The organism is Stenotrophomonas sp. GD03654 (assembly GCF_029845105.1).
In the GTDB taxonomy this organism is placed as follows: Bacteria; Pseudomonadota; Gammaproteobacteria; order Xanthomonadales; family Xanthomonadaceae; genus Stenotrophomonas; species Stenotrophomonas africana.
The window spans coordinates 112,795-161,354 of record NZ_JAOCLC010000002.1 but is presented as its reverse complement, the minus strand read 5'-3'; the positions used below and the strand labels follow the sequence as shown (position 1 = coordinate 161,354).

The 48,560-nt window shown below is 66.1% G+C and carries 46 protein-coding genes and 2 pseudogenes (1 of these 48 running past the window's edge); 23 read left to right on the top strand and 25 right to left on the bottom strand.

The annotated features are described in order from the left end of the window. Positions 1–234, bottom strand: a pseudogene (locus N5J73_RS01865) (hypothetical protein); the annotation flags it as partial. Between the two features lie 125 nt (positions 235–359). Between N5J73_RS01865 and N5J73_RS01860 the strand changes: the two are divergent. Beyond that, positions 360–905, top strand: a complete 546-nt coding sequence (locus N5J73_RS01860; RefSeq protein ID WP_049448450.1) for a hypothetical protein — start codon at positions 360–362, stop codon at positions 903–905. An 85-nt stretch (positions 906–990) separates the two neighbouring features. Here N5J73_RS01860 and hmgA read toward each other — a convergent pair whose 3' ends face one another. Continuing rightward, a complete protein-coding gene (hmgA, locus tag N5J73_RS01855) occupies positions 991–2,289 on the bottom strand; it encodes a homogentisate 1,2-dioxygenase (RefSeq protein WP_049448452.1) in 1,299 nt (432 codons plus the stop codon). Between the two features lie 102 nt (positions 2,290–2,391). Then, positions 2,392–3,504 (bottom strand): 4-hydroxyphenylpyruvate dioxygenase, encoded by a 1,113-nt coding sequence (hppD, locus tag N5J73_RS01850; protein ID WP_176433087.1) that lies wholly within the window; start codon positions 3,502–3,504, stop codon positions 2,392–2,394. Positions 3,505–3,633: 129 nt separating this feature from the next. Here hppD and N5J73_RS01845 point away from each other — a divergent pair, with 129 nt between their 5' ends. Then, positions 3,634–4,128, top strand: coding sequence for a MarR family winged helix-turn-helix transcriptional regulator (locus N5J73_RS01845; protein ID WP_014648685.1), 495 nt, complete (start codon positions 3,634–3,636; stop codon positions 4,126–4,128). Between the two features lie 79 nt (positions 4,129–4,207). Here the strand turns inward: N5J73_RS01845 and N5J73_RS01840 are convergent, their stop codons facing one another. The 4 genes from N5J73_RS01840 to N5J73_RS01825 all read right to left on the bottom strand — a co-directional run bounded on the left by N5J73_RS01840 (position 4,208) and on the right by N5J73_RS01825 (position 8,851). Beyond that, positions 4,208–5,347, bottom strand: coding sequence for a hypothetical protein (locus N5J73_RS01840; protein ID WP_049448454.1), 1,140 nt, complete (start codon positions 5,345–5,347; stop codon positions 4,208–4,210). A 320-nt stretch (positions 5,348–5,667) separates the two neighbouring features. Then, positions 5,668–6,273, bottom strand: a complete 606-nt coding sequence (locus N5J73_RS01835; RefSeq protein WP_049448456.1) for a thioredoxin family protein — start codon at positions 6,271–6,273, stop codon at positions 5,668–5,670. A gap of 19 nt (positions 6,274–6,292) precedes the next feature. Further along, entirely contained in the window at positions 6,293–7,792 is a 1,500-nt protein-coding gene (locus tag N5J73_RS01830; RefSeq protein WP_049448458.1) for an oligopeptide:H+ symporter, read from the bottom strand. A gap of 183 nt (positions 7,793–7,975) precedes the next feature. Then, positions 7,976–8,851, bottom strand: a complete 876-nt coding sequence (locus N5J73_RS01825) for a tryptophan 2,3-dioxygenase family protein (protein WP_049448460.1) — start codon at positions 8,849–8,851, stop codon at positions 7,976–7,978. Positions 8,852–9,186: 335 nt separating this feature from the next. On the opposite strand from N5J73_RS01825, the gene pdhA reads away from it, so the two are divergent. Genes pdhA through N5J73_RS01805 form a run of 4 tightly spaced genes read left to right on the top strand, consistent with a single transcriptional unit; the run spans position 9,187 to position 13,072 of the window. Continuing rightward, positions 9,187–10,269, top strand: a complete 1,083-nt coding sequence (gene pdhA, locus N5J73_RS01820; RefSeq protein WP_049448461.1) for a pyruvate dehydrogenase (acetyl-transferring) E1 component subunit alpha — start codon at positions 9,187–9,189, stop codon at positions 10,267–10,269. Next, a complete protein-coding gene (locus N5J73_RS01815) occupies positions 10,262–11,329 on the top strand; it encodes an alpha-ketoacid dehydrogenase subunit beta (protein ID WP_019338598.1) in 1,068 nt (355 codons plus the stop codon). The genes pdhA and N5J73_RS01815 overlap by 8 nt, the downstream gene beginning before the upstream one ends. A gap of 1 nt (position 11,330) precedes the next feature. Continuing rightward, positions 11,331–11,684 (top strand): SH3 domain-containing protein, encoded by a 354-nt coding sequence (locus N5J73_RS01810; protein ID WP_005411349.1) that lies wholly within the window; start codon positions 11,331–11,333, stop codon positions 11,682–11,684. Next, on the top strand, positions 11,681–13,072 hold the full coding sequence (locus N5J73_RS01805; protein ID WP_049451583.1) for a dihydrolipoamide acetyltransferase family protein: 1,392 nt from the start codon (positions 11,681–11,683) through the stop codon (positions 13,070–13,072). The genes N5J73_RS01810 and N5J73_RS01805 overlap by 4 nt, the downstream gene beginning before the upstream one ends. A 123-nt stretch (positions 13,073–13,195) precedes the next feature. Here the strand turns inward: N5J73_RS01805 and N5J73_RS01800 are convergent, their stop codons facing one another. From N5J73_RS01800 to N5J73_RS01790, 3 genes are all read right to left on the bottom strand, one after another. Continuing rightward, positions 13,196–13,582, bottom strand: coding sequence for a VOC family protein (locus tag N5J73_RS01800; protein ID WP_049445452.1), 387 nt, complete (start codon positions 13,580–13,582; stop codon positions 13,196–13,198). 249 nt (positions 13,583–13,831) lie between these two features. After that, positions 13,832–14,539, bottom strand: coding sequence for a YafY family protein (locus tag N5J73_RS01795; RefSeq protein WP_049445454.1), 708 nt, complete (start codon positions 14,537–14,539; stop codon positions 13,832–13,834). Further along, positions 14,539–15,174, bottom strand: a complete 636-nt coding sequence (locus N5J73_RS01790) for an NAD-dependent dehydratase (RefSeq protein ID WP_192840561.1) — start codon at positions 15,172–15,174, stop codon at positions 14,539–14,541. The genes N5J73_RS01795 and N5J73_RS01790 overlap by 1 nt, the downstream gene beginning before the upstream one ends. Positions 15,175–15,280: 106 nt before the next feature. On the opposite strand from N5J73_RS01790, the gene N5J73_RS01785 reads away from it, so the two are divergent. Next, positions 15,281–16,819, top strand: coding sequence for a GGDEF domain-containing protein (locus N5J73_RS01785; protein ID WP_049445459.1), 1,539 nt, complete (start codon positions 15,281–15,283; stop codon positions 16,817–16,819). A 107-nt stretch (positions 16,820–16,926) separates the two neighbouring features. Here N5J73_RS01785 and N5J73_RS01780 read toward each other — a convergent pair whose 3' ends face one another. Then, complete coding sequence (locus tag N5J73_RS01780) at positions 16,927–17,853, bottom strand: DUF808 domain-containing protein (protein ID WP_049445460.1); 927 nt, start codon at positions 17,851–17,853, stop codon at positions 16,927–16,929. Positions 17,854–18,050: 197 nt separating this feature from the next. On the opposite strand from N5J73_RS01780, the pseudogene N5J73_RS01775 reads away from it, so the two are divergent. Both N5J73_RS01775 and N5J73_RS01770 read left to right on the top strand, forming a co-directional pair. Next, positions 18,051–19,706 (top strand): annotated as a pseudogene (locus N5J73_RS01775) (AarF/UbiB family protein); the annotation flags it as partial. A 244-nt stretch (positions 19,707–19,950) separates the two neighbouring features. Continuing rightward, positions 19,951–22,056 carry a phosphoglycerol transferase I gene (locus tag N5J73_RS01770; protein ID WP_049445464.1) on the top strand — a complete coding sequence of 702 codons (2,106 nt, stop codon included), beginning with the start codon at positions 19,951–19,953 and terminating at the stop codon, positions 22,054–22,056. 390 nt (positions 22,057–22,446) lie between these two features. Here the strand turns inward: N5J73_RS01770 and N5J73_RS01765 are convergent, their stop codons facing one another. Further along, on the bottom strand, positions 22,447–24,876 hold the full coding sequence (locus tag N5J73_RS01765) for a DUF3772 domain-containing protein (protein WP_049397258.1): 2,430 nt from the start codon (positions 24,874–24,876) through the stop codon (positions 22,447–22,449). Between the two features lie 373 nt (positions 24,877–25,249). Next, positions 25,250–25,498 (bottom strand): hypothetical protein, encoded by a 249-nt coding sequence (locus N5J73_RS01760; protein ID WP_049422925.1) that lies wholly within the window; start codon positions 25,496–25,498, stop codon positions 25,250–25,252. 182 nt (positions 25,499–25,680) lie between these two features. On the opposite strand from N5J73_RS01760, the gene N5J73_RS01755 reads away from it, so the two are divergent. The 3 genes from N5J73_RS01755 to N5J73_RS01745 all read left to right on the top strand — a co-directional run bounded on the left by N5J73_RS01755 (position 25,681) and on the right by N5J73_RS01745 (position 28,006). Next, on the top strand, positions 25,681–26,175 hold the full coding sequence (locus N5J73_RS01755) for a lipocalin family protein (protein WP_049445466.1): 495 nt from the start codon (positions 25,681–25,683) through the stop codon (positions 26,173–26,175). A 13-nt stretch (positions 26,176–26,188) separates the two neighbouring features. Then, on the top strand, positions 26,189–27,397 hold the full coding sequence (locus N5J73_RS01750) for an FAD-dependent oxidoreductase (protein WP_049445468.1): 1,209 nt from the start codon (positions 26,189–26,191) through the stop codon (positions 27,395–27,397). 126 nt (positions 27,398–27,523) lie between these two features. Next, positions 27,524–28,006 carry a hypothetical protein gene (locus tag N5J73_RS01745; RefSeq protein WP_049445470.1) on the top strand — a complete coding sequence of 161 codons (483 nt, stop codon included), beginning with the start codon at positions 27,524–27,526 and terminating at the stop codon, positions 28,004–28,006. An 83-nt stretch (positions 28,007–28,089) separates the two neighbouring features. On the opposite strand, the gene N5J73_RS01740 is transcribed toward N5J73_RS01745, so the two are convergent. Then, the gene (locus N5J73_RS01740; RefSeq protein WP_049445472.1) at positions 28,090–28,524 is read right to left on the bottom strand and encodes a PepSY domain-containing protein; all 435 of its coding nucleotides are present in this window, start codon (positions 28,522–28,524) and stop codon (positions 28,090–28,092) included. Between the two features lie 151 nt (positions 28,525–28,675). Between N5J73_RS01740 and N5J73_RS01735 the strand changes: the two genes are divergently transcribed. From N5J73_RS01735 to N5J73_RS01725, 3 genes are read left to right on the top strand one after another with little or no spacing between them, the layout of a single operon-like run. After that, a complete protein-coding gene (locus N5J73_RS01735; protein ID WP_049445473.1) occupies positions 28,676–28,966 on the top strand; it encodes a PepSY domain-containing protein in 291 nt (96 codons plus the stop codon). Further along, on the top strand, positions 28,966–29,625 hold the full coding sequence (locus N5J73_RS01730; RefSeq protein ID WP_049445475.1) for a response regulator transcription factor: 660 nt from the start codon (positions 28,966–28,968) through the stop codon (positions 29,623–29,625). Before N5J73_RS01735 ends, N5J73_RS01730 begins: the two co-directional genes overlap by 1 nt. Next, on the top strand, positions 29,622–30,935 hold the full coding sequence (locus tag N5J73_RS01725) for a HAMP domain-containing sensor histidine kinase (RefSeq protein ID WP_164078556.1): 1,314 nt from the start codon (positions 29,622–29,624) through the stop codon (positions 30,933–30,935). The genes N5J73_RS01730 and N5J73_RS01725 overlap by 4 nt, the downstream gene beginning before the upstream one ends. 355 nt (positions 30,936–31,290) lie before the next feature. Here N5J73_RS01725 and N5J73_RS01720 read toward each other — a convergent pair whose 3' ends face one another. Beyond that, the gene (locus tag N5J73_RS01720) at positions 31,291–31,611 is read right to left on the bottom strand and encodes a DUF6122 family protein (RefSeq protein ID WP_049445479.1); all 321 of its coding nucleotides are present in this window, start codon (positions 31,609–31,611) and stop codon (positions 31,291–31,293) included. 37 nt (positions 31,612–31,648) lie between these two features. Further along, positions 31,649–33,538, bottom strand: coding sequence for an arginine decarboxylase (gene speA, locus N5J73_RS01715; protein ID WP_012512349.1), 1,890 nt, complete (start codon positions 33,536–33,538; stop codon positions 31,649–31,651). 191 nt (positions 33,539–33,729) lie between these two features. Here speA and speE point away from each other — a divergent pair, with 191 nt between their 5' ends. Then, on the top strand, positions 33,730–34,581 hold the full coding sequence (speE, locus tag N5J73_RS01710; RefSeq protein ID WP_049403786.1) for a polyamine aminopropyltransferase: 852 nt from the start codon (positions 33,730–33,732) through the stop codon (positions 34,579–34,581). A 156-nt stretch (positions 34,582–34,737) separates the two neighbouring features. Here speE and N5J73_RS01705 read toward each other — a convergent pair whose 3' ends face one another. Beyond that, positions 34,738–35,643: an aspartyl/asparaginyl beta-hydroxylase domain-containing protein gene (locus N5J73_RS01705; protein ID WP_024957655.1), complete on the bottom strand. Its 906-nt coding sequence runs from the start codon at positions 35,641–35,643 to the stop codon at positions 34,738–34,740. A 435-nt stretch (positions 35,644–36,078) separates the two neighbouring features. Between N5J73_RS01705 and N5J73_RS01700 the strand changes: the two genes are divergently transcribed. Continuing rightward, the gene (locus N5J73_RS01700; RefSeq protein WP_049444684.1) at positions 36,079–36,738 is read left to right on the top strand and encodes an RIO1 family regulatory kinase/ATPase; all 660 of its coding nucleotides are present in this window, start codon (positions 36,079–36,081) and stop codon (positions 36,736–36,738) included. Positions 36,739–36,880: 142 nt separating this feature from the next. Here the strand turns inward: N5J73_RS01700 and N5J73_RS01695 are convergent, their stop codons facing one another. After that, the gene (locus N5J73_RS01695) at positions 36,881–37,219 is read right to left on the bottom strand and encodes a P-II family nitrogen regulator (protein WP_005411374.1); all 339 of its coding nucleotides are present in this window, start codon (positions 37,217–37,219) and stop codon (positions 36,881–36,883) included. A gap of 155 nt (positions 37,220–37,374) precedes the next feature. Here N5J73_RS01695 and N5J73_RS01690 point away from each other — a divergent pair, with 155 nt between their 5' ends. Continuing rightward, positions 37,375–37,626: an accessory factor UbiK family protein gene (locus N5J73_RS01690; protein ID WP_005411375.1), complete on the top strand. Its 252-nt coding sequence runs from the start codon at positions 37,375–37,377 to the stop codon at positions 37,624–37,626. A 127-nt stretch (positions 37,627–37,753) separates the two neighbouring features. Continuing rightward, positions 37,754–38,188 (top strand): NAD(+)--rifampin ADP-ribosyltransferase, encoded by a 435-nt coding sequence (gene arr, locus N5J73_RS01685; RefSeq protein WP_049444682.1) that lies wholly within the window; start codon positions 37,754–37,756, stop codon positions 38,186–38,188. A 151-nt stretch (positions 38,189–38,339) separates the two neighbouring features. On the opposite strand, the gene N5J73_RS01680 is transcribed toward arr, so the two are convergent. Both N5J73_RS01680 and N5J73_RS01675 read right to left on the bottom strand, forming a co-directional pair. Continuing rightward, a complete protein-coding gene (locus N5J73_RS01680) occupies positions 38,340–38,705 on the bottom strand; it encodes a hypothetical protein (protein WP_049444680.1) in 366 nt (121 codons plus the stop codon). A gap of 55 nt (positions 38,706–38,760) precedes the next feature. Continuing rightward, entirely contained in the window at positions 38,761–39,363 is a 603-nt protein-coding gene (locus N5J73_RS01675; RefSeq protein WP_049444678.1) for a DUF998 domain-containing protein, read from the bottom strand. A 643-nt stretch (positions 39,364–40,006) separates the two neighbouring features. On the opposite strand from N5J73_RS01675, the gene N5J73_RS01670 reads away from it, so the two are divergent. After that, positions 40,007–40,363: a hypothetical protein gene (locus N5J73_RS01670; protein WP_021201939.1), complete on the top strand. Its 357-nt coding sequence runs from the start codon at positions 40,007–40,009 to the stop codon at positions 40,361–40,363. A 45-nt stretch (positions 40,364–40,408) separates the two neighbouring features. Further along, the gene (locus N5J73_RS01665) at positions 40,409–40,897 is read left to right on the top strand and encodes a cold-shock protein (protein ID WP_049444369.1); all 489 of its coding nucleotides are present in this window, start codon (positions 40,409–40,411) and stop codon (positions 40,895–40,897) included. A gap of 213 nt (positions 40,898–41,110) precedes the next feature. Here N5J73_RS01665 and N5J73_RS01660 read toward each other — a convergent pair whose 3' ends face one another. Continuing rightward, entirely contained in the window at positions 41,111–41,740 is a 630-nt protein-coding gene (locus N5J73_RS01660; RefSeq protein WP_143568484.1) for a hypothetical protein, read from the bottom strand. Between the two features lie 375 nt (positions 41,741–42,115). Here N5J73_RS01660 and N5J73_RS01655 point away from each other — a divergent pair, with 375 nt between their 5' ends. After that, the gene (locus N5J73_RS01655; protein ID WP_164078555.1) at positions 42,116–43,621 is read left to right on the top strand and encodes a YifB family Mg chelatase-like AAA ATPase; all 1,506 of its coding nucleotides are present in this window, start codon (positions 42,116–42,118) and stop codon (positions 43,619–43,621) included. 7 nt (positions 43,622–43,628) lie between these two features. Here N5J73_RS01655 and N5J73_RS01650 read toward each other — a convergent pair whose 3' ends face one another. The 4 genes from N5J73_RS01650 to yidA all read right to left on the bottom strand — a co-directional run bounded on the left by N5J73_RS01650 (position 43,629) and on the right by yidA (position 47,975). After that, on the bottom strand, positions 43,629–43,925 hold the full coding sequence (locus N5J73_RS01650) for a hypothetical protein (protein WP_049444356.1): 297 nt from the start codon (positions 43,923–43,925) through the stop codon (positions 43,629–43,631). A 24-nt stretch (positions 43,926–43,949) separates the two neighbouring features. Continuing rightward, a complete protein-coding gene (locus N5J73_RS01645) occupies positions 43,950–44,339 on the bottom strand; it encodes a hypothetical protein (RefSeq protein WP_049444354.1) in 390 nt (129 codons plus the stop codon). Positions 44,340–44,446: 107 nt separating this feature from the next. Further along, positions 44,447–46,765 (bottom strand): TonB-dependent receptor, encoded by a 2,319-nt coding sequence (locus tag N5J73_RS01640; protein WP_049444352.1) that lies wholly within the window; start codon positions 46,763–46,765, stop codon positions 44,447–44,449. Between the two features lie 376 nt (positions 46,766–47,141). Next, complete coding sequence (gene yidA, locus N5J73_RS01635; protein ID WP_049444349.1) at positions 47,142–47,975, bottom strand: sugar-phosphatase; 834 nt, start codon at positions 47,973–47,975, stop codon at positions 47,142–47,144. A 149-nt stretch (positions 47,976–48,124) separates the two neighbouring features. Between yidA and N5J73_RS01630 the strand changes: the two genes are divergently transcribed. Then, positions 48,125–48,560 carry the 5' portion of an exopolysaccharide biosynthesis protein gene (locus tag N5J73_RS01630; protein WP_049444347.1) on the top strand. It continues 227 nt past the right edge of the window, so 436 of the gene's 663 nt are visible here — the first part of the coding sequence; the start codon lies at positions 48,125–48,127; its stop codon lies off the right edge, out of view.

Below are 48,560 nucleotides of genomic sequence, written 5' to 3'. Positions count from 1 at the left end.
GCCAGCGCCCAGCTTCGCGCCGGCGAAGCCGTCCAGCCGCGCAGGGCTGTCCTTGCGGAGGTCGTTCGCTGGGCGGGCTGCCAGATCAGGATCCGTCGACTGGGCTGGCCCGGTCGCCGAGGCGGTTTCTGCCGGGGTATCGCTACCGCTGCCGGCCGCCCCCTGCTTGTCGGGGCCGGCACTGCAGGCGGTGAGCGAAAGGAGCAACAGACCAGCAATCGGGAGGTGCTTCATCGGTGCGGTTCCCTGGCGCGAAGATGGCTGCACGCTAGCGCAGCGCACGTGCAGATGCTGCATTGTCATCGCGGTTTCATCGCCTTCGTTCAGGCTCGGCGTGCACCGACTTGGCTGTCCCTTCCATGCAACCGCGCAAGACCGACCTCGCCCGAACCGCGCTGCAGGCCCACCGCGCGCCGCTGGACATGCGCCAGCGCCGGCTGCTGATCCTGTGCGACGGCCAGCGCAGCATCGCCGAACTGACCGGCCTGCTCGGCCCGGAGGCGCCGGCGATGGTCATCCAGCTGGTGCAGGCCGGCTACCTGAGCACCGGCCCGGCAGCGGCGGCCCCCTCCCCTCCAGCCGTTGCCGGGCCAGCCGGGGCCGCATTGGCGCAGGCGCAGGCGCCGGCAGCGCCTGCCGCCACGCCGGTCGAACGCCGCCGCTCGCTGGTGGCCGCGCGAATCTACATGCTGGGGATCCTGGAGATGCAACGTCACCCGCAGGCGGCGGCATTGTTCCGCGACCTGCAGCAGGCACGCGCCGAGGAAGACGTGCTGCAGCGGCTGCAATCGGCGATGCAGATGCTGCCCGGGCTGACCTCGGAGGGCTATTGCCAGCGCGTGCGGCAACGCCTGCTGGAGGCGCTGCCGCTGGAGCATTGCGACGCGTTCGTTGAGGTCGCTTGAAGAAAAAAGGGGACGGAGGGGATTAAGCCGCAATCAGCACACGTGTGCCTGAAACGACTTAATCCCCTCCGTCCCCTTTTTCGGGTCAACGGAAATTGTTGCGCAGGCCGTTCCAGCACTGCTGGTAATCGCCTTGGCGATGGCCCGCTGCCAGCGCCTGTGCGGTCGGGCGGATCACCGCGCGGGTCTCGAACATGAAGGCCATCGTGTCCTTGATCACATCGGCCTTGGACAGATCGGCACTTGAGGCCTTGTCGAAGGTGGGCGCGTCCGGGCCGTGACCGCTCATGCAGTTGTGCAGCGACGCGCCACCCGGCACGAAGCCTTCGGCCTTTGCGTCGTAGGCGCCATGCACCAGGCCCATGAACTCGCTGGCGATGTTGCGGTGGAACCACGGCGGGCGGAACGTGTTCTGCGCCACCAGCCAGCGCGGCGGGAAGATCGCGAAGTCCATGTTGCTGGTCCCCGGCGTGTCGCTGGGCGAATGCAGCACCAGGAAGATCGACGGATCCGGGTGGTCGTAGCTGATCGAACCGATGGTGTTGAAGCGACGCAGATCGTAGCGGTACGGCGCGTAATTGCCGTGCCAGGCCACCACGTCCAGCGGCGAATGGTCGATCGGTGCACGCCACAGTCGGCCTTCGAACTTGGCGATCAGCTCAAAGTCGCCATCGACATCCTCGAACGCCGCGTGCGGGGTTTCGAAGTCGCGCGGATTGGCCAGGCCGTTGGAACCGATCGGGCCGAGGTCGGGCAGCTTCAGCAGCGCGCCGTAGTTCTCGCAGATGTAGCCGCGGCTCGGGCCATCGGGAAGTTCGACACGGAACCGCACGCCGCGCGGGATCACCGCGATCTGCTGCGGCTCGATCTCAATCACGCCCAGTTCGGTCAGCAGGCGCAGCGCGCCCAGCTGCGGCACGATCAGCAGCTCGCCATCGGCGTTGTAGAAGTAGCGGCCGACCATGTCGCGGTTGGCGGCATAGAGGTGGATGCCCACGCCGGCATGCGCGTCGGGCGAGCCGTTTCCGCCCATCGTGTACAGGCCTTCGACAAAGTCGGTCGGCAGCTCCGGTAGCGGCAGCGGGCTCCAGCGCAGCTGGTTCGGTGACGCCGGCTGCGCACCGAAATCACACTGCAGCTGCGACTGCGCGAACGGGGTGAACTCGCCATGGGTCACCGCCGGGCGGATCCGGTACAGCCAGCTGCGGCGATTGCTGCCACGCGGCGCGGTGAAGGCGGTGCCGGTCAACTGTTCGGCGTACAGGCCGTGGGCCACCTTCTGCGGTGAGTTCTGCCCGACCGGCAGCGCGCCGGCGACGGCCTCGGTGGCGAACTCGTTGCCGAAGCCGGACTGATAGCCGCGGGCGGTGATGGCGGGGGACATGGGGGCTCCTGGGTACGGCGAGACCGGAACGGAAAGCAACCGAGCATGGCTCGGCTCTACAGATGGGCAGGCGCCGGGACTGGCCCGGCGCTACCGATGACCTTACAGCACGCCGCGGCGGATCTGGTCGCGCTCGATGCTCTCGAACAGCGCGGTGAAGTTGCCTTCGCCGAAGCCTTCGTTGCCCTTGCGCTGGATGATCTCGAAGAAGATCGGGCCAATGCAGTTCTGGGTGAAGATCTGCAGCAGCTTGCGCTGGTGGGTTTCCGGATCGGCGTCGATCAGGATCTTGTTCTTGGCCAGGCGCGCCACGTCTTCACCGTGGTTCGGCACGCGCTGGTCGATCACGTCGAAGTAGGTCTCCGGCGTGTCGAGGAAGTCCACGCCCTGCGCACGCATGGCTTCAACGGTCTCGTAGATGTTCTCGGTAAAGCACGCGATGTGCTGGATGCCCTCGCCCTTGTACGCGTCCAGGTACTCGTTGATCTGGCTCTTCGGGTCGGACGACTCGTTCAGCGGGATGCGCACGATGCCGTCCGGCGCGGTCATCGCCTTGGACACCAGGCCGGTCTTCAGGCCCTTGATGTCGAAGTAGCGGATCTCGCGGAAGTTGAACAGGCGCTCGTAGTAATCCGACCACTGCTGCATGTTGCCGAAGTACAGGTTGTGGGTCAGGTGGTCGATGAAGGTCAGGCCGAAGCCCACCGGGTGCAGGTCGGCGCCGGCGATCGGTTCGTAGTCGCCGTCGAAGATGCTGCCCGCGCTGCCGTAACGATCGACCAGGTACAGCATGCAGTCGCCGATGCCCTTGATGACCGGCGCGCTGACGGCCTTGCTGTCCGGCTTGAAGGCGATGGCTTCGGCGCCGTTGCCCAGCGCGGTCTGGTAGACCTCCTGGCCCGGCTTCTTGAAGCGGATGGCGAAGCCGCAGGCGCACGGGCCATGCTTTTCGGCGAAGTCCGAAGCGAAGGAATCGGGGTCTTCATTGACCAGGAAGTTGACGTCGCCCTGGCGATAGACGGTAATCGGACGCTGCTTGTGCTTGAGCACCGCGCTGAAGCCCATCTTCCGGAAGTACTCGTGCAGCTCCTGGCCACGGCCGGCCGGGGCGGCGAATTCGACGAACTCGAAGCCGTCGATGCCCATCGGGTTCTCGAAGGTGGTGACCTGCATGCCGGGGTTGGGATGCGAGGCGGTCGGGACTGCGGTATTCATGGCGTGGCTCCGAATCGGTACCGCATCGGTACAAACCAGGTGCGGGCAGGTAGGGACCCGGCGAGAATGCAGGGTCTGGACCCACCCCTTATAGTTACACTTGAAACCACCAGCAAGGTGCACCGCAACATGAGCCCCGCCGATCCCGTTTCGACCCGCCTGCGTGCCTCGCACGTCCTGCTCGACCTGGAACAGTTCCTGCCTTACCGGCTGAGCGTGCTGTCCAACCGGGTCAGCGGCAACATCGCCAAGCTATACGGTGATCGTTACGGTCTGGCGATCCCCGAGTGGCGGGTGATCACCATCCTGGCGCTGTACCCGGGCTCCTCGGCCAGCGAGGTCTCCGACCGCACGGCGATGGACAAGGTAGCGGTCAGCCGCGCCGTGGCCCGCCTGCTGGAGCGCGGCTTCATCAAGCGCGAGACCCACGGCGACGACCGCCGCCGTTCGGTGCTGGCGCTGTCGGCAGCCGGCTTCGAGGTGTACGAAACCATCGCCCCGATGGTGATCGAAATCACCCGCAAGCTGATGTCGGTGCTGAGCGAAGAGGAAGAGCAGGTGCTGGAAAAGCTGATCCTGCGCCTGGCCGGCGAAGGCCTGGAGCGGATGGGCGAAGGCGTCTGAAAGAAAAAGGGGACGGAGGGGATTAAGTCGTTTTGAGCACACCCGTGCTGATTGCGGCTTAATCCCCTCCGTCCCTTTTTCAGCTCAGATGCTTGCGCCGCGCATGGATCCACGGCACCGCCAGTGCGGCAATGGCACCGCCGGCGAAGCCGAGCGAGGCGGCAACCGTGGCCGCTTCGACCGCCCCCGGCAACGCAAGCGCGGCAGCTACGAGCAGCAGCGACGGCAGGCCGACGAAGGTGCCCAGGAAGAAGTGCCAACGCGGCGACCAGGTGTTGAGCTGCAGCAGGCTCACCGGCTGCCAGGCGTCGGATGCGGCCTCTTCGGCGATCTTCGCCACCGCCTTGGCCAGGTCCACTTCCGGCAGCGCGCGCCCCTGGCGTGCGGTCGCCAGCAGCTCGGCCACGGCCTCCACCGGCGGGAAACTGGACGGCCACGCAACCGGCGCCGGCACGCCGTAGGCGGTCAGCAGCGGCACACTCAGCCACGGCGCCACCAGCGGGCGCATGCGGCGGCGACCATGCACGCACCAGATCTGCGGCTGGCCGTGCGCGGTGACGCTGTACAGCGCCAGTTCGTTGGCCGGCGGATAGCCGAGCATGGTCACCCGCGCCGCCAGGCTGTCCTGGCCCATCGCACGCAGGAAGCCAGGGCGGCTGCGCCCTTCCTGCATCCACGCCAGGCCAAGTGCACCCACCAGATAGGCCTCGGCGACGTCCTTGCTGCCGGCGGTGGCGCGTTCGTCACTGGCCAGATACCACGCCAGTGATTTCGGTTCGGCCACGTCGTCCAGGCCCCAGCGGCTGTCGTCACCGAGCACGTGGCGCACTGGCAACCGCGCCGGCGCGGTCTCGCCACGCTCGCTTGGCTGCAGGAACGGCAGCACGCCCTGGATGAAGGTGGACAGTTCGATCGCACGCACGCCATGGCCCTGCCATTCCGGCGGCAGAAGCCCGGCCAGCTGGCCGTCGGCGGCCAGTGCATCGAGCCGCGATTTCTGCTCGACCAGTTTCTGCACCGCACCCTTCAGCACCACGTTGTCGGGCAGCGCGATCTGCGGCAGGCGGTGGCGCGGCGGCGCCAGTTCAACAGCGTCCTCGCCGGTGCCCGCGTCGTCCAGCAGGGCCTCCTGCGGTGGCAGGGTCACGCCCTCGCCTGCCCCAGCCTCGGCCAGGTCGCTGGCAGGTTCGGGCAGTCGTTCGGCGTGGTCGCTGTGCATGGGCGTTCCGGTAGGTTGCGTCGACGGGGCGTCGACTGAGGTCCTTGCCGGTAACGGCGTGCTCACGGTGAAGTTGAGACGCCGATTCAGAGAGTGTGACGGTGCGCGCAGTAGATCCGCGCCAGGCGTGGATGCACCACAGTGCCGACCAACGGTCGGCACCCACCGGAGTTGGCGGCCAGCGGTCGGCACCTGCCCGAGCATGCCGACCAACGGTCGGCACCCACCCGAGCATGCTGACCAACGGTCGGCACCCACCCGAGCATGCTGACCAGCGGTCGGCACCCACCCGAGCATGCCGGCCAGCGGCCGGCACTACCCTATTCCGGTTTGTCAGGTGCCCACTGCTTCAGGAATGCGGTCACGCGCGCGGGTTGGAAGGCTTCGCCCTTGCGCAGCTCTCCGGTGGCCTGCGATACCAGCAGTCCGCCGTCGGCATCGAGCACCAGCAGGTACGGGTAGTCGCGCTCCATCATCGGGAACTGGGCGAAGAAGGCGGTGTTGGGTTGTTCGTCGCTGGCGTTGATCTTCACCCACACGTAGTGGGCGTCGCGGAAGCGGCGCAGGTCGCCGTTGCCTTCCACCACCTCGTCCAGCGCCCGGCAGCGATCGCAGGCAGCGTTGCCGACCTCGAGCAGGATGCGCTTCTTGCCGCGCTGGGCTTCCACCTTGGCGGTGGCCAGATCGTCGGCGGGGTCGCGGGCCGGGTCGAACTGCGCGCCGAGCCCGGCGATGGCGGCGATATCCGCCGCCACCGGGGTGTTGCCCGAGGCCACCGGTTCGCTGGGGTCAGCGACCGGTGGCTCGGTGGGTCGGGTATCCAGGGGCTGCGTAGGCTCGGCGGCGGCAGGCGGTTGCGGTTGGGAACAGGCGCCGATCAGCGCCGCACAGACCACCACTACCGCAGTACCGAGCTTGCTACGCATGCCTTCTACCCTCTCATCATTACTTGACGCCGTGCATCAGCTTGTTGATCAGCGGGGCAACCAGGAACAGCACCACGCCGGAGCCGATCAGGGCCCAGAACCCGAAGGTATACCCCTTCAGGGCCGACTCGACCGTCATGCCACCTTCACCACTGACCACGCCAGCGAAGATGCCCGACAGGTTGTTGCCGATGCCGGTGGACAGGAACCAGCCACCCATGCCGAAGCCGACCAGACGCACCGGGGCCAGCTTGGTGACCATCGACAGGCCGATCGGCGACAGGCACAGCTCACCCACCGACTGGATGACGTAGACCATGAACAGGGTCCAGAACGGGATCTTGCCGTCCACGACCATCTGCGACAGGGCGAACATCAGCAGGGCGAAGGCGGCGCCGTTGAACAGCAGGCCCAGGCCGAACTTGCGCGGAATGGACGGATTGGCGCGGCCCAGGGCCACCCAGATCCAGGCGATGACCGGGGCCAGGGTGATGATCGCCACCGAGTTGACCGACTGGAACCACGCGGTCGGGAACGTCCAGTCACCCATCTGACGGTTGACGATGTTCTCGGCCAGGAAGGTGAACGAGCTGCCGGCCTGTTCGAAGAACATCCAGAACATCACGTTGAAGGCGAAGATGATCAGCATCGCGATCACGCGGTCGCGCTGCACCTTGCCCTCGCGGATGCCCTCGACCAGCAGCAGGATGGCCAGCGCGGTGAACATCGCGCCCAGGATCCAGGCCAGCGCGGTGGCGCCGGTGGCCAGCAGGAAGTACGCAACCGGGATGGCGACCACGGCACCGACCAGCACCATGATGATGCGGCCGAAACCTTCAGCACCGGCCGGCGGTGCACCGATGCCCTTCAGGCCGGCGCGACCGATGTAGAACCACACCAGCGAGATCAGCATGCCCACGCCGGAGGCGATGAACACGACCTTGTAGGACGGCATTGCATCGGTACCGAAGACCTTGCGGGCCAGGTACTCGGTCAGCACCGGGGCGATCATCGCGCCGATGTTGATGCCCATGTAGAAGATGGTGAAGCCCGAGTCGCGGCGCTCGTCCTTCAGGCCGTACAGCTTGCCGACCATGGTCGAGATGTTCGGCTTGAACAGGCCGTTGCCGACGATGATCGTGGCCAGGCCGAGCTTGAAGATGTGCTCCTGCGGCAGCGAGATCATGAACAGGCCAGCGGCCATGATGATCGCGCCGGTCAGGATCGAGCGCTGGTAGCCCAGTACCCGGTCGGCCACGTAGCCGCCGAAGATCGCTGCGGCATACACCAGGGCCAGGTAGGCGCCGTAGATGCGGCTGGCGTCGCCTTCACCGGCAGCGCTGCCGTTGTAGAACTGGGCAACGATGTACAGCACCAAGGCCCAGCGGATGCCATAGAACGCAAAGCGCTCCCAGAACTCGGTCATGAACAGCATCCACAACGGACGCGGATGGCCCATCGTGGTCTTGAAGTCCGGCAGCGCCGGCTCTGGGGTGTTCGCAGTGGCGTTTAGGCTCATGCGGATTTCCTGGTTCGGTGGATGACGAGCACGTCCGGTGTGCAGTTGGAGCAACGCGCGAGGATCACCGACTTCTGGCGTTCACGTCAAATACACGCCGTTTGAGGCAGGTGGCAGCCTGCTCCCTGAACTTGCATCTGAAACGATCCAGCCGCCGGCAGGGATCCAAGCTGAATGGGGGGGTCAGCCCAGCCCTGCCGGCGGCGCGGCCTGCAGGCTGGTGCGCACCTGGAACAGTTCGGGGAAGAAAGTCAGCTCCAATGCCTTGGCCAGGAAGCCCACGCCGGACGAGCCACCGGTGCCGCGCTTGAAGCCGATCACCCGCATCACCGTGCGCATGTGTCGGAATCGCCATAGCTGGAAGGCGGTCTCCAGGTCCACCAGGTCCTCGCACAGCGCGTATTCGCGCCAGTAGCGGTCGGTGTCCTGGTAGATGCGCTCGAAGACTGGCTGCAGTGCGTCGTCGGCCACGTGCGGCTGGGTCCAGTCATGGGCCTCGTAGACCGCCGGCACGGCATGGCCGAAGCGGGCCAGGTACTTCAGGAATTCCTCGTACAGGCTGGGCGCCTCCAGCACAGTGCGCAGCTGCGCCTGCCCGGCCGCATCGTGCTCGAACACCTGCAGCATCTGCGCGTTCTTGTTGCCCAGCAGGAACTCGATGTAGCGGTACTGCAGCGACTGGAAGCCCGACGACGGGCCCAGCACGTCGCGGAAGCCCATGTACTCGGACGGCGTCAGCGTTTCCAGCACCGACCACTGCTCGGTCAGCTGGCGCAGCACCTGCTTGCTGCGCGCCAGCACCTTGCGGCACTGCCAGACTTCATCGCGCTGCAGGAAGCCGATTGCGGCACGCAGCTCATGGCCCAGCAGCTTCAGCCACAGCTCCGAGGTCTGGTGCTGGATGATGAAGAGCATCTCGTCATGGTGCGGCGGGTTGGACAGCGGCTGCTGCGCGCTGAGCAGCTGGTCCAGCCGCAGGTAGCCGCCGTAGGTCAGGCGTCCCTGCAGGTCGGTGTGGATGCCGGCTTCGAGATCGCGTTGGTTGTTGTCGACGGACATGGGCGGGACCAGATCGGGGGCGGCAAGGGTAGCGCGTTGCCGCCGCGCTGGCAGCCGCCGGGTCCATACCCGGGCGTGCGGTTGGCCGTGGAGCATCGGCCGATCCCGGGCCTGCGCGTGGAACCGTCCAGGCCGTTGTACTGGCGGTCAGCCAGAGGCGTATTCTGATGCTTTGCAGCAACGACTGAATACGTTGTTGTTATTGGCCCCCCACCCGCCGGCAGGGGTAAAACGGGGAATCGCCGTGTTGCGGCGCAGGAAGGCTATTCCGTACGCGTTCCTTAACATGGCGATTCATATCATTTGTAACTTCTCTGTCGAAGGTGCAGTACGCAATGACGGTTGCCGCTGAATTCAAGATCGAATACCTGCAGTACCTGGATACGGACGGCACGCTCGTCCGCGATGACCTGCCCGCGTCGCTGCGCGACCCCAAGGTCCTGGTACCGCTGTTCAAGCAGATGCTGTTCGTACGTACGTTCGACAGCAAATCCATCGCCCTGCAGCGCACCGGCAAGCTCGGCACCTATGCCGCCTGCCTGGGCCATGAAGCCGCGCACGTGGGTATCGGCGCTGCGATGCAGAAGGACGACGTGTTCGCACCTTCGTACCGCGAGTATGGCGCGATGTTCATGCGTGGCGTGCGCCCGCACGACGTGCTGATGTACTGGGGCGGCGACGAACGCGGCAATGATTACGGCGGCAACGCGGCCAAGGATTTCCCGTTCTGCGTGCCGATCTCCACCCAGTGCCTGCATGCCGCAGGCGCGGCGCTGAAGTTCAAGCTCAACAAGGAAGCGCAGATCGCGGTGGCCGTGTGCGGCGACGGCGGCAGCTCCAAGACCGACTTCTACGCGGCACTGAATTCGGCCGGCGCCTACAAGCTCCCGCTGATCCTGTGCATCGTCAACAACGGCTGGGCCATCTCGGTTCCGCGTTCGGCCCAGACCGGTGCCGAAACGCTGGCGCAGAAGGGCCTGGCCGGCGGCCTGCACTGCCTGCAGGTGGACGGCAACGACCTGATCGCGGTGCTGGCGGCAATGGAGCAGGCGCGCGAACGTGCGCTGGCCGGCGACGGTGGCACCGTGCTGGAACTGATGACCTACCGCCTGTCCGACCACACCACCGCCGATGACGCGCGCCGCTACCGCGACGACGCTGAAGTGAAGGACGCGTGGCAGCGCGAGCCGATGCTGCGCCTGCGCAAGTACCTGATCAACGCCGGTGTGTGGAGCGAAGACGAGGAAGCCGCCTGGGTCGCCGAGTGCGGCACGCGCGTGGACGAGGAAGTGAACCTGTACCTCAACACGCCGGTGCAGCCGGTCGAGGCGATGTTCGACTTCCTGTATGCCGATCCGCCGCCGGACCTGCTGGCCCAGCGTGCCCAGGCGATCGCCCTGGAGAAGCGCCATGGATGAGATCAAGAACGGCGCGCCCGGCGCGCACACCAACGCCGCCGACAGCGCTGCGGTCGCGCGCGGAGAAGAGAGCATGACCACCACCCCGATCACCCTCATCGAAGCCATCACCCAGGCGTTGGCCTGGGAGCTGGAACACGACCCGTCGGTGCTGGTGCTGGGCGAAGACGTGGGCGTCAACGGCGGCGTGTTCCGCGCCACCGCCGGCCTGCAGCAGCGCTTCGGCTCCGAGCGCATCCTCGACACCCCGCTGGACGAAACCACCATCGCCGGCCTGACGATTGGTCTTGCCGCGCAGGGCATGAAGCCGGTGGCCGAAGCCCAGTTCGATGGCTTCATGTACCCGATGGTCGACCATATCGTCTGCCACGCCGCCCGGCTGCGTTACCGCACCCGTGGCCGTCTGCACTGCCCGATGGTGCTGCGCGTGCCGTGGGGCGGCGGCATCCGCGCGCCGGAACACCACAGCGAAGCCAACGAGGCGATCTTCACCAACGTGCCGGGCCTGCGCGTGGTGCTGCCGTCGTCGCCGCAGCGTGCCTACGGCCTGCTGCTGGCCGCGATCCGCGAGCCGGATCCGGTGATCTACATGGAGCCCAAGCGCATCTACCGCCAGTACAAGGAAGTGGTCGTCAACGACGGCGAAGCCTTGCCGCTGGACGTCTGCTTCGTGCTGCGCGACGGCACCGACGTGACCCTGGTGACCTGGGGCGCGCAGGTGAAGGAAGCGCTGGAAGCGGCCGACAAGCTGGCCGGCGAAGGCATCAGTGCCGAAGTCATCGACGTGGCCACGCTGCGTCCGCTGGACTTCGCCACCATCGCCGAGTCGGTGGCCAAGACCGGTCGCTGCGTGATCGTGCAGGAGGCCCCGAAGACCGCGGGCTTCGGCGCCGAGATCGCCGCGCGCCTGGCCGAGGAATCGATCTACGACCTGCTGGCTCCGGTCGAGCGCGTCACTGGCTACGACACCCACATTCCGCTGTTCCGCCTGGAAATGAAGTACCTGCCGAGCGTTGAGCGGATCGTGGCTGCGGCCAAGCGCGCGGTGGCGGCCGGCTGACATGCGGGCCCGCCTTCTGGGGGCTTACCGCAGCCAGTATCCCAACCCGCTCCGGTTCCACACCGGCCAGATCGTCGAAGTAGGTGTCCGTGACGAGGAATGGCCGGCGTTTGCCTGGGTACGCACCAACGATGGGCGCGCTGGATGGGCGCCCATCGCCTGGCTGCAGCTGCTGGACGAGGGTCGCGCCGAAGCCCTGTGCGACTACGACGCCCGCGAGCTGGATGTGGAAAGTGGCGAGATGGTGAAGCTTCATCACGAACACGGTGGGTGGTGGTGGTCCGAGCGCGCCAATGGCGCGACGGGCTGGCTGCCGGCCCGCGAACTGGAACTGCTGGAAGAGAACTGCAAATGAGCCAGACCAAGAACTTCAACCTGCCCGACCTGGGCGAAGGCCTGCCGGACGCGACCATCGTCGAGTGGTTCGTCAAGGAAGGCGATGTGATCAAGCTGGACGAGCCGCTGGTCTCGATGGAGACCGCCAAGGCCGTCGTCGAAGTGCCCTCGCCGTTCTCCGGCAAGGTGCTGAAGCTGTCCGGCGGCGCCGGCGACATCATCCCGACCGGCTCGGTGCTGGCCAGCTTCGAACTGGACCCGAACCTGCCGCAGCGCGCCGATGGCCAGGACACCGGCCACAGCCACGGTCACGCCGCACCGGCGGCGCCGGCTGCCGCACCGACCCCGCCGCCGCTGCCGGCTGCGCCGGTCGCTGCGGAGGAAGCCAAGCCGGCCGCCGCCGAGCGTGACGACGCCGGTACCGTGGTCGGCGCCATGCAGAGCTCCAACGCCGTGCACGCCGAACAGGCGCTGGCCGTCGGTGGCGTCAAGGCCGTCCCGGCCGTGCGTGCGATGGCGCGCAAGCTGGGCGTGGACCTGAGCCGCGTGCCGGCCACCGGCGCCGATGGCGCCGTGACCATGGCCGACGTCAAGCAGGCCGCCGCCAACGGCAGCGCCAAGCTCGGCGCTGCTCCGGCGCCGGTCGCTGCCGCCGCGTATGCCGCGCCGGCCCCGGCGCAGGTGTCTGCCCCGGTGCAGAGCGAAGCCCGCACCCCGCTGTCCGCCACTGGCAAGCCGATGCGCACCCAGCCGCCGGGCGTGGTCGCCAAGGGCCAGCCGGAACCGCTGAAGGGTGTGCGCCGCAACATGGCCCGCGTGATGGCCGACGCGCACAGCAAGGTGGTGCCGACCACGCTGAACGACGACGCCGACATCCACGCCTGGCTGCCGGGCAACGACGTCACCGCGCGCCTGGTGCGTTCGATCGTGGTCGCCGCTCAGAAGGTGCCGGCGATGAACGCCTGGTTCGACGGTGAAGCGCTGACCCGCACCCTGCACGCCCAGGTGGACATCGGCATCGCCGTGGACACCGACGACGGCCTGTTCGTGCCGGCCCTGCGCAATGCCGACATGCTGGATGCACGCGGCATCCGCGAAGGCGTCAACCGTCTGCGCGAGCAGGTGGAATCGCGTTCGATCGCCGCCTCGGAACTGAGCGGCTACACCATCTCGCTGTCCAACTTCGGCATGTTCGCCGGCCGCTACGCGACCCCGGTCGTGGTGCCGCCGTGCGTGGCTATCGTCGGTGCCGGCCGTGCCCGCCACCAGATGACCCCGGTGATGGGCGGCGTGGAAGCGCACAAGGTGATCCCGCTGTCGGTCACCTTCGACCACCGCGCGGCGACCGGTGGCGAAGCCGCCCGCTTCCTGCGCGCGATGATGGACGACCTGGCACTGGCCAGCTGATCGGCCACCTGACCGGTGGGTGCCAACCGTTGGTTGGCACCTGACGTGGAAAGAACGCCGGGCATTGCCCGGCGTTTTTTTGCCCGCATCCACGCATGGCGTGGATCTACACAATGCGGGCGATCAATCGCGCGCGACCAAGCCCTCGGCGCGGCTATACACACGCAGGCGGTGGCCATCAGGATCTGCCCCGACAAAGGTATGGCCGAATTCCAGTGTCACTGGCGCCTGCAGGATCTCCACACCAAGAGCGCGCCACGCATCGTGCATCTGCTGCACAGCCTCCGGGTTGGCCACCACCATCGCCAGTTCGGCGGCGCCGGCCTGCGCGGACACCGGCGGCTGCACGCCGTCGCGCTGCCACAGGCCCAGTGCGGCGCCATCGCCGAGCAGGAACAGGGCAAAGCCGGACGACTGCTCAACCGGCGGCTTGCCGAGGATGCCGCTGTAGAAGGTGGCGCTGGTGGCGACGTCGCGCACGTACTGCAGCAGGGTGCTGGGCGTGAACATGGGGAAGCTCCGTTGTTGGGAGCGATCATGGTGGTATGGGCCTGCTGACAGATTCTGTCAGTAGCATCGAGCGCACCCGACTGCTGTTGCCCCTGCCCTGGTAGAGGTCGAGCTTGCTCGACTGCTGTTCGCGAAGATCAAAGGCAGTCGAGCAAGCTCGACATCTACCAGGAGCAAACAGCAAAGGCCGCCAACCCATCGCGCCAGCAGCAGGAAGCAAAGCGCAAGGACAGTCGAGCAAGCCCGACGCTACGAACGGTCCAACCAGTCCGGCGCGATGCCCTGCGCCTTCTGCCAGCGCCGCAGCAGCGTGGCGCGCGGCACGAGGTAGCGATCCTCCAGCACGCGCACCTGGCGGATGCGGTCCAGCCGGAAATGACGGAAATCCTCGCGGCGCTCACACCACGCCGCCAGCATCGGCACCTCATCGAAGTAGCCCAGTGCGAACGGCCAGACGATGCGCTCGCTGCGCTGGCCGTGCGCATCCTCGTAGCCGAACTTCAGGCGCTGCTGTGAACCCACTGCTTCGCGCACGGCCTGCAGGCGTGCAGGCGGCACCTTGGCCGCAGCGCGCGAAGGGCCAACGCGCAAGCCGCTGTCACGTAAGGCTTCCCGGCGCGCGGCTGGCAGCACATGCGCGATACGCGCCAGGGCATCACGCGCGGCCTCGGCCAGCGCCGGCTCGGTGCGCGCGGCAACCCAGCGCAGGCCCAGCACCAGCGCGTCAATTTCGGCCGGGGGCAGCGTCATGGGTGGCAGGGTATCGCTCGGCGCCAGCTGGTAGCCGACGCCAGCCTCGCCGCGCAGGTCAGCGCCCTGCTCGCGCAGCGTCTCGATATCGCGGTACAGCGTGCGCAGGCTGATGCCCAGCGCGTCGGCCAGCACCTGCCCGGCCACCGGCCGTCGGTGGCGGCGCAGCAGCTGTTGAAGCTGCGTCAGGCGCAGCGCACGCGACATCAGCCGACCAGTGCGCCCGATGCCAGCACGTGCTCACCCGGTTGCGGGGCCAGCGCGGCCTCGACCAGTGCCTTGGCGATCTCGCTGGCCGGGTTGATCCGCCACGCCCGTGGCAGCACCGGCCCCAACGCACCCAACACCGTCAGCGCCAGGCGCTCGCCACGACGCACCTCGTTGCGCTCGCCCCCGATCAGCCCTGGGCGAACCAGGGTCAACGAGTGGAAGCCCAGCGCGCGCAGATCGCGCTCCAGCTCACCCTTCACCCGGCTGTAGAAGATCGACGACTGCGGGTTGGCGCCGGCTGCGGAATTCAGCACATAAGTCTGTGCACCCTGCGCCTGTGCCAGCCGGGCGAACGCCAGCGGGTAATCATGGTCGATGCGATGGAAAGCCTCGCGGCTGCCAGCCTGGGCAATGGTGCTGCCGAGCGCACAGATGACCGCGTCCACGCGCGCCCACCCAGCTACGGCGGGCAGCGTATCGAAGGCCAGCACCGGGTTCTCCAGCTTCCCGTCGGTCACGCCCAACGGGCGGCGCGTGGGCGCCACCACGGCGCTGCAGCGCGGGTCGTCCAGCAGCCTGGGCAGGGTCAGCCCGCCGACCAGGCCGGTCGCCCCCAGCAACATCACGCGCATCACCACCTCCACTGCGGCATTCTGTCGCCCATCCTAGCCGTTCAAGCCGTCGGCGGCCGCGCCGATATGCTGGAACCAGTCCCTGCCAGCCCCCAGGATTCGCTCCATGACGGACCAGCCCGACCACCGCTCTGCCCCCGGTACCGCCCTTGGGCCGCCGGCACGCGTGCGCGCGGTGGTGGACGATGGGCTGGGCGACCGCGTGGTATTGCAGGGCGGCGGTGGCGTGGCCCTGCAGCAGCTGTTCGCCGGCGCCGACGCGCCCGAGCCGCTGCTGGCGGCGTTCGCCAACGGCATGGCCACCCTGCCCGGCGAACTGGGCGACATGGGCGACCGCCTGCAGTCGGCGCAGGCCAGCGCCGATTGGCCGCGCTACGGGCGCGCCATGCGGCAGTTGATCGACAAGTACATCCGCACCATCGAACAGCATTCGCCAGATGGGCAGCCGGAAAGCCTGCGCCTGTCCGAGCAGCTGCGGCTGCTGCTGGGTGGCGCCGTGGTGGCCCTGCTGCAGCACGACCCGGATCTACGCGAACAGGCGCAGGCCCTGGCCACGCGCCTGCGCCAGTGGCAGCCGGGTACCGCACTGGAACCGATCGAACAGGGCGTGCGCGAACTCGGCCACCAGGTCGGCGTGCGCGCCGAGAGCTGGCAGGAGCAGCAGGCACTGCTGCTGGAGCTGTTCGCGCTGCTGTTGGAAAACGTGAGTGAGTTGCTGGACGACCGCAGCTGGCTGCAGGGCCAGATCGCCGCAGTTCGCCAGCTGCTGGACGGGCCGCTGGAAGCTGAAGCGGTCGAGCGTACCCGCGCTGAACTGCGCGAAGTGATCTACAAGCAGGGCTTGCTGCGCCAGGGCATCGACGATTCGAAGGCGGCGATGCGCGGGTTGATGGGCGAGTTCATCGAGCGCATGGATGGCATGGCCACCAGCACCGGTGAGTACCACGACCGCATCGGCAGCTACGCACTGCAGCTGCGCGAAGCGCGCAGCATCGCCGATCTCAACCAGCTGCTGCAGGACGTGATGCGCGACACCGGCAAGGTACAGCAGCAGGCCGCGCAGGCACGCGATCATCTGGCCAGCGCGCGGCAGGAAGTGGAGCGCGCTGAACAGCGCATCGCCGAGCTGGAACAGGAGCTGCGTGCCGCCGGTGACCTGGCGCGCGTCGATCCGCTGACCCAGGCACTGAACCGTCGCGGCCTGGACGAACTGCTGCAGCGTGAACTGGCGCGTGCCGCACGCAACAACTCACCGCTGGGCGTGGCGGTGATCGACCTGGATGATTTCCACCAGACCAACAATACGTATGGCCACGCTGGCGGTGATGCGCTGCTGCAACATCTGGTGGCCGTGTGCAAGCTGCTGCTGCGCGCCACCGACGGCATCGCACGGCTGGGTGGCGACGAGTTCGTGCTGGTGCTGCCGGAAACCCAGGGCGCCGACAGCATGGCCACCGTACAGCGCCTGCAGCGCTCGCTGGCGCACCGCGTGCTGACCGTGCAGGACCAGCGCGTGCCGGTGCACTTCAGCGCCGGGCTGGCGCAATGGCAGCCCGGCGACGATACCGAGACCCTGCTGCGCCGCGCCGATGACGCGCTGTATGCAGCCAAGCGGCAGGGCAAGAACCGGGTGCAGGCGGGGTAGTTCTTCGGTACACCGGAAACCGCTTTGGTAGGTGCCAACCTTGGTTGGCACGCGTGGGAAACAAAGCGCCGACCAAGGTCGGCCTCTACCGGGGAACCTGCCGCTGACTACTTGCCGCGCAGCTTCTGGAACCCGGTCACCGCCGCCAGCACGATGGCGCCGGCGATGATGCCGACCACCATGTTGGCCGCAGCACTGATCAACCAGCCCCACTGCCCTTCGCCGCCCAGCGCCTGCACCGCGTGGTGCAGCGCCGGCACGTTGTGCACCAGGATGCCGCCGCCGACCAGGAACATGGCGATGGTGCCGGCCACCGACAGGAACTTCATCAGCCACGGCGCCGAAGCCACCAGGCCACGACCGAAGGCGGCGATGGCACCGCCCTTGCGCGACAGGTACAGGCCGACGTCATCCAGCTTCACGATGCCCGCCACCAGCCCATAGACGAAGATCGTCATCGCCAGTGCCACCACGGCCAGCGTGACCACCTGGTTGGTGAACGACGCGGTGGCGACCACGCCCAGGGTCAGCACGATGATCTCGGCCGAGAGGATGAAGTCGGTGCGGATCGCGCCTTTTACCTTGTCCTTCTCCCACGCCACCATGTCCACCTGGGTATCGGCCAGCGCCTTGCGCCGCTCGGCCTGGCGCTCGGCATCGTCGTCGGACGAATGCAGGAAGCGATGTGCCAGTTTCTCAACGCCCTCAAAGCACAGGAACGCGCCGCCGATCATCATCAGTGGCACGATCAGCGGTACGTTCCAGCCGCGGCTGTGCAGCCACGCTTCCAGCGCGCTGATCGCCAGGGCCGCCGGTACCAGGATCACCTTGTTCACCAGCGAGCCCTTGGCCACCGCCCACACCACCGGCAGTTCACGGTTGGCGTTGACCCCGGTGACCTGCTGCGCGTTCAGCGCCAGGTCGTCGCCCAGCACGCCGGCGGTTTTCTTCGCCGCGACCTTGGTCAGGACCGAGACATCGTCGAGGAGGGTGGCGATATCGTCGAGCAGGGCGAACAGGCTGGCACCGGCCATGGGAAGTCCAGAGAGGGAATGAGCGGATTCTGACCGATCCGGTGTGGACTGCGGAAGACGTCGGATTCACCGCGTGCCCACCGCCCCCCGGCGACACTGCGGAATCCGGGCATTGCCGGCCAGCGGCCGGCGCTACCTGTCTTCGCCGCATGGAGTTCCGCTTGAGCAATCCGCCCACCGCCAATGGCAATCCCCCGCTGGTCAAAGGCATGAACCGGCGCAGCCAGATCCTGCGCCTGCTGATGCGCTACCGCCATTCGGGCGTGTTCTCGGGCATGAACCTGGACGCCGCCAGCAACCAGGCCGACGTGCCCGCCGACGGCAATCCGGAGCAGTTCGTCAGCGACCTGGAGGCCCTGGGGCCCACCTTCGTCAAACTGGGCCAGATGCTGTCCACCCGCCCGGACATGGTACCGGTGGAGTTCGCCACCGCCCTGGAGCGCATGCAGGAAAAGGTGGCGCCGATCCCGGTCGAGCGCATCCATGCCATCGTCGAACAGGAGCTGGGTGCGCCGGTGAACAAACTGTTCGCCGCATTCGATCCCGAGCCGCTGGGCTGTGCCTCGATCGCGCAGGTGCATCGGGCGGTGCTGCACGATGGCCGCCAGGTGGCGGTGAAGGTGCAGAAGCCCGAAGTGGCGGCACAACTGCGCTCGGACCTGGAGGCGCTGCGCAGCTTCGCGCTGGCGGCCGATCACCTGACCCAGGTCGGTCGCCGCGTGCGCCTGCGCGACTGGCTCAACGAGTTCGCCAAGACCCTGATGCAGGAGCTGGACTACCACGCCGAGGCGGAGAATCTGGCGCGTTTCGGTCGGCATCTGAAGCCCTTCCGCCGCCTGTGGATTCCGCAGCCGCTGTGGGATTACAGCAGCCAACGCGTATTGACCATGGAACTGGCCACCGGCGTGCGCGTGGATGCGATTCCCGATGTGCGCCGCACCGAACAATCGATGGACCCATTGGCAGCGGCATTGATCCGCGGCTACCTGGACCAGATCTTCGTGCATGGCGAGATCCACGCCGACCCGCATCCGGGCAACCTGCGGGTGATGCCCGATGGACGGCTGGCGATCTTCGACCTGGGCATGGTCGCGCACATGCCGCCGCGCCTGCGCGAGCGCCTGCTGAAGATCCTGTTCGCCGCGGTCGATGGCCGTGGCGAGGAAGTAGCCGATGACCTGATCAGCATCAGCACTCGGCTGGAGGCGTTCGACGAAGAGCGCTACCTGCGCGAGACCGGCCAGCTGATCGCACGCTATGCGGCCAGTGGCAGTTTCTCCGAAGGCCGCGTGGTACTGGACATGGTGCGCATCGCCACCGCCTGTGGGCTGCGCACCCCGCCGGAGCTGAGCCTGCTCGGCAAGGCGCTGCTCAACCTGGAAACCGTATGCCGCTTGCTGGCACCGGACCTGGATACCCGCCGCATCGTCGAGCGCCAGCTGCAGCACGTGATGCGCGCACGCCTGAAGAAATCGCTGTCTGCCGCCAACCTCGCCAGCGAGGCGATGGAGTTGCAGCAGCTGCTGCGCGATGGGCCGCGCAAGCTGTCGGACATCATGGCGCTGCTGGCCGAGAACCGCCTGCAGATGAAGGTGACCGGCCTGGAAGAATCACGGTTGATGGAGAACCTGCAGAAGATCGCCAACCGCGTGGCAGCCGGCATCATCAGCGCGGCATTGATCATGGCCGCGGCAATGATGATGAAGATCGACACCGGCTGGCACCTGTTCGGTTACCCGCTCATCGCCCTGATTCTGTTGTTCATCGGCGTGGTGCTCGGCCTTGGCATCGTGACCAGTGCATTGCTGTTCGACCGTCGTGCGCGGGCACGCGAAGAGCGTGGGCATCGCTAGCGAATCTACGAAAACACTCGTATTCATGCGGTTTTTAATGCAATCCAACGGCACCTTTCACGCTCGTTTTACCTTCTGAGCGCGATTTCGCGCGCGTTATTTCAACAAACATTTCAGTCAGGTTCGTGCATGCACTATCGGGTCATCAGCCTGTCATGTGCATGTGTTTGTGGCAGCGCCGGTCGGATGGACACGCGTCGGTACGACGTCCATCACCACCACCCCGTCACTGCCGAAGCTGCCTATGCTCTGGATACTGCTGCTGTCGTTGTTGCTGCTGTGCTGGTTGTTCCTCGCGTCCGACAAATGGGTGTGGTGGAAGGCCGGTGCGTTCTCGCTGCTGCTGCTGATGCTCAGCGCGTGGTGGCTGATCGACAAGCTGTCCGGTGATGGGCTCAACGCTGCCACCCTGTACCACCTCGGCGCCGACATGGAAGGCGCCGGTATCTCCGACTTCAAGGGCTATATCGCCGGCTTCATCGTGCTGGCGCTGGTCTCGCTGCTGCCACTGTTCGCCACGCGGGTGAAGCGCTGGCGGCGACCCGGCCGCGGTGGCGCATTGTTTGCTGGTTTCGCGGCCGTGTGGGTGGCCACGATCTTGATCAGCCCGCTGGCCCGCGACGGCCAACGCCTCTACCAGCAGCTGCGCCCGGTCGACTTCGCTCGCATCGCCCCCGAATACCAGGTGCCGACGCAGCCGCTGCAGCGCCCGCGCAACATCGTCTGGATCTATGGCGAAAGCCTGGAGCGCACCTACCTGGACGAGAACGTGTTCCCGGGCCTGATGCCCAACCTCAACCGCCTGGCCACGAAGTCGCTGGACGTGCGCGGGCTGGCCTCGGCCGAAGGCAGCGGCTGGACCATCGCCGGCCTGGTGTCGTCGATGTGCGGCGTACCGCTGACCACTTCGCAGGGCGATGAGAACAGCATGGACCGCATGGGCAGCTTCCTGCCCAAGGCGGTATGCCTGGGCGACTACCTGAAGCAGCAGGGCTACACCAACCACTATCTGGGTGGTGCCAACGGCCAGTTCGCCGGCAAGGGCCAGTTCCTGGCCAGCCACGGCTTCGATGAAGTGCATGACCTCGCCTGGTTCAAGCAGCAGAAGAAGATCGGACGCATCCACTACTCCGCCTGGGGCGTGCACGACGATGTGCTGCTGGATACCGCCTACCAGCGCTTCGAGCAGCTTTCGCGCGCCGGCTCGCCGTTCATGCTCACCACGCTCACCATGGACACCCACCATCCGGCGGGACACCTGCCCGTGTCGTGCAAGGGCGAGCGCTACCAAAGCCAGTACGGCAACATCAACATGCTCAACGCGCTCAAGTGCAGCGACCGGCTGATCTCGCAGCTGGTGCAGCGCATCCAGGCCAGCCCGTACGGCAAGGACACGCTGATCGTGATCGCCTCCGATCACCTGGCAATGCCCAACGATCTGACCCACATCCTGACCCGGCAGAAGCGCGAGAACCTGCTGCTGTTCCTGGGCGACGGCATCGCCCCGCAGCAGCTCAACGCCGACGCCGGCACCACCCTGGATTCGGGTGCGACCCTGCTCAGCCTGCTGGACCCGAACCTGAAGACGATGGGCTTTGGCCGTTCGCTGATCGATAGCCAGCGCGCGCCCAGCGCCAGCGTGGCCACCCAGCGCGATGGCGGCCGCGATTACCCGCAGTACCTGGCCTTCGCGCGTTCGCTGTGGCTGGGTGAACCGACCCGCGAGCTGAAGATCGATGGCGATGACCAGGTGGTGGTCGGTCTGCAGCACGTGCAGCCACCGGTGCTGCTGGAGTACGACAAGGACTGGGGCCTGAAGTCCGTGTATCTGGAAAACACCTCGCGCCAGTTCGATGATGCCAACCCGGACAACACCCTGGCCTACGTCGACCGTTGCACCGCGTTCGAGGACGGCTCGGCCGACGGTGACTGGTGCGCCCTGCTGGTCAACCGCGACAACGGCATCAAGCTGTACCGCGATAACGACCTGCGTGGCGGCATTGCCGTCGATGCACCGCTGGACGCATTCCAGGGCCCGCGCCCGAGCGTGCGTCAGGCACACATGATCACCCAGAAGGGTCGCCGTACCCGCGCTGGCCAGTACATGCTGCAGCTGGTGGCGAGTACGCGCCCGGATCGTGGTTTCTGGATCGAGGCAGTTTCCTCGCAGCGCAAGGTGGTGCTGGCCCAGCAGTGGGTGCAGCCCGATGCCAACGGCAAGATCAACGTGTCGTTCGGGCTGGATCACGAAGTGGATGATCTGGAGATCCGCGCGTGGTTGAACCATGCCGAGAAGCTGGCGGTGGATACGTTCGCACTGGTGCCCTCACGCAGTCGACCACGGGGGTAGGGTTCTTTGCAGGGCTGCGCCCTGCACCCGCTACGAGCCGGAGCAACGGCAACAGCAACAGCGTGCATTCCGTGGATTGGCGGGGCGGTGTCGACCTTGGTCGACACAATCTGTCAGATATCGAAAATCAAGATGGGGTCAGATCCGTTTTCCTCCGGAAAACGGATCTGACCCCAAAAGCAATTCCAACAGATCGCGGAAATCTGTCGAAGGCGGGGCGGTGCCGGAGTGTGGGGTGTCAGCCGCATGGATGTGGCTGCCAAGCCTACAGGGACGTACTTGCGGCGTCCCCGCACTCCGGCACCGCCCCGTCCAACCACGGAATGCACGCTGTTGCTCTTGCGGTTGACGTTGCTTCGGCGGGTGCAGGGCGCAGCCCTGCAAAAACCCCTACTCCTGCGGATCGCGGGTGATGTGGATATCGGTCGGGGTCGACAGCGGAATGTTCCGCTCCGCCAGTATCTGCAGCAGGCTGAAGTACAGATCGCTGCGGGTGGCGTAGACCTGCCGCGGGCTGGCCACGTACGCGAAGCTGTTGATGGTGATCTGGCCACCGGCAATGCTGTCGATGTAGACCGTCGGTGCCGGCTGCTTCAGCACGTTGGTATGCGCGGTGTACGCATCCAGCAACGCCTGCCGCAGGTTGCCGACATCGGTGCTGGGCGGCACCGCGAACTGGATCTGGATGCGGCCCTGGTTGTTGCCCATCGTCATGTTGCGCACGGTCTTGGTGACCAGCTCGGAGTTGGGCACGATCAGCGTCGACTTGTCGCCCACCTGGATCTCGGTCGAACGCAGGCTGATGCGGCGGATGTCGCCCTCCTGGTCACCCAGTTTCACCCAGTCGCCGATCTTCACCGGGCGCTCGGCCAGCAGGATCAGGCCGGAGACGAAGTTCTGGGTGATCACCTGCAGGCCGAAACCGATACCCACTGACAGCGCACTGACCAGCAACGCCAGCTTGCTCAGCTGCAGGCCCATCGCGCTCAGCGCCCAGATCACCGCGATGATGATGCCCACGTAACGGGCAACCGTACTGACCGAATTGCGTGCGCCCAGATCCAGTTCGGTCTTGGGCAGGTAGGTGTCGGTCAGCCAGCGCTGCACCAGCTGGGTGATCGCCAGGCCGGCCAGCAGCGCCAGTACCGCCAACACGATCCCCGCCGGTGCCAGCTTGGTGCCACCGATATCGAATCCGGTCGTGAACAGTGAAGTGAAGCGCTCCACCACCGCGCCGATGTTGCCGAACGGTGCCACCAGGGCCAGCAGCGCGATCAGTACGACGATGGTACGCAACGCCGCCGACAGCAGCACGCCGGCCTGCTCCAGCCGCGATACGCTCAGGCCGGTGCTGAGCAGGATGGTCTGGCCAACCTTGCTGTCGGCGTTGAGCATCCAGGTGCTCAGGTCATCGACGAACTTGAACAGCAGGGTCGCGGCCAGCACTACGATGCTGCCGCCGATCAGCTGCTGGTTCACGAACTTGGCGAAGTTCAGGTAGCCCAGCAATGTGGCGATGATGGCCGCCACCACCGCGATGTTGCCCGCTACCCGGGCCAGTACCAGCCAGCTGCTGCGACGCACCGGCGTGGCCGCGCCCACGCCATCGGCCTGTGCCTCCAGCTTGGCCTCGGCCTCGGCGGTCTGCCGGCGATGCAGGCGTGCCAGGGTCACCAGCATGGCCATGATCAGGCCGAGATAGGTCAGCGCAATCAGGCCGTCCAGCGCCACCGTGGTGACGTCGCTGGTACGCGTGGCCTGATCGAGGGCGACCAGCACCGTGCTCAGCCAGGCCAGCGCCGCCGCGCCCCACGCGTACTTGCGCAGCTTGAGTGCGGCGGTGTCATCCAGATTCAGCAACCGCCACGACGGACGCTTGGGTACCAGCATGCACGCGCTGAGCGCGGCAATGAAGGCGGCGCGGAAGGTGGCCGTCTCCAGGCCGTCGGCCACCACCTGCAGGCGCGGCGCGATCGCATCGATCGCATCGAGCGCTGCCATCAGCACCACCACGGCATAGCCGGGCAGCAGCGTACCGACCAGCAACAACCACATGGCCAGGCCGGAGCGGCGCAGGCGACCATCCGGCGCACGCTCGGACGCCGCAAAGCGCCGCCCCAGCCTGCGCAGCCACAGCCGCAGCGGGAACATCATCACCAGCGCGGCCAGCAGGCCCAGCAACGGCGTGCCCCAGCCATTGGCCCGGACACCAGCAACAAACGTATCGCGCCCCTGCTCGGCCAACGGCGCAACGCGTGCGATATCGATCGGCAGGCGCTCGGCCACCTTGCTCCACAGCGCCGGAGACAACGGCGAGGCGACCTTCTTCCCCATGTCTTCGGCGCGTTGCGCAGTGCGCTGCTGGTCGATGTCGGCTGCCAGCTGCTGGGCACGCACGGCACTGGCCTTGGCCTGCGCTACCGACGCGGCCAGGCCGTCGCGCTGTTTGGTGATGGTGCGTCGTTGCGCGGCCAGTTCCGGCGGTTCGGTGGTGCCTTCCGCAGGCGTGCCCAGCTGCGCCAGCTGTTCGCTGATCCGATCCAGCTGCGGCTGCAACGCCTTCTCCAGCGCTTCGGCATCGCGCCGGGCCTGCGAGGCATTCTCGGATAGCATCGCCAGTGTCTCGATGGCCTCTGCATCGCCCCGCTTGCGCTCGACCTCCTTCAGCCTGGAATCGATGTCCGCCAGTTGCTGCTTCGGCGTGGGGTCCTCATCCTGGGCCAGCACCGGTGCGGACAGCAGGAAGGCAGTGCACAGCAGCAGGGCCAGCCAAGGCCCCCGTGCACGGATCGATCGCAGGAAAGAAGACACGCCAGCCACACCGTTTCGCGCGGACCACCGCGCCTGCGCGCGACTATACGGCACAGGCGGTAAAGGCTGGATGGTGGCTCAGAGGACCACACCCACCGCGATGGGAGCTTCGACGGGGTAATGGCGGCGGGGTGATGCCGCTGGGTGGTCACGACTCGGCGATGACGGCCTGGCGATTGCGGCGGGGTGATCGTTGCCGGGCGAATCGACGGGGTAGAGTCGACTGTTAGTCGACTATCGCGCGCAGCGCGGGCTTTGCACGGCGTCCAGCGAAGAGCAGTCGACCAACAGTCGACTCTACCCCGTCGGTTTGCTCCGTCGATTCGCCCGGTCAATTCACCCAGCCCGCGTTTACGCGCGCCCGCACGCCACGCCGGCGAAATCAGTACTTCAGGCGCAGCTCTTCCACGGCCGGCTGCTGCAGCGCGTACCAGTCCTGGAACTCTTCCTCGGTGATCTCATCGGGCGCGTACACCGCCACCGGGTGCCAGTCGTGGTCGGTCGGCAACGGCTGGCGCGGGCCGGCACGCAGGCTGTAGGCCACGCCTTCATAGTCGACCAGGTCATCGACCTGCGGCCACTGTTCGCGTGCGAACGCGGATTCACTCTTCAACAGGATCACCTGGTACATCGGCACCTCCACCTCGGTTGGATCAGGAAAACACGGCGCTGGCTGCAGGATACCGCCACGCCGGTGACAACGGGCGCTCCGCCGGGGCGACGGAACGTTCTGGACACGGCCATCGCCCCGGCTTCACCCGCCCATGGCAAGGCCATCGGCATCGTGGAGGCCCACCCCTGCCACGATCACCGATGACCGACCATCCGCCGCTGAAAACCGTCGCTGACCTCAAGCTGCCCCGCTACCTGGGCACCTGGTACGAGATCGCACGCCTGCCGATGCGCCATGAACCGGAAGGCTGCACCGACGTGTCAGCGCACTACAGCCTGCTCGACAACGGCAACGTCGGCGTCACCAACCGCTGCCGTATGGGCGGCGAGGTCGAGGAAGCCACCGGCGAGGCCTGCGCCGTCGACAACGACAGCGCGCGCCTGGAGGTGAGTTTCCTGCCCAAGGGCCTGCGCTGGTTGCCGTTCGCCAAGGGCGACTATTGGGTGATCCAGGTCGCGCCGGACTACAGCGTGTCGCTGGTCGGCAGCCCGGACCGCAAGTACCTGTGGCTGCTGGCCCGCGAACCGCAGCTGGACGCCACCGTGCAGGACCATTATCTGGCCACCGCCCGCCTGCAGGGCTTCGATCTGTCCGAACTGATCCAGACCCCGCACACCGGCCGCCCCACCGCCTGAGCAACGCACGACCATGGACCTGAAGAGTGGCTACCCGTGGTGGGCGGTACGCAATGGATTGATCCACGCCTTCCCACCGTTGGAAAAGGACCTGCGCTGCGACGTGCTGGTGGTCGGCGGCGGCATCACCGGTGCGCTGATCGCCGACGAACTGTCCCACCATGGCCACGACGTCGCCCTGATCGAGCAACGCGACATCGGCTGGGGCAGCACGGCTGCCAGCACGGCGCTGCTGCAGTACGAAATCGATACCCATCTGCTGGAACTGGCCCAGCGCTACGGCCAGGACGCCGCCGCGCTTGCCTACCGGGCGTGTGCCGAGGCCATCCCGGCCCTGGGAGAGGTCGCGCGCGGGTTGAAGGACGTGGATTTCCAGCGCATGGACAGCCTGTACCTGGCCAGCCGCCATCGCGACGTGCCCCGTCTGATGGCCGAGGGTGAGGCCCGGCGCAGCATCGGCCTGGACGCACGTTGGCTCGGCCCGGAGGCACTGCAGGAGCGCTTCGACGTGGACGCCGGTGGTGCCCTGCTCACGCGCCAGGCGGCGCGGGTCGATCCGTATCGGCTGACCTATGCGCTGCTGCAGCGCCTGCGTCGGCGCGGCGGGCACGTGCATGACCGCACGGTGCTGCACAGCCTCGACGCCACTGCGCGTGGGGTGACCGCCCGTACCGAAGACGGTGCCACCATCCGCGCCCGCCACGTGGTGCTGGCCATGGGCTATGCCAACCAACGCTGGCTCGATCAGCGGGTTGCGCGCAACCGCAGCAGCTACGCGTTCATTACCGATCCCATCGAGGCAGACGTGCTGGGCCGCCTGCAGCGCACGATGGTGTGGGAAAGCGCACGCCCGTACCTGTACCTGCGCGCCACCGGCGAGCGCCGCCTGCTGGTGGGCGGGCTGGACGACGCCGTCGACATCCCCGCCCGCCGCGACCGGCGCGTTCAGGGCAAGGCCGACAAGCTGATGAAACAGCTGCGGCACTGGTTCCCGCGCCTTGATCCGATACCCGCCTTCTCCTGGGCCGGTACCTTCGCCGAAACGGCGGACGGCCTGCCGTTCTTCGGCCCGCACGATCAGTGGGGGCCGCGGGTGCACTTCGCCATGGCCTACGGCGGCAACGGCATCACCTATTCGATGATCGGCGCGAAGCTGCTGCGGGCCGGGATCGAGCGGCGGGCGCATCCGCTGGCGGGGCTGTTCGGGTTCGGGCGGTTGTAGCCTGCAGTCAGGCATGGCCTGGCTCTACCGCGTGCGGGCGCCGACAGGCATCATTCAAGCAGCCCCTGCTAGCGTCGGCCTGTACCGCCGCGTGTTGCGTGGCCACCTGTCCGCTGGAGCGCTGTCATGATCCGCCCCCTGACCCTGCTGCTGTGCCTGGCCCTGCCGGGAACCGTGCTGGCCCAGTCCGCTGCCGGCGCGACCGCGCCACAGGCGACCGGCCTGGATCTGTCGCTGCCGCAGGCACCCATGCGCTATCTGAATGACCCGACCCTGCAGCAGGACCCGCCGGGAACGTACTACGGCGACAAGAGCGGCCCGCGCGTGCACGACGACGCCAAGATCGCCGACGTGACCGACGACAAGGTCAAAGTGTCCGGCAGCTTCACCACCGGCATCGGCTATTCCAAGAACGGTGGCAACAGCCACTACAACGCCGCCACGCTGAACCTGAGCAAGAACTACACCACCGATGAAGGCAAGACCCACGGGGTCAACGTCAACATCCACGTGAGCGAAGGCAAGGGACCGGGCTTCTTCGGTCCGTATGGCGGCTATTACGGCCGCGGCCCGGGCTATTGGGACTACCCGCCGCCGTACGGCTGGTAAGCCAGCTCCTGTAGAGCCGAGCCCATGCTCGGCTACGGTTGGCCGCAAAGCCGAGCATGGGCTCGGCTCTACATGGGCAAACGTCAATCCAGCCAGCCATCGCGCTCGCTGTGCAGGATGCGGCCGTCATAACCGCTCAGGCGCACGTCCACCTTCTGGTTGCGAGCATTGCGGGCTTCCAGCGACCACGTCGCACCATCGCGTTCCAGCGAATGGATCTCGCGCAGGCCATGCGCCTGTGCCCGCGCCAGCACCTGCTCGGTGGTCAACAGCGCGCGGCTGCTGTGCTCGTCGAAGATCTCGCCGGTCTTCGGGTCCACGTAAACCTCGCTGAAGCGGCCATCGGCGCGGCTCACGTCGGCCTCCCACAGGCCATCATCGCGTTCGATTTCGTGGATCTGGGTGTAGCCAGCCTTGCGCAGGGTCTGTTCAACCTGGGCCATGCCCAGCGGGGCCGCCTGGGCGGTCGGTGCGATGACCAGCAGGGCAACAGTGGCGAGGGTGAGCGACTTCAACATGGGGGGTTCTCCGTTCGTGTTCGTGGCCGGACCATCCCGGCAACGCCACAATGCACCCCGTGGTTAACAGCGCCTTAGCCGCCACTGTTAGCCAGCTGTTAGTCACCCCCGCCACACTCACGCCTGTTCCTACAGCCCGCCCTGTGCACCGATGCTCTCCACCCTGCCCCTGCTGCTGGCCCTGGCCAGCGCCCCGACTGCCGCCGCGTCCGCACAGGACCCGGCGCAGCAGGTCGCGCGCCGCGCGGTACAGCAGGGCCGCTACGTGCCATTGGAAAGCGTGGTGCGCGATGCGCTCAAGCGCTACCCCGGCCAGCTGCTGGAGGTAGAGCTGGACGACGGCGTCTACGAAGTGGAGATCCTGCGCGGCGACGGCGTGGTGGTGGAGCTGGACTATGATGCGCGCAGCGGAAAGCTGCTGAAGACGGAGCTGGACGACTGATGCGCATCCTGTTGGCCGAAGACGATGCCGCGCTGGCTCAGCGCCTGCTGCCCCTGCTGGAACAGGCCGGCTACGTGGTGCACGCGGTTGCCGACGGGCGCGAGGCCGAGGAAATCGGCCAGATCGAGGACCTGCAGGCGGCCATCGTCGACCTGGGCCTGCCCGGGCTGGACGGATTGAGCGTGATCGAGCGCTGGCGCGGCAACGGCCGCAGCTTTCCTGTGCTGGTGCTGACCGCGCGCGGGCGCTGGCACGACAAGCTGGCTGGCTTCGATGCCGGCGCCGACGACTACCTGACCAAACCGTTCCAGGCCGACGAGCTGGTGCTGCGCCTGCGCGCCCTGATCCGCCGCAGTCATGGCCATGCCAGCCCGCGCCTGCACTGCGGGCCGCTGCAGCTGGACGTCAACGCCGGCCGCTTCGAACTGGACGGCCAAGCGCTGTCGCTCAGTCCGCAGGAGTTCCGCCTGCTCAGCTACTTCATCCATCACAGCGGCCAGGTCATCGGTCGCGATCGCCTGGGCGAACAGGTGTTCGAGGGCGGCCACGACCCAGATTCCAACGCGCTGGACGTGCTGCTCGGGCGCGTGCGCCGCAAGCTCGGCACCGATCTGATACAAACCGTGCGCGGCCAAGGCTGGCGGTTGGCCGCGCCATGAACAGGCAACGCTCGCTGCGGCGGCGACTGCTGCTGGCCGGCGGCGTCGGCCTGCTGCTGGTCTCGCTGCTGGCCAGCGCGCTGCTGGGCGAACTGTTCAAGCGCAGCGCGCGTGACCGCCTCGACCACGAACTGCAGCAGGACATGCTGACCCTGCTGGCGCAGGCCGAAGTGGATGCGGACGGACAGCTGCGCCTGCGCCAGGAACCGAATGACGCGCGCTTCCAGCGTGTATTCTCCGGCGCCTACTGGCAGATCGCCGGTGCCGATGGCCGCGTGCTGCTGCAGTCGCGCTCGCTGTGGGATGAAACCCTGCCGGCTACCGGGCCGGCCACGCGCAATCTGCCCGGACCGATGCAGCAATCCCTGCGCGCACGCGTGCAGCAGGTGCGCCTGCCACGTGCCAGTGAACCATTCGTGGCGGTGGTTGCCACCGACCGCAGTGCGCTGGATGCGGATGTGGCCGCGTTCCGAAAGCGCACCGCCATTGCCCTGGGCGTGCTGGTCGCGGCGTGGCTGGCGGTACTGGCCAGCCAGGTGCACTTCGGATTGCGTCCGCTGCATCGCCTCGGTGCACAGCTGGAACGGGTGCGCCGCGGCGACGCGCAGCGCATCGAGACGCAGGAACTGGGCGCGGAAGTCGCACCGCTGGGTGAAGAACTCAATGCGCTGCTGGACCACCAGCAACGCATGGTCGCTCGCGCTCGGACCAGCGCACAGGATCTGGCGCATGCGCTGAAGACCCCACTGAGCGTATTGGCCACCGAGGCTGACAGCGACGGCACGCATTGGCGTACCACCGTGCGCGAGCAGAGTGCGCGCATGCAGACCAGTATCGACCGTTACCTGGCTGCAGGACTGACTGCCGATCATCGCCAGCGCACCGACGTGGTGGCCGTCGCACAGGCAATGTGCCGGCTGATGGCACGCGTGCATGGCGAACGTGGCATCGCGTTCACGGCGGCAGGCATCGATCCAGCGTTGCAGTTCGCCGGTGCCAGTGCGGATCTGGAAGAGATGCTGGGCAACCTGCTGGACAACGCCGGGCACTGGGCGCAACAGCAGGTCACTGTCGAAGCGGAAACCAGCGAAGGGCAGCTACGCGTCGAAGTGCGCGACGACGGCCCCGGCCTGGCTGCAGACGCCTTGGAACGGGTCACACAGCGTGGCGTGCGTCTGGATGAGCGCGAGGGCAGCAGTGGGCTGGGCTTGGCGATCGTGGGCGATATCGCCGCCAGTTATGGCGGACGCGTGACGCTGGAGAATGCGCAGCCGGGCCTGCGCGCAACGCTGTGGTTGCCGATGGCGTGAAGCGGCCAACCTGACGGTGGGTAGTGCCGGCCGCTGGCCGGCAACCACGTGGTCACCGGGAACGCCCTGCAGAAGCCGGCCAGCGGCCGGCTCTACCAAGCGCCAATCCGACCGGTCGCCGTGCACCCGGTAGCTGTCGACCTTGGTCGACACGCATCAAAAGCGCCGACCAAGGTCGGCATCCACCAAAGCAGTCCGTCAGTTCCGCAGGCCATCATGCACCCGGTAGGTGTCGACCTTGGTCGACACGCATCAAAAGCGCCGACCAAGGTCGGCATCTACCAAAGCGGTCCGTCCGTTCCACAGGCCATCGTGCACCCGGTAGGTGTCGACCTTGGTCGACACGCACCCAGCATCAACGGTGATGCATCCACCAGCAATCAATCGCGTCCAGCACGATGTGGATGATCAAACCGATGCCTACCAACCGCGTCTTCTTCGGCACGCACAGCCCGGCATAGACCGCGATGGCCGGTGCGGTGTGCAGCGGGTGGAGCCCGATGCTGCAGCGGTTCGGTGCGTAGATCGGATCGGCCAGCAGGTGGTCCAGATCGATGATCCAGCCCAGCAGCATCAGCAGCCACGCCGAGGCAAAGCGCTTGCGCCAGAACAGCCATGCCAGCAGGGCTGGCACGGCGGCATGCAGGAACAGGTGGAAGATCGCGCGGGCGCTCATCGGCAACGGCGGCGCCGGGCAAGCCCGGCGCCGTCCATCAGACCAGCGGTTCGTCGGACAGGTAGGTATAACCGGTCAGGCCGGCTTCCAGCGCCTCCGACAACTCCTGCGCGCGTTCCGGCGACAACTGGGCCTCGGCCACGCGCTGGGCATAGGTCGCGCGCAGTTCGTCCAGGCGGTAACCCACGTAGTCCAGCATCACGTCGGTGGTATCGCCGCGACGCTGCTGGGTAATGGCATAGCCATCGGCATCGGCCAGCACTTCCACCGCGTCGGTATCGCCGAACAGGTTGTGGATGTCGCCCAGGATTTCCTGGTAGGCGCCGACCATGAAGAAGCCGATGCGGTAGCTCTCGCCCGGCTTCATCTTGTGCAGCGGCAACGAGCTGTCCAGGCTCTCGTTCTCGACATAGGTTTCCACCATGCCGTCCGAGTCGCACGTCATGTCGGCGATGATGCCGCGACGGTCCGGGGTTTCGTCCAGGCGCTCGATCGGCACGATCGGGAACACCTGGTCGATTGCCCACACGTCGGGGATCGATTCGAACACGCTGAAGTTGACGAAGTACTTGTCGACCAGGCGCTCGTTCAGTTCGTCCAGCACCGGGCGGTGGCTCTTCTCGTCATAGCTCAGGCGTGCACGCACGCCGTGGGCGATGGCGTAGAACAGATCGTCGATGCGCGCACGCTGCGGCAGATCGATCTGGCCCAGCGCGTAGCTGGCCAGGCCTTCAGCGTGGAAATGCTGCGCTTCCTGGAACAGTTCCACCGCCGGGCGCACGTCCAGCTCGTCGTGGATCTCACGCAGGTGGCGGATCGCTGCCGGCTCGTCGTCGTGCTGGTCCGGCACGCGGCCTTCCTGCGCTTCTTCCACTTCCGACACGTTGGCGATCAGCACCGCGTGGTGCGCCGTCATCGCGCGGCCGCACTCGGTCACGATGCGCGGCGGGGTCAGGCCGAACTCTTCGCAGGCATTGGCCAGCGGCTGCACGATGTTGCTGGCGTAGGAATGCAGGCCGTAGTTGATCGAGCAGAAGCTGCGCGAACGGGTGCCTTCATAGTCCACGCCCAGGCCACCGCCCACATCGACGTGGGTGATCTTCGCGCCCAGGCGCGACAGCTCCACGAAGTAGCGGGTGGCTTCGCGCATGCCGTTGGCGATGTCGCGCACGTTGGAGATCTGCGAACCCATGTGGAAGTGCAGCAGGTTCAGGCAGTCGGCGTACTCGGTGTCACGCAGCGACTTCCACAGGTCCAGCAGCTGGCGCGGCGACAGGCCGAACTTGGCCTTGTCGCCACCGCTATTCTGCCACTTGCCGGCGCCCAGCGAGGCCAGGCGCATGCGCACGCCCAGGCCCGGCTTCACGTCCAGCGCCTTGGACTCTTCCAGCACCAGCTTCAGCTCGGACGGCTTCTCGATGACGATGAAGGTCTGCAGGCCCAGCTTGCGGCCGATCAGGGCCAGGCGGATGTACTCGCGGTCCTTGTAACCGTTGCAGACGATCAGGCCACCCGGGCGCGACAGCGCCAGCACGGCCATCAGCTCGGGCTTGCTGCCCGCTTCAAGGCCGAAGCCTTCGCCGTGGTGGCTGGCCAGGGTGCCGGCCACGCCGCGGGTCTGATTGACCTTGATCGGGTACACGGCGGTGTAGCCGCCGCTGTACTCCCAGTCCTGCTGGGCCTGGCCGAAGGCTGCCTGCAGCTTGCCCAGGCGCTGGCCGAGGATGTCCGGGAAGCGCACCAGCAGCGGCAGCTTGGCACCGGCCGCGCGCGCCGCATCGACCACCTTGGGCAGCGACACCACCGGGCCGTCCGCCCCGGTCGGTCTCACCACCATGTGCCCGGCCTGATCCACGTCGAAGTAACCGTCCGCCCAATGCGGGATCGAGTAGGTCTTGCGGGCTTGGTCGAGGGACCAATCGGTCATTTCAGTCGGCCTTGTTGGCAATAAAAGGGGGGGCATGATAACGCCTATATGCCCACAGGTTCGTTATCATGCGCGCCCGCGCCCGTGACAGGTCCCAACCTGAACGGGCCGATCCGTCCGGATGTGGCATCTGTGCCACGCGGCCCCGCCCGCCAGCCCGGCTCCACCTCTCCGAACAGGACTGTTTTCCAATGACTGACAGCAACAACTGGTACATCGAACACTTCGAGCGCACCGGCTCGGCCATCGGCTACCGCATCACCGGCAAGCTGGACGAGGTGCAGTCGCCGTTCCAGAAGATCGAGATCTTCCAGACCACCGACTGGGGCAACCTGATGACCATCGACGGGGCCATCATGCTGACCAGCAAGGACAACTTCTTCTACCACGAGATGATCAGCCACCCGGTGCTGTTCACCCACGCCGCACCCAAGCGCGTAGTGATCATCGGTGGCGGCGACTGCGGCACCCTGCGCGAAGTGCTCAAGCACAAGGGCGTGGAGAGCGTGACCCAGTGCGATATCGACGAGCAGGTCACCGTGATGGCGCGCAAGCACTTCCCGGAACTGTGCGACTCCAACGACGACGCCCGCGCCGAGCTGCTGTTCGACGACGGCGTGGCCTACATGGCCAACTGCCCGGCTGGCAGCGTGGACGTGGTGATCGTGGATTCGACCGACCCGGTCGGCCCGGGCGAAGGCCTGTTCAACAAAGCCTTCTACGAGAGCTGCTTCAAGGCCCTGAAGGACGACGGCATCCTGGTGCAGCAGTCCGAGTCGCCGCTGATGCAGCTGGACCTGATCAACGAAATGCGCACCGAGATGGGCAAGGCCGGCTTCGGCTCGTTCAAGACCCTGCCGTTCCCGCAGCCGTGCTACCCCACCGGCTGGTGGAGCGTGACCATGGCGCGCAAGGGCGACAGCAGCTTCGACTTCCGCCAGGCCGACTCGGCCGCCAAGACCTTCAACACCCTGTACTACACCGCCGCGCTGCACACCGGCGTGCTGGTGACCCCGCCGTTCGTGCAGGCGGCATTGAAGTAAGGCGTGCCGACCAACGGTCGGCACCCACCAATGCAAAAGCAAAAACCCGCGCTGGCGACAGCGCGGGTTTTCTGCTTTCTGTAGAGCCGAGCCATGCTCGGCTGCTCTTCGGACAGGTTGCGATAAATCAAGCCGAGCATGGGCTCGGCTCTACAGTTACAGCGCCCAGATGCCGGCGATCACCGCCACCACCAGGCCCCACTTGATCAGCTGGTAGGCCACCACGCTGCGCTCGCGCAGCGCCTTGGCCTTCAGGCGCACCTTGTAGACGCTGCCGAACGCCTTGTTGACGCCACCGGTCGGGTCACCCGGCAGGTTCGGCGAGGCACCACCGGCCAACAGCGTAGCCGCCACCGCACGGTTGAACAGCCCCGGCAGGCCGAAGCGCAGCGGGCGGGCGATGTCGCAGAACAGGATCACGCGGTCATCGGGCGTCTCGTTGTGCGCGTGGTGGATGTAGGTCTCGTCGAACATCATCCACTCGCCATCGCGCCAGCTCTTCTTGATGCCGTCCACTTCGATGTAGCAGCCGTCGTTGTTCGGCGTGGCCAGGCCCAGGTGCAGGCGCAGCGAACCGGCGAACGGATCGCGGTGCGGACGCAGTTCGCTGCCCGACGGCAGCTGCGCGAACATCGCCGCACGCACGTCCGGCAGCGACTCCAGCAACGCCGTGGTCTTGGGGCACATCGCCTTGGCCGACGGGTGCGACGGGCCGTACCACTTCAGGTAGAAGCGCTTCCAGCCACGGCGGAAGAACGAATTGAAGCCAGCATCATTGAACGTGCTGGAGGCAGCGATCTTCTGTGCATCGCGCAGCGCCAGCGCCTCGTCGCGGATCATCTGCCAGTTCTGGCGCAGCGGCTCCAGCTGCGGGAACTCCTTGGCCGGGTCCAGGAACGGCGTGGTCGGCACCTTCGAGAACATGTACATGACCACGTTGATGGGGGCCATGAAACTGGAGTGGTCCAGCAGCTGGCGCGACCAGCGCGCGCGGACCTTGCCACGGAAGTGGATGTACAGCACGCAGGCGACGAACAGCGCTGCAATGACGATTTTGATGATCAAAGCACTTTCCTCCAGCCGCGGCCGGAACGGGAAACGGGGCGATGCACGGCCTGGCGGCCAGCACCGGTTGGGAACGCGGCAGGGGACGGGGACGTGCCGGAGGGGGCGGCCGCCGATGTCGCGGGTTAACAGCTTATGGTCGGCAGGGCGTGCGCCGGGGTCAAGCCGGACGTGCGTCGTGTTCAGCGGAACGCGAATGAATGGGCGGGATGAAGCCACAACTGCTTGATTCGCAAGCCCCCTTCCCACAAGTGAGACATAATTGTCCGATTCAGCGTGACGAACTGTTCCAGCCACGGCCCCGACATTTCTCCGACAAATCGTGGAATAGCGAACTGGCGAGTACTAAAATTAACGAAAGCTTAGTAACTCCCTGTAATACCGGTTCGCTTGACGCTTTGCGCCACCCACCGGGTCGTCCGAGACCCCGACATGTATCTCCCTGCACCTCCCCCCTCCTCCTGTGGCGATGACACCGCCGCCCCGCTGCTGCTCAAGCGCGGCGAACGCTTCCTGGCCCCCGACGTCTATCGCACCTGCCTGGACGGGCGCGAGGCGGTCATCAAGGACTATTCCCGCTACCGCGGCACTCCCGTTTCGCTGATCGCGCGGCTGATGGTTCGCCGTGAAGCACGCATGCTGCAACGCCTCGGCGGCTGGAAGCATGCCCCCGCGCTGCTCGGCACCCTCGGCGGCCTCGCACTTGGCATGGAATTCATTCCTGGCCAGACCCTGAGCACCGCGCAGACGGTCGGCAACGACGTGTTCGAGCAGCTGCAGCACGCGCTCAGCCGCCTGCACGCCGCCGGCATCACCCACAACGACCTGCATGGCACCAACGTGGTGGTCAGTGGCGGCGTGCCGGTGCTGCTGGACTTCACCTCCGCCTGGCGCGTACCCCGCTGGCTGCGCCGCGGCCCGCTGAGCCGGCAGATGCGCCGCAGCGACATGAAGAACCTGTTGAAGATCCGCCAGCGCGTGACCGGCCAGGCGCCGAGTGCCGCGCAGGCTGCGCTGGTGGCCGACCCTGGTTGGGTCGCCGCCGTGCGACAGGGCTGGAAGCGGTTCTACAAGTGGGCCAAGCGCCGGTAGTGCTTTGCTTTGGTAGGGGTCGAGCTTGCTCGACCGCTTTACCGCTCTTTGGTAGAGCCGAGCCCACGCTCGGCTGCTGTTCCTGCATCGCGCGAAATGCAGCCGAGCATCGGCTCGGCTCTACAACATCCCGCCGAACGGGTTACAGCGCGTCCGCGTCCAGTTCACCGGTACGAATACGCACCACGCTGCCCAGGTCGTACACGAACACCTTGCCGTCACCAATCTTCCCGGTGCCGGCGGCCTTCACGATGGCCTCAACCACGGCCTCCACCTGGTCATCGGTTACCGCCACTTCCAGCTTCACCTTCGGCAGGAAATCGACCACATACTCCGCGCCGCGGTACAGCTCGGTATGACCCTTCTGGCGACCAAAGCCCTTCACTTCCGTCACCGTGATCCCAGTGACCCCACGCTCGGCCAGCGCTTCGCGCACGTCATCGAGCTTGAACGGCTTGATCACCGCCATGACCATCTTCATCGTCTATCTCCTGTCTTCCGGCGTGGAGGATAGCGCCTGAACGCGGCCCGTGCGAAGCCGCTGCGGCCTGTCCGGGCAGTGGGTGCCGGCAGTATCCTTGTGCCCGAATGGCCTGCCCGCGCCGGATGCACGGGCCCACCCCCACGGAGCACCCCATGATCGACCTGAACCAAATCGATGACCTCGCCCGTCGCCTCAGCGACCTGGTGCCGCCGGGCCTGCGCGAATCGCGCGAGGAACTGCAGGCCACCTTCAAGAGCGCGCTGCAGGCCGGCCTGGCCAAGCTCGACCTGGTCACCCGCGAAGAGTTCGAAGTACAGCGCGCCGTGCTGCTGAAGACCCGCGAAAAGCTGGACGCACTGGAAACCGCCGTGCGCGAGCTGGAAGGGCGCGGCGCCGCAGAATGAAAAAAAGGAGGCGCACCGCGCCTCCCGTTTACAGATTATTTCCCGGATGGGGCCTTGCAGCAAGGCCCACCGGGCGCCCTAGACTCGCCGGCCTGTCGATCCGGCAGGACACGCAGGGGCAGTGCCTATGGCGCAGGACACCGAATGGACACCCGTTTCGCATGACACCTGCGACCAGGTCGCCGGGCCGTTCTTTCACGGCACCCGCGCTGATCTGGCGGTGGGCGAGTTGCTGAGTGCGGGCTTCCGCTCCAACTATCGCGACAGCGTGGTGATGAACCACATCTACTTCACCACCATTGCCAAGGGCGCCGGGCTGGCTGCGGAGATGGCCCGGGGTGAAGGGCGGCCGCGCGTGTATGTGGTGGAGCCGACCGGGCCGTTTGAGGACGACCCGAACGTGACCAACAAGAAGTTTCCCGGGAACCCGACGCGCTCGTATCGGAGTGCGCAGCCGTTGCGGGTGGTTGGAGAGATTGTGGAGTGGGAGCTGTACGACGCGGAGTTCGTTCGGCAGTTGAGAGCGTTTGTTGCTTCGGGGAGTGGGGAGATCATTAATTGAGGGAAGGAGAGACACGTGCTTTGGCCGACGGAGGATCAACGCAGCAGGCCGTCGAACGATGTCCGCTCCCGGCCAAGAGCGGTCTCTCGCAGTGCCTCGAACAGACCCAACCACGAATTTGCCTGGCCTGGAACGAAGTATCGGGCCGGCACTACTTGAACATCTCCAACAGATCCTTGTCTTCATGCCGCTGCTCCCACGTGGAGAGAAAACAGAAGCTCACACCACTTCGCATGGCAGCCTTCTGGAACCCGGCCAGTTCTTCCTTCGTGACCGGGTACTCAACCGGATCAAAGTGCAGAATCCCCCACGGCTTGACGAGAGAGAACCCAGGCAGGAGTTCCGAGAAGATCGCCTTGAGCAGGGGCCGGATACTCGAAAAGTCCTTGATCGGGCCCGCGCGATTGCCAAGGGCATGACACTGACGACGGATGGTCCTGTCTCCACCCACCACGCGCGCAATGAAGTGGTCCTGGTGCACTCGAACGTAGATCAGCTGACGGCGAAAAATCCTCATCCCCTTCTCAGCCCCACACACTCAATGGTCGTCCATGTGCCTGCACGCCCGCCCATCAATACGTCGGCTCCGCCTTCAGCACGCTTGAACCCCTTCGCAGCAGATACAGCGCAACCAGGAATGGCCACAGCGAGTTGATCGACGAGAACAGGCGCTGTGTCAGCCCCCTGAACCCATCCGGATCCGCTCCCACCACGTTCAACCAGAGATAGGCGATGCTCGCGATGCTCACCACAGCGGTCACGGCGTATGCCCTTCGGTTGGCAGACCACGCGCTCAGTTCGATGTGCGACATCGCCGGTGCAATGACGTTTGCGATACCGATGGTGTAGAAGCCGTGCATCGGATGGCCCATGGGCCAGAGCCCGTTGGTCAGCATGGAGATGCCAAAGATCATCCAGCAGATCGCGCCGACGGCAATCCGGCGGCCGGATTCCCGCCATACCCCGATGGCAAACGCCACGAAGCCCACGCCGCAGCCGATGGGGGCAATCCTGGCGCAGATGCTTGCAAGCGTCGGCGCCTGCAGCAGTTCGCTGGCGTGCTGTGCAAGCGGGTTGTAGCCCGGCGCGAACAGGGCGGCAACGCTGGTCCAGAACAGAAACCACGGAAGCGGGACCAGACCCGCAGACAGAAGAAGTCGATTGCGGCGTAACACGTACAGTGATCCTTGTTTTGGCCTGCGCCAGTGGGTGGAATCCATTCGAACGCTGCAGAACCTTGCTGCTGCGAGCAGGACGGCCTTGATTGACTACAGCGGTAGTCAGGTTGCGCGCGGCACTCGGTAGGTTCAATAGGCAGGAAGTCATTTAAACCATCCAGCCGGTGTCGCAGCGGTTCGGTTGCATGAGCGATCACACATGCCCAATGGGCGAGTGCTGTCGCATTTGCCGCGCTTGGCATCTCTGGCCGAAGGTTCTGACGACTCCGTTCCAGAAGTGCCGTTCCGCCTAGCACGCCAAGGCTCTCGCCGCTTCCGGTGCTATGCGACAATGCCAAAAGCGTCTCGGGTTTTGGCGGCATTGACCCTACCCGTTGGCATTCCGAACAACAGCAGGTAATCGTTACTGCGCCACCGTGCATCGGTGGTCGGGACTCGAAAGCCCGTTTTGTTGGGAAGTAGTTTGCGCTTGCCAGCCGGCACCACCGCGCGTGGTGCCGGCTGGCAATCCGTCTGCCGGCTATGGCGGGCGGGGCGTGGGGGTCTTGTACCCGCCGGTTCCCAACATCCGGTTTTCGAGCCACGCTCTGCCCGCCACCTTTATCGGTGGCGGCGTCCGCCTGCATGCACGGAGCCCGCCATGACCACACCGCACTCCCCGCCCCCGCGCCCGATCCAGGAAGCGCCGTCACCCGCGCCCGCGCTGGACCCCAACAGCCTCATCGCCATCCTGCACGCCATCGGTGCGGGCGCTGCGGCCGACGGCCAGCCCTGGCCCGAGCGGCACCACCTGCGCAGCCGGCAGATGGCGTTGTCCGACGCCGACTGCGCACTCACCGGCCAACGCATCGTGCAGGAGATCCTGCTGGCGGCCGAGCGCACGCGCCAGAACGGCGAGCCGGAGCAGTACGTCGGCGACCGGGTGATGGAGGGGCTGGTGATGGCCGATCTGGCGCTGACCGCCTTTATCCACGAGCGGATGCGACCCAAGGACTGAGCGCGCTTACGGCGCGGAGTTTTCTGCCTGTGTGCGGGGTGACGAATGAAGATGCACGGCCTTGCCGCTGCGGTGATGTGCATCGCGGTGATCGGCGCAGTATGGGCAGCATGGCCCGAGCCCGCGGGCGATCAGGTGTGGGCCTACCAGAAGCTGCAACCGGCCGATTACCAGTTGCTGCACAGTGATGCGCTGGGCTTCGTCACTGCGAAGGCGCAGGAGGGCTTTGAACTGCGCACGCGCCATGCCGGGGTGACGTCCTTCGAAATCCGCTGCAAGGGCGTGCTGGTGCTGGACGTGGAGAACGCGCCCTCGCGCGTGCTGATCCGCATGCCTGCCGATGCACGGTGGCGGGCGCCGGACATCGAGCGTCTGCGCATCAGCTTCGAGCGTTGGCTGGATCTGCACCAGAGTGAGGGCCGGTTGCTGGTGGAAAGTGCGGGGCCATCGTGGGTTGAGGCGTGGTTGGGGCGCTTCAATGGGGCGATGCCTGATGAGCAGCGGTGTCTATCTGGGGCGCCGCACCGCGATTGACGAGAATCCCCCTGACCGGCCGTCCATAACACGACGCCACCCGATGCCCCCCCGTCCTGAGTTGCCCCGTACTGATCGATGAAGCGCTGATCTTATCGATGGTTCGGAACTCCGGAGCGACGTCAGGGTCGGAGGCGATCAGCACCTCCAACCGGCAGTGGGATCCAGGCAACTACGCCGTACCAGTCCTGGGACATTCACGGCCGCCTCAACTTAGTCCGGCTTGCGCTCTTCACTTGAGAAAACGCCATTGCCTCGCTCGAGAAAGAACACCGACTCCGGAATAGCGCTGTTGCCGATGTTCCTGACTCCAACGCCGATCACTCCCCTTTTTCTATCGAAGTAGAAGGAGTTGGCGTGGACGCCATCCCTTTCCACATCCACCTTCAGAACTTCGCGATCATCGGCCAGCATGGGAATGGAGAGGACCTCTACCACGTCGAAGGTAAACTCACCCTCCTTGTACCTGTCACCAACCTTCCCTCCATCAGGCACCTTGTAGAGCGCCATGAAGTCAACCTTAAGGCAGTCCGAGGAACCGCCAGTTTGACAAGGCTCAAGTTTTCCGAACTCGTTGCCGTACCCAAAAAGACCTTTCTCACGAAGTATGGTCAACCTGGAATCGACACCATTTGCTGAGTACCGCATATCTGGCGCGTAGTTTATGTATAGGACATCATCCGCCCTGGAAGGGATACTCACCACCATGGTGGCCAACGCAACTGCTGTGGCCAGTAGTCTCAGCTTCATCATCGCCCCTTCGGTCCTATCCTTATGTTCCGCGACGCGTACTCCATGATCAGGTTGAAGTATTCGCTCGCGTTTCACGGAAATCCCCCTCATCCAAGGCTCGGTCTTGCCAGACGGTTTCATACCCTCCGGCAGCTGGCTCTCAGCGCCCGCAATCTGACCCGATAGATCGCCTCTCCGGATTCATTGCTCACACCCACGCGCAGACCGGGCAACGAAAGGCAACCAATGAAAGAGAGGAACCCAGCCCACGGCGGAATCGACTTTCGCATACCCACTTCTCTGCGTCAGAGCTGAGCAAGCCTTCTGTGCCCCCACCTTGGCGCGCATGGAGCCACTATATCGCCCTCCAACTTCGCTGTTGAACACGCCTTTCCAGAATCCCCCTAGCCACGCCACCAGCAATTCCCGATAGCCCCCGCAGAACACCTGTCGCACCATCAAGCCCCCCTCCGCAGGAAACCACACATGAGCCTGGCGCTGGTCCACAGCCGTGCCCGCGCCGGGGTCGATGCCCCACTGGTGCGGGTGGAAGTGCATCTCTCTGGCGGCCTGCCTGTCACGCAGATCGTGGGCTTGGCGGAAACCAGCGTCCGCGAATCACGCGAGCGCGTGCGTGCCGCGCTGCTCTGCGCGCGCTTCGACTTTCCGCAGCGACGCATCACTCTGAATCTCGCGCCCGCCGACCTGCCCAAGGAAGGTGGACGTTACGACCTGGCCATCGCCCTGGGCATTCTGGCAGCCAGTGGCCAGGTCGATCCGCAGTCACTGCTGCAATACGAGTTCCTGGGTGAGCTTGGCCTGACCGGCGAACTGCGGCCGGTGGCCGGTGCGCTGCCCGCCGCGATTGCGGCGGCTGATGCCGGGCGCATCCTGGTGGTGCCGCCGGGCAATGCCGCCGAGGCGGCGTTGGCCGAGCACGCTGATGTGCGTGTGGCGCGTACGCTGCTGGAATGCTGCGCCGGGCTGGGCAATCCGCGCCTGTTGCCACCCGTGGAGCGCGTGGACACGACACCATTGCCACTGCCCGATCTGGCCGACGTGCGCGGGCAGGCGCATGCACGGCGCGCGTTGGAAGTGGCCGCTGCCGGTGGGCACCATCTGTTGTTGATCGGTAGTCCTGGCTGCGGCAAGACACTGTTGGCCTCGCGCCTGCCCAGCCTGTTGCCGGATACCGAAGAGACTGAGGCGCTGCAGCTTGCCGCAATTGCGTCGGTGAGTGGCGAAGGGCTGGACCCAAGACGTTGGCGGCAGCGGCCCTTTAGAGCGCCCCATCACAGCGCGAGCGCGGCGGCGCTGGTGGGTGGGGGCAACCCGCCCTGCCCCGGTGAAATATCACTGGCCCACCATGGAGTCCTCTTCCTTGATGAGCTCCCAGAATGGAACCGCAGCGCGCTGGAAACCCTGCGCGAGCCACTGGAATCCGGCCACATCCGCATCGCCCGCGCGGCGCGCAGCGTGCAGTACCCCGCACGCTTCCAACTGGTGGCCGCGATGAATCCCTGCCCGTGCGGTTGGTCCGGTGACCGCAGCAACCGTTGCCTGTGCAGCGACGAACGCATCAACCGCTACCGTGCGCGTGTGTCCGGTCCGTTGCTGGACCGTATCGACCTGCATATCAGTGTGGCGCGTATGGACGCGGTGGAGTTGCGGGAGAGCACGCCACTGGGTGAGCCCAGTGCTGCGGTACGTGCACGGGTAGAAGCCGCCCATGCCCGGCAGCAGACGCGTGGCGGGCTCAATGCGCATCTGCCGCCGGCGGCGCTGCGGGCGTGCACGAAGCTGAGCGAAAGCGATCAGGACATGCTTGAACAGGCCATCGAGCGCCTGCAGCTTTCCGCACGTGCGATGCACCGGATTCTGCGCGTGGCGCGCACGATTGCCGATCTGGCGGGTTGCGAGGGTATCCAGACCGCGCATCTGGCTGAGGCGATCGGGTATCGGCAGTTGGATCGGGGAAAGCCAGGGGTATGACGAAAGATCACATCAGGATGAAGGAGGCGCGCCGCGTCTCGTCAAACTCCAGGCTATTCACTGGAAGGACGCCAATGTCGGGCAGTAGGCCAAGAGTGTGACGCTCCCATACCTCCGAAGGCCCCGCGATATCAGCATCCACGGCATGAATGCGATACACCGGCGCGTAGTCATCCCGTTCGGCCTCGAACGGACAGTCAAGCACCCAGCGCTTTGATGCGCTATCGGTCACCAGCATCATTCGCGGCAGGTCATGGAATCCGCGATACGCCAAGATGCGGTACTGCCCCGGAAGAAGAACCATCGGAACTCTCGGCAGATTCGCGGTTCAGCGGCCGCGTCCGAACAGTACACTCCGCTTTGCCAGCAACGCCACCCGACGGCTGACCAGCGCGTGGAGCTCCGCAAGCTCCGACGCCCGGTCAGCCGTCATGTTCCCGCCAAACAGCACCCGTGACAGTCCCGCCGCCTCGCTGTCCTCCGGGTGCTGCCACCGGTCCCGGTACACCTTCTGGCACACCAACCAGGCCAGCCGCAGCCCACCACCGGGCAGTGGGCGGACCACGCGTTCGTAGACCTGCCAGAACTGGTATTCGGCCCGCAGGTCGATCGCCGGCGCCACGGACAGCGCCTGCCGGGGCCGTCCTGGGCCCCGGATGCCGAACAGCGGGGTTCGCGGGTTGTACTGAGCCATGCCAACAGGATGACCCGGCAACATTGTGGGAACCTTGCGTCGCCGCCAGAAAATCCCTGTTGATTGCCCAAGGGGGGCCATGTGGGTTCTGGGGGGCCGCCAAGTGCATCCCACGCATGGCGTGGATCTACCTAGAAGGTCATCGAGGTACTGAACATCAACTGCCGTGGCGCGCTGCGCTGCAGGGTCTGGTAATCCCCCGAGAACGACGAGCCGGCGATGGTGGCGGTGCCGATGTTGTGGCGGTTGAACAGGTTGCTCACGTCCAGCCGCAGCTCCAGGCCGGGCACGGCGCTGTCCGTACCGAAGCGGTAGGCGGCATAGGTGTTGACCTGCCAGAAGGTCGGCACGCGGATGTCGTTCTCGTAGGTGAAGGGCTGGCGCAGGTAGGAAGTGCTGGTGGCACCGAAGCGCCAGTCACCGAAGTGCGCGGAAAGATCACTCACCAGCGAGATCTGCGGGTAGCCCGGCTGGGCGTTGCCCTTGATCGGGTACACCGTGTCACCCACCACGAAATCGCTGTCGTAGTACGAACGGGCCACGGCCACGCCCTGGTAGAACTGCAGGTGGTCGGTCAGGTCGGCGGTGATGCCGAGGTCAGCACCGATCACGTGCATCTTGGGCATCAGCCGCACGGTGTTGATCTGCGCGAACTGGGTGCCGATCGCGGCCGACAGCAGGCGGTTGCGGATGTCGTTGTAGAACACGTCGCCGGTGATTGTCAGCCGGTCGAAGCGATGCGACGCGCCTACGGTGAGGTTCCAGTTCTTCTCCGGGCGCAGCGTGCCCGCCACGCGATCGAACTCTTCCTGGTCGCTGATGGTCCATGCCGACGCGGTGTAGCCGATGTTGCCGCGCTGGGCCACGCGGTAGCCGTTCATGGTGTTGGCCAGGTCGATGAAGGCATCGGTAGATTCGGTCGGGCTCCAGAACAGCGAGACATGCGGCAGGAAGTTGCTTTTCGCGCGCAGCGTGCCGTTCACCGGCCGGTCCTTGGCATCACCGAGGCCGCCACCACTGGTGCGGAAGTCCACGGCCTTGAAGCCGACACCCAGCTTCAGCGTGTCGTTCAGCACGATATCGTCCTGCAGGTAGAACTGACGCGAGCGGGTCACCCAGCTCGAAGCGTTGTCGGTCTTGAACGCGGGACCGTACACATCGAACGGACCGGTGGCCTTCAGCGGCGGGCCCTCACCCAGCAGCGGCTGCTGGTACCACTCGGTCTTGGCCGCGGCCTTGCTCTTCTCCTGCCAGAAACCGGCAGTGAAGGTGTGCGCGCCGGTCTCGAACTGCAGGTTGACCATGCCGCCCAGCCGGTTGAGGCGCGGCGTCTGCACCTGTTCGGAGAATGGCGCGCCGTTGTGCGACGGTACGGTCGGGTCGGTCAGCGTGGCCTGCGTATGGCTGTTCGCGTTGTACAGCTGCACGTTGCCGCTCAGGGCCGGGGTGATCTGGAAGCGATGGTTGATCGAGGACACGCGGTCGCGGGTGATCTGGCCGGTGTCGTACGGAATCAGTTCGGACAGCTCACCGCAGGTGTAGGCGCCGCAGGATTTGTCCGCATTCTCCGGCGAGGCCACGTACCACGCCCACGCGTAATCGGGATAGAAGATGTCGGCCTTCCAGCCCAGCTTGCGGATCATGTCGAAGGAGATGTTGTTGTAGCCCCAGACCTTGGCCTTGCTGTCAGAGAGGAACACAGTGAAATCGCCCCAGGCGACGTCCTGCTGCAGCTTCAGGTCGCCGCGCAGGAAGTTCTGCGTGCCCTCGCCCTGGTACTTGTCGGCGGACACGCGCTGCAGGTCGACCAGCACTTTCAGGCCATGCTCACCGAGCTGGCCGCTCTGCCCGGACACGGTGGTGACCAGCGTGTTGTTGCTGCCCACGCCCTGCTTCACGCGCAGGCTGGGCGTGTCCTGCAGGTCGCGCAGGCGGTATTCCAGGCTGCCGCCGTTGACGCTGCTGGAGAACACGCTGACCGGCGCACCACCGGGGCTGACTGTGATCGCGCCGATGCCATCGGGCACGCCCACGTTCACCACGCTGGTGCCGGTAAGCGAGAGGAAGCCGTTGTCGTTCAGCGGCACGCCTTCGAAGGTGATGCCCATTTCGTTCATGCGGAAGCCGCGCACGAACAGGCTGGTGGCGGAGATATCCAGGCCCAGCCCGTCGGTGGCGGTGTAGCTGGCGCCCGGTACCTGCTTCAGCATGGCCAGGCCGTTGTTGCCGGTGACCATCGCGTCGAGGTCTTCTGCCTTGATGATGTAGCGGTTGGGGCCGACCACCTGGGTCGGTGCCACGGCCGCGCCGCGCGGTGTGGCGATGACCTGCAGGGCGTTGAGCGTGGTGGGCGAGTCGTGCGCGGCATCGTGCGTTTCTGCGGCGTACGCAGGTGCGGTGATGGCCGCGATGATGGCCAGGGCGAGGCGCGTCGTGGGTGGGGTGTTCATGGGCAGATCCAGAGTGCAGGGAGAGAGCGGCGCAGGCGCACGCCCAGCGCGTTGCAGCACCGGTGTCGGCGCCCTGGCTGGCGGTGCGATTGCGTTGAGGGGTGACGGCGCGGTGCGCGCCGGTCAGCAGACGAAGACGATCATCTGCCGTGGGATTCGATGAGGTGATTTCGACGTGCGGAATTCTTGCATCGCACTGCCGCATCCGCCATTGCACCGTGGTACAGCGCGAATGGCGATGGGGATGGGGGGGCTATACGTGGGTATAGCTTCGGCGTGGTGGGGGCCGACCTTGGTCGGTGCTCGTGTGCCAACCAAGGTTGGCACCCACCGGAGCGGATGAGGTTGGCACCTACCGGGGCATAGGGGCGCGCGGTTACTGCAGGACGAAACGCTCAATGGCGCTCGCCACGCCTTCATCGGCATTGCTGCTGGTCTCAAACCGCGCCACCGCCTTCACCGCATCGATGGCATTGCCCATCGCCACGCTGGTGCCGGCGTACTGCAGCATGGTCAGGTCGTTCTCCTGGTCGCCGATGGCCATCACGTTGGCGCGGTCGATGCCCAGATGCTCGGCCAGCTTCTGCAGGCTCGGGCCCTTGCCGGCGCGGTGGTCGAACACTTCCAGGAAGTACGGCGCGCTCTTCAATACTGCGAAGCGCTCGGTCAGTTCGCTGGGCAGGCGCGCGATGGCTGCATCCAGCACCTCGGGTTCGTCGATCATCATCAGCTTGATGAAGGACATCGACGGGTCCATGTCTTCCACGCGGCGATAGGACAGCGGCATCCGCGAGAGATGCGAATCGGCCACGGTGTAGTAGCTGATGTCCTGGTTGGGCGTGTACATGCGCTGGCTGTCCAGCGCCTGGAAGTGCACGCCCACTTCGCGGGCCACCTGCTCGCAGAACAGGAAGTCGTCGAAGCTGAGCGGATACTCGACCACGGTTTCGCGCGTGCCGATGCGCTGCACCAGGCCGCCATTGCAGGCGATGCAGTAGTCGTCGTTGCCGGTGATGCCGAGCTCGTGCAGGTACGGCGCCAGGCCCGGAACCGGGCGGCCACTGGTCAGCACGATGTGCACGCCCAGCGCGCGCGCCTGCGCGATGGCCTTCCTGGCGCGTGGGGTGAGCTGGTGCGACGGGTCCAGCAGGGTGCCATCCATGTCGATGGCGACCAGTTCGATGGTCGATTGCCTGCGGCCCATGTCCATTGCGTTCAACTCATGCGGGGCACGCCAGTTTACCCCCTCATGCCCGGTTCACCTCTTTGCCCACGTTGGCCGGGATACTGCAGGAGCCTGTGCGTCCCCCACCGCAGGACGGCCCGCTGACCGCCCTTCCCTGGAGAACCTTGCGACGCATGACCTACCGTGCCCCCGAAACCAACGACAGCGCGCCCCTGGCCCAGCAGATCGAGCAGATGATTGACGAGCTGCCCGGCGACCAGGTGAGCGTCGGCACCCTGCTCAGCGCGCTGGGCGATGAGGGCCTGCTGCTGATCGTGATCCTGCTCTCGGCCATCTTCATCATTCCCGTGTCGATTCCCGGGCTCAGCACGGTGTTCGGCGCCTCGATCCTGCTGATCGGCCTGAGCCGGGTGCGCAACCGCCCGCTGTGGGTGCCGCAGAAGCTGGCGCGCCGCGAGATCGCCACCGACAAGCTGAAGGCCAACCTGGGCCGTGCGCTGAAATGGGTGCACCGCATGGAGCGGCTGTCGCGGCCGATGCGGCTGGCGGTGATGGTGCGCTCGAAGAAGATGATGCGCCTGAACAACCTGATGCTGGTGTTTGCGACCC

Coding starts and splice junctions, on each gene's coding strand:
- N5J73_RS01860 (WP_049448450.1), top strand. CDS start 360: ATGCAACCGCGCAAGACCGACCTCGCCCGAACCGCGCTGCAGGCCCAC.
- hmgA (WP_049448452.1), bottom strand. CDS start 2,289: ATGTCCCCCGCCATCACCGCCCGCGGCTATCAGTCCGGCTTCGGCAAC.
- hppD (WP_176433087.1), bottom strand. CDS start 3,504: ATGAATACCGCAGTCCCGACCGCCTCGCATCCCAACCCCGGCATGCAG.
- N5J73_RS01845 (WP_014648685.1), top strand. CDS start 3,634: ATGAGCCCCGCCGATCCCGTTTCGACCCGCCTGCGTGCCTCGCACGTC.
- N5J73_RS01840 (WP_049448454.1), bottom strand. CDS start 5,347: ATGCACAGCGACCACGCCGAACGACTGCCCGAACCTGCCAGCGACCTG.
- N5J73_RS01835 (WP_049448456.1), bottom strand. CDS start 6,273: ATGCGTAGCAAGCTCGGTACTGCGGTAGTGGTGGTCTGTGCGGCGCTG.
- N5J73_RS01830 (WP_049448458.1), bottom strand. CDS start 7,792: ATGAGCCTAAACGCCACTGCGAACACCCCAGAGCCGGCGCTGCCGGAC.
- N5J73_RS01825 (WP_049448460.1), bottom strand. CDS start 8,851: ATGTCCGTCGACAACAACCAACGCGATCTCGAAGCCGGCATCCACACC.
- pdhA (WP_049448461.1), top strand. CDS start 9,187: ATGACGGTTGCCGCTGAATTCAAGATCGAATACCTGCAGTACCTGGAT.
- N5J73_RS01815 (WP_019338598.1), top strand. CDS start 10,262: ATGGATGAGATCAAGAACGGCGCGCCCGGCGCGCACACCAACGCCGCC.
- N5J73_RS01810 (WP_005411349.1), top strand. CDS start 11,331: ATGCGGGCCCGCCTTCTGGGGGCTTACCGCAGCCAGTATCCCAACCCG.
- N5J73_RS01805 (WP_049451583.1), top strand. CDS start 11,681: ATGAGCCAGACCAAGAACTTCAACCTGCCCGACCTGGGCGAAGGCCTG.
- N5J73_RS01800 (WP_049445452.1), bottom strand. CDS start 13,582: ATGTTCACGCCCAGCACCCTGCTGCAGTACGTGCGCGACGTCGCCACC.
- N5J73_RS01795 (WP_049445454.1), bottom strand. CDS start 14,539: ATGTCGCGTGCGCTGCGCCTGACGCAGCTTCAACAGCTGCTGCGCCGC.
- N5J73_RS01790 (WP_192840561.1), bottom strand. CDS start 15,174: ATGCGCGTGATGTTGCTGGGGGCGACCGGCCTGGTCGGCGGGCTGACC.
- N5J73_RS01785 (WP_049445459.1), top strand. CDS start 15,281: ATGACGGACCAGCCCGACCACCGCTCTGCCCCCGGTACCGCCCTTGGG.
- N5J73_RS01780 (WP_049445460.1), bottom strand. CDS start 17,853: ATGGCCGGTGCCAGCCTGTTCGCCCTGCTCGACGATATCGCCACCCTC.
- N5J73_RS01770 (WP_049445464.1), top strand. CDS start 19,951: ATGCTCTGGATACTGCTGCTGTCGTTGTTGCTGCTGTGCTGGTTGTTC.
- N5J73_RS01760 (WP_049422925.1), bottom strand. CDS start 25,498: ATGTACCAGGTGATCCTGTTGAAGAGTGAATCCGCGTTCGCACGCGAA.
- N5J73_RS01755 (WP_049445466.1), top strand. CDS start 25,681: ATGACCGACCATCCGCCGCTGAAAACCGTCGCTGACCTCAAGCTGCCC.
- N5J73_RS01750 (WP_049445468.1), top strand. CDS start 26,189: ATGGACCTGAAGAGTGGCTACCCGTGGTGGGCGGTACGCAATGGATTG.
- N5J73_RS01745 (WP_049445470.1), top strand. CDS start 27,524: ATGATCCGCCCCCTGACCCTGCTGCTGTGCCTGGCCCTGCCGGGAACC.
- N5J73_RS01740 (WP_049445472.1), bottom strand. CDS start 28,524: ATGTTGAAGTCGCTCACCCTCGCCACTGTTGCCCTGCTGGTCATCGCA.
- N5J73_RS01735 (WP_049445473.1), top strand. CDS start 28,676: ATGCTCTCCACCCTGCCCCTGCTGCTGGCCCTGGCCAGCGCCCCGACT.
- N5J73_RS01730 (WP_049445475.1), top strand. CDS start 28,966: ATGCGCATCCTGTTGGCCGAAGACGATGCCGCGCTGGCTCAGCGCCTG.
- N5J73_RS01725 (WP_164078556.1), top strand. CDS start 29,622: ATGAACAGGCAACGCTCGCTGCGGCGGCGACTGCTGCTGGCCGGCGGC.
- N5J73_RS01720 (WP_049445479.1), bottom strand. CDS start 31,611: ATGAGCGCCCGCGCGATCTTCCACCTGTTCCTGCATGCCGCCGTGCCA.
- speA (WP_012512349.1), bottom strand. CDS start 33,538: ATGACCGATTGGTCCCTCGACCAAGCCCGCAAGACCTACTCGATCCCG.
- speE (WP_049403786.1), top strand. CDS start 33,730: ATGACTGACAGCAACAACTGGTACATCGAACACTTCGAGCGCACCGGC.
- N5J73_RS01700 (WP_049444684.1), top strand. CDS start 36,079: ATGTATCTCCCTGCACCTCCCCCCTCCTCCTGTGGCGATGACACCGCC.
- N5J73_RS01695 (WP_005411374.1), bottom strand. CDS start 37,219: ATGAAGATGGTCATGGCGGTGATCAAGCCGTTCAAGCTCGATGACGTG.
- N5J73_RS01690 (WP_005411375.1), top strand. CDS start 37,375: ATGATCGACCTGAACCAAATCGATGACCTCGCCCGTCGCCTCAGCGAC.
- arr (WP_049444682.1), top strand. CDS start 37,754: ATGGCGCAGGACACCGAATGGACACCCGTTTCGCATGACACCTGCGAC.
- N5J73_RS01680 (WP_049444680.1), bottom strand. CDS start 38,705: ATGAGGATTTTTCGCCGTCAGCTGATCTACGTTCGAGTGCACCAGGAC.
- N5J73_RS01670 (WP_021201939.1), top strand. CDS start 40,007: ATGACCACACCGCACTCCCCGCCCCCGCGCCCGATCCAGGAAGCGCCG.
- N5J73_RS01665 (WP_049444369.1), top strand. CDS start 40,409: ATGAAGATGCACGGCCTTGCCGCTGCGGTGATGTGCATCGCGGTGATC.
- N5J73_RS01660 (WP_143568484.1), bottom strand. CDS start 41,740: ATGAGGGGGATTTCCGTGAAACGCGAGCGAATACTTCAACCTGATCAT.
- N5J73_RS01655 (WP_164078555.1), top strand. CDS start 42,116: ATGAGCCTGGCGCTGGTCCACAGCCGTGCCCGCGCCGGGGTCGATGCC.
- N5J73_RS01650 (WP_049444356.1), bottom strand. CDS start 43,925: ATGGTTCTTCTTCCGGGGCAGTACCGCATCTTGGCGTATCGCGGATTC.
- N5J73_RS01645 (WP_049444354.1), bottom strand. CDS start 44,339: ATGTTGCCGGGTCATCCTGTTGGCATGGCTCAGTACAACCCGCGAACC.
- N5J73_RS01640 (WP_049444352.1), bottom strand. CDS start 46,765: ATGAACACCCCACCCACGACGCGCCTCGCCCTGGCCATCATCGCGGCC.
- yidA (WP_049444349.1), bottom strand. CDS start 47,975: ATGGACATGGGCCGCAGGCAATCGACCATCGAACTGGTCGCCATCGAC.